The organism is Microbulbifer maximicatervae (SeqCode) (genome assembly GCF_052468155.1).
The window spans coordinates 3,926,006-3,983,676 of sequence record NZ_CP174335.1 but is presented as its reverse complement, the minus strand read 5'-3'; the positions used below and the strand labels follow the sequence as shown (position 1 = coordinate 3,983,676).

The 57,671-nt window shown below is 49.5% G+C and carries 48 protein-coding genes and 4 tRNA genes (2 of these 52 running past the window's edge); 33 read left to right on the top strand and 19 right to left on the bottom strand.

Annotated features, from left to right (window positions below; translation table 11 throughout):
• The 3 genes in view from ACJJIY_RS16975 to ACJJIY_RS16965 are tightly spaced (at most 35 nt apart) and all read right to left on the bottom strand, a layout consistent with a single transcriptional unit that may run on beyond the window.
• Positions 1 to 736 carry the beginning of an ABC transporter permease gene (locus ACJJIY_RS16975; protein WP_445358446.1) on the bottom strand. The gene continues 1,700 nt to the left of window position 1, outside the view, so 736 of the gene's 2,436 nt are visible here — the first part of the coding sequence; the start codon lies at positions 734 to 736; the stop codon falls past the left edge of the window.
• A complete protein-coding gene (locus tag ACJJIY_RS16970) occupies positions 733 to 1,449 on the bottom strand; it encodes an ABC transporter ATP-binding protein (protein WP_445358445.1) in 717 nt (238 codons plus the stop codon). Before ACJJIY_RS16970 ends, ACJJIY_RS16975 begins: the two co-directional genes overlap by 4 nt.
• Before the next feature lie 35 nt (positions 1,450 to 1,484).
• A complete protein-coding gene (locus tag ACJJIY_RS16965; protein ID WP_445358444.1) occupies positions 1,485 to 2,735 on the bottom strand; it encodes an efflux RND transporter periplasmic adaptor subunit in 1,251 nt (416 codons plus the stop codon).
• Between the two features lie 174 nt (positions 2,736 to 2,909).
• Here ACJJIY_RS16965 and ACJJIY_RS16960 point away from each other — a divergent pair, with 174 nt between their 5' ends.
• Positions 2,910 to 3,137 carry a hypothetical protein gene (locus ACJJIY_RS16960; RefSeq protein ID WP_445358443.1) on the top strand — a complete coding sequence of 76 codons (228 nt, stop codon included), beginning with the start codon at positions 2,910 to 2,912 and terminating at the stop codon, positions 3,135 to 3,137.
• A gap of 97 nt (positions 3,138 to 3,234) precedes the next feature.
• Here the strand turns inward: ACJJIY_RS16960 and trhP are convergent, their stop codons facing one another.
• The 3 genes from trhP to ACJJIY_RS16945 all read right to left on the bottom strand — a co-directional run bounded on the left by trhP (position 3,235) and on the right by ACJJIY_RS16945 (position 6,026).
• The gene (gene trhP / locus ACJJIY_RS16955; protein WP_445358442.1) at positions 3,235 to 4,521 is read right to left on the bottom strand and encodes a prephenate-dependent tRNA uridine(34) hydroxylase TrhP; all 1,287 of its coding nucleotides are present in this window, start codon (positions 4,519 to 4,521) and stop codon (positions 3,235 to 3,237) included.
• Positions 4,522 to 4,844: 323 nt separating this feature from the next.
• Complete coding sequence (locus ACJJIY_RS16950) at positions 4,845 to 5,315, bottom strand: cytochrome P460 family protein (protein WP_445358441.1); 471 nt, start codon at positions 5,313 to 5,315, stop codon at positions 4,845 to 4,847.
• Between the two features lie 87 nt (positions 5,316 to 5,402).
• Positions 5,403 to 6,026: a Crp/Fnr family transcriptional regulator gene (locus ACJJIY_RS16945; RefSeq protein ID WP_444897170.1), complete on the bottom strand. Its 624-nt coding sequence runs from the start codon at positions 6,024 to 6,026 to the stop codon at positions 5,403 to 5,405.
• Positions 6,027 to 6,184: 158 nt separating this feature from the next.
• On the opposite strand from ACJJIY_RS16945, the gene ACJJIY_RS16940 reads away from it, so the two are divergent.
• Positions 6,185 to 7,669: a bifunctional 2-methylcitrate dehydratase/aconitate hydratase gene (locus tag ACJJIY_RS16940; RefSeq protein WP_445358440.1), complete on the top strand. Its 1,485-nt coding sequence runs from the start codon at positions 6,185 to 6,187 to the stop codon at positions 7,667 to 7,669.
• Positions 7,670 to 7,789: 120 nt separating this feature from the next.
• On the opposite strand, the gene ACJJIY_RS16935 is transcribed toward ACJJIY_RS16940, so the two are convergent.
• Positions 7,790 to 8,728 carry a porin gene (locus ACJJIY_RS16935; RefSeq protein ID WP_445358439.1) on the bottom strand — a complete coding sequence of 313 codons (939 nt, stop codon included), beginning with the start codon at positions 8,726 to 8,728 and terminating at the stop codon, positions 7,790 to 7,792.
• 270 nt (positions 8,729 to 8,998) lie between these two features.
• On the opposite strand from ACJJIY_RS16935, the gene ACJJIY_RS16930 reads away from it, so the two are divergent.
• The 11 genes from ACJJIY_RS16930 (at position 8,999) to ACJJIY_RS16880 (ending at position 23,087) form a co-directional block, all read left to right on the top strand.
• A complete protein-coding gene (locus ACJJIY_RS16930; RefSeq protein ID WP_445358438.1) occupies positions 8,999 to 11,578 on the top strand; it encodes a DNA internalization-related competence protein ComEC/Rec2 in 2,580 nt (859 codons plus the stop codon).
• A 113-nt stretch (positions 11,579 to 11,691) separates the two neighbouring features.
• A complete protein-coding gene (locus ACJJIY_RS16925) occupies positions 11,692 to 12,315 on the top strand; it encodes a MotA/TolQ/ExbB proton channel family protein (protein WP_413665667.1) in 624 nt (207 codons plus the stop codon).
• A 15-nt stretch (positions 12,316 to 12,330) separates the two neighbouring features.
• Entirely contained in the window at positions 12,331 to 12,750 is a 420-nt protein-coding gene (locus ACJJIY_RS16920; protein ID WP_444897173.1) for an ExbD/TolR family protein, read from the top strand.
• A gap of 83 nt (positions 12,751 to 12,833) precedes the next feature.
• On the top strand, positions 12,834 to 14,663 hold the full coding sequence (gene msbA, locus ACJJIY_RS16915; RefSeq protein WP_445358437.1) for a lipid A export permease/ATP-binding protein MsbA: 1,830 nt from the start codon (positions 12,834 to 12,836) through the stop codon (positions 14,661 to 14,663).
• A gap of 9 nt (positions 14,664 to 14,672) precedes the next feature.
• Entirely contained in the window at positions 14,673 to 15,707 is a 1,035-nt protein-coding gene (gene lpxK / locus ACJJIY_RS16910; protein ID WP_445358436.1) for a tetraacyldisaccharide 4'-kinase, read from the top strand.
• Positions 15,697 to 16,464: a 3-deoxy-manno-octulosonate cytidylyltransferase gene (gene kdsB / locus ACJJIY_RS16905; protein WP_444905363.1), complete on the top strand. Its 768-nt coding sequence runs from the start codon at positions 15,697 to 15,699 to the stop codon at positions 16,462 to 16,464. Before lpxK ends, kdsB begins: the two co-directional genes overlap by 11 nt.
• Positions 16,465 to 16,475: 11 nt before the next feature.
• A complete protein-coding gene (gene murB, locus ACJJIY_RS16900) occupies positions 16,476 to 17,492 on the top strand; it encodes a UDP-N-acetylmuramate dehydrogenase (protein WP_445358435.1) in 1,017 nt (338 codons plus the stop codon).
• A gap of 549 nt (positions 17,493 to 18,041) precedes the next feature.
• Positions 18,042 to 18,695 carry a response regulator gene (locus tag ACJJIY_RS16895; protein WP_413665673.1) on the top strand — a complete coding sequence of 218 codons (654 nt, stop codon included), beginning with the start codon at positions 18,042 to 18,044 and terminating at the stop codon, positions 18,693 to 18,695.
• 44 nt (positions 18,696 to 18,739) lie between these two features.
• On the top strand, positions 18,740 to 20,554 hold the full coding sequence (uvrC, locus tag ACJJIY_RS16890; protein WP_444905361.1) for an excinuclease ABC subunit UvrC: 1,815 nt from the start codon (positions 18,740 to 18,742) through the stop codon (positions 20,552 to 20,554).
• 101 nt (positions 20,555 to 20,655) lie between these two features.
• Complete coding sequence (gene pgsA, locus ACJJIY_RS16885; RefSeq protein WP_413665675.1) at positions 20,656 to 21,219, top strand: CDP-diacylglycerol--glycerol-3-phosphate 3-phosphatidyltransferase; 564 nt, start codon at positions 20,656 to 20,658, stop codon at positions 21,217 to 21,219.
• Between the two features lie 158 nt (positions 21,220 to 21,377).
• Positions 21,378 to 23,087 carry a sulfatase-like hydrolase/transferase gene (locus ACJJIY_RS16880; RefSeq protein ID WP_445358434.1) on the top strand — a complete coding sequence of 570 codons (1,710 nt, stop codon included), beginning with the start codon at positions 21,378 to 21,380 and terminating at the stop codon, positions 23,085 to 23,087.
• 30 nt (positions 23,088 to 23,117) lie between these two features.
• Here ACJJIY_RS16880 and ACJJIY_RS16875 read toward each other — a convergent pair whose 3' ends face one another.
• Entirely contained in the window at positions 23,118 to 23,726 is a 609-nt protein-coding gene (locus tag ACJJIY_RS16875) for an LEA/WHy family protein (protein ID WP_445358433.1), read from the bottom strand.
• A 79-nt stretch (positions 23,727 to 23,805) separates the two neighbouring features.
• Between ACJJIY_RS16875 and ACJJIY_RS16870 the strand changes: the two genes are divergently transcribed.
• Both ACJJIY_RS16870 and ACJJIY_RS16865 read left to right on the top strand, forming a co-directional pair.
• Positions 23,806 to 24,972: a dipeptidase gene (locus tag ACJJIY_RS16870; protein ID WP_445358432.1), complete on the top strand. Its 1,167-nt coding sequence runs from the start codon at positions 23,806 to 23,808 to the stop codon at positions 24,970 to 24,972.
• 385 nt (positions 24,973 to 25,357) lie between these two features.
• Positions 25,358 to 26,053, top strand: a complete 696-nt coding sequence (locus ACJJIY_RS16865; RefSeq protein ID WP_444905356.1) for a YopT-type cysteine protease domain-containing protein — start codon at positions 25,358 to 25,360, stop codon at positions 26,051 to 26,053.
• A 160-nt stretch (positions 26,054 to 26,213) separates the two neighbouring features.
• Here ACJJIY_RS16865 and ACJJIY_RS16860 read toward each other — a convergent pair whose 3' ends face one another.
• The gene (locus ACJJIY_RS16860; protein WP_445358431.1) at positions 26,214 to 26,678 is read right to left on the bottom strand and encodes a RidA family protein; all 465 of its coding nucleotides are present in this window, start codon (positions 26,676 to 26,678) and stop codon (positions 26,214 to 26,216) included.
• A 1,265-nt stretch (positions 26,679 to 27,943) separates the two neighbouring features.
• Here ACJJIY_RS16860 and ACJJIY_RS16855 point away from each other — a divergent pair.
• Positions 27,944 to 28,450 carry a hypothetical protein gene (locus ACJJIY_RS16855; protein ID WP_445358430.1) on the top strand — a complete coding sequence of 169 codons (507 nt, stop codon included), beginning with the start codon at positions 27,944 to 27,946 and terminating at the stop codon, positions 28,448 to 28,450.
• 6 nt (positions 28,451 to 28,456) lie between these two features.
• Here ACJJIY_RS16855 and ACJJIY_RS16850 read toward each other — a convergent pair whose 3' ends face one another.
• Positions 28,457 to 29,131: a hypothetical protein gene (locus tag ACJJIY_RS16850; protein ID WP_445358429.1), complete on the bottom strand. Its 675-nt coding sequence runs from the start codon at positions 29,129 to 29,131 to the stop codon at positions 28,457 to 28,459.
• Positions 29,132 to 29,636: 505 nt separating this feature from the next.
• On the opposite strand from ACJJIY_RS16850, the gene ACJJIY_RS16845 reads away from it, so the two are divergent.
• The 3 genes from ACJJIY_RS16845 to ACJJIY_RS16835 all read left to right on the top strand — a co-directional run bounded on the left by ACJJIY_RS16845 (position 29,637) and on the right by ACJJIY_RS16835 (position 32,242).
• A protein-coding gene (locus ACJJIY_RS16845; RefSeq protein ID WP_445358428.1) for an IS3 family transposase occupies positions 29,637 to 30,799 on the top strand; the annotation gives its coding sequence in 2 pieces (ribosomal slippage) (positions 29,637 to 29,895 and positions 29,895 to 30,799; 1,164 coding nt in all).
• 738 nt (positions 30,800 to 31,537) lie between these two features.
• Positions 31,538 to 31,759, top strand: coding sequence for a hypothetical protein (locus ACJJIY_RS16840; protein WP_445358427.1), 222 nt, complete (start codon positions 31,538 to 31,540; stop codon positions 31,757 to 31,759).
• Positions 31,760 to 31,981: 222 nt separating this feature from the next.
• Positions 31,982 to 32,242, top strand: a complete 261-nt coding sequence (locus tag ACJJIY_RS16835) for a LexA family protein (protein WP_445358426.1) — start codon at positions 31,982 to 31,984, stop codon at positions 32,240 to 32,242.
• 149 nt (positions 32,243 to 32,391) lie between these two features.
• Here the strand turns inward: ACJJIY_RS16835 and ACJJIY_RS16830 are convergent.
• The 6 genes from ACJJIY_RS16830 to ACJJIY_RS16805 form a co-directional block, all read right to left on the bottom strand.
• Positions 32,392 to 32,478: transfer RNA gene (locus ACJJIY_RS16830), tRNA-Leu, on the bottom strand.
• Positions 32,479 to 32,568: 90 nt separating this feature from the next.
• A tRNA-Cys gene (locus ACJJIY_RS16825) sits at positions 32,569 to 32,642 on the bottom strand.
• 472 nt (positions 32,643 to 33,114) lie between these two features.
• On the bottom strand, positions 33,115 to 34,341 hold the full coding sequence (locus tag ACJJIY_RS16820; protein WP_445358425.1) for a hypothetical protein: 1,227 nt from the start codon (positions 34,339 to 34,341) through the stop codon (positions 33,115 to 33,117).
• Between the two features lie 398 nt (positions 34,342 to 34,739).
• Positions 34,740 to 36,647: a S8 family serine peptidase gene (locus ACJJIY_RS16815; RefSeq protein ID WP_445358424.1), complete on the bottom strand. Its 1,908-nt coding sequence runs from the start codon at positions 36,645 to 36,647 to the stop codon at positions 34,740 to 34,742.
• Positions 36,648 to 36,732: 85 nt separating this feature from the next.
• The gene (locus ACJJIY_RS16810; protein ID WP_445358423.1) at positions 36,733 to 36,966 is read right to left on the bottom strand and encodes a hypothetical protein; all 234 of its coding nucleotides are present in this window, start codon (positions 36,964 to 36,966) and stop codon (positions 36,733 to 36,735) included.
• A 91-nt stretch (positions 36,967 to 37,057) separates the two neighbouring features.
• Positions 37,058 to 37,927 (bottom strand): hypothetical protein, encoded by an 870-nt coding sequence (locus ACJJIY_RS16805; RefSeq protein ID WP_445358422.1) that lies wholly within the window; start codon positions 37,925 to 37,927, stop codon positions 37,058 to 37,060.
• 1,121 nt (positions 37,928 to 39,048) lie between these two features.
• Between ACJJIY_RS16805 and ACJJIY_RS16800 the strand changes: the two genes are divergently transcribed.
• Positions 39,049 to 39,125 (top strand) — tRNA-Pro (locus ACJJIY_RS16800).
• A gap of 399 nt (positions 39,126 to 39,524) precedes the next feature.
• Here the strand turns inward: ACJJIY_RS16800 and ACJJIY_RS16795 are convergent.
• A tRNA-Pro gene (locus tag ACJJIY_RS16795) sits at positions 39,525 to 39,601 on the bottom strand.
• Positions 39,602 to 39,670: 69 nt separating this feature from the next.
• Positions 39,671 to 40,519, bottom strand: coding sequence for an acyl-CoA thioesterase (locus tag ACJJIY_RS16790; RefSeq protein ID WP_445358421.1), 849 nt, complete (start codon positions 40,517 to 40,519; stop codon positions 39,671 to 39,673).
• Positions 40,520 to 40,868: 349 nt separating this feature from the next.
• Here ACJJIY_RS16790 and ACJJIY_RS16785 point away from each other — a divergent pair, with 349 nt between their 5' ends.
• The 6 genes from ACJJIY_RS16785 (at position 40,869) to ACJJIY_RS16760 (ending at position 48,891) form a co-directional block, all read left to right on the top strand.
• The gene (locus tag ACJJIY_RS16785; protein ID WP_445358420.1) at positions 40,869 to 41,549 is read left to right on the top strand and encodes a hypothetical protein; all 681 of its coding nucleotides are present in this window, start codon (positions 40,869 to 40,871) and stop codon (positions 41,547 to 41,549) included.
• 329 nt (positions 41,550 to 41,878) lie between these two features.
• Complete coding sequence (locus ACJJIY_RS16780) at positions 41,879 to 42,565, top strand: TetR/AcrR family transcriptional regulator (RefSeq protein ID WP_282932697.1); 687 nt, start codon at positions 41,879 to 41,881, stop codon at positions 42,563 to 42,565.
• Positions 42,558 to 43,112 carry a DUF1285 domain-containing protein gene (locus tag ACJJIY_RS16775; protein ID WP_444912985.1) on the top strand — a complete coding sequence of 185 codons (555 nt, stop codon included), beginning with the start codon at positions 42,558 to 42,560 and terminating at the stop codon, positions 43,110 to 43,112. The genes ACJJIY_RS16780 and ACJJIY_RS16775 overlap by 8 nt, the downstream gene beginning before the upstream one ends.
• A 590-nt stretch (positions 43,113 to 43,702) precedes the next feature.
• Positions 43,703 to 45,370, top strand: coding sequence for a beta-helix domain-containing protein (locus ACJJIY_RS16770; RefSeq protein WP_445358419.1), 1,668 nt, complete (start codon positions 43,703 to 43,705; stop codon positions 45,368 to 45,370).
• A 122-nt stretch (positions 45,371 to 45,492) separates the two neighbouring features.
• Positions 45,493 to 48,213: a TonB-dependent receptor domain-containing protein gene (locus tag ACJJIY_RS16765; RefSeq protein ID WP_445358418.1), complete on the top strand. Its 2,721-nt coding sequence runs from the start codon at positions 45,493 to 45,495 to the stop codon at positions 48,211 to 48,213.
• Between the two features lie 309 nt (positions 48,214 to 48,522).
• A complete protein-coding gene (locus tag ACJJIY_RS16760; protein ID WP_444897200.1) occupies positions 48,523 to 48,891 on the top strand; it encodes a hypothetical protein in 369 nt (122 codons plus the stop codon).
• A gap of 56 nt (positions 48,892 to 48,947) precedes the next feature.
• Here the strand turns inward: ACJJIY_RS16760 and ACJJIY_RS16755 are convergent, their stop codons facing one another.
• Positions 48,948 to 50,585, bottom strand: coding sequence for an electron transfer flavoprotein-ubiquinone oxidoreductase (locus tag ACJJIY_RS16755; RefSeq protein ID WP_445358417.1), 1,638 nt, complete (start codon positions 50,583 to 50,585; stop codon positions 48,948 to 48,950).
• A gap of 354 nt (positions 50,586 to 50,939) precedes the next feature.
• On the opposite strand from ACJJIY_RS16755, the gene ACJJIY_RS16750 reads away from it, so the two are divergent.
• The 7 genes from ACJJIY_RS16750 to gspF form a co-directional block, all read left to right on the top strand.
• The gene (locus tag ACJJIY_RS16750; RefSeq protein WP_282932702.1) at positions 50,940 to 51,689 is read left to right on the top strand and encodes an electron transfer flavoprotein subunit beta/FixA family protein; all 750 of its coding nucleotides are present in this window, start codon (positions 50,940 to 50,942) and stop codon (positions 51,687 to 51,689) included.
• Positions 51,689 to 52,618: an electron transfer flavoprotein subunit alpha/FixB family protein gene (locus ACJJIY_RS16745; protein WP_413665691.1), complete on the top strand. Its 930-nt coding sequence runs from the start codon at positions 51,689 to 51,691 to the stop codon at positions 52,616 to 52,618. The genes ACJJIY_RS16750 and ACJJIY_RS16745 overlap by 1 nt, the downstream gene beginning before the upstream one ends.
• A 220-nt stretch (positions 52,619 to 52,838) precedes the next feature.
• Positions 52,839 to 53,534 carry a type II secretion system protein N gene (locus ACJJIY_RS16740; protein ID WP_413665692.1) on the top strand — a complete coding sequence of 232 codons (696 nt, stop codon included), beginning with the start codon at positions 52,839 to 52,841 and terminating at the stop codon, positions 53,532 to 53,534.
• Positions 53,535 to 53,591: 57 nt separating this feature from the next.
• Positions 53,592 to 53,993 (top strand): hypothetical protein, encoded by a 402-nt coding sequence (locus ACJJIY_RS16735; RefSeq protein WP_445358416.1) that lies wholly within the window; start codon positions 53,592 to 53,594, stop codon positions 53,991 to 53,993.
• Positions 53,938 to 55,608 carry a type II secretion system secretin GspD gene (gspD, locus tag ACJJIY_RS16730; RefSeq protein ID WP_445358415.1) on the top strand — a complete coding sequence of 557 codons (1,671 nt, stop codon included), beginning with the start codon at positions 53,938 to 53,940 and terminating at the stop codon, positions 55,606 to 55,608. Before ACJJIY_RS16735 ends, gspD begins: the two co-directional genes overlap by 56 nt.
• Positions 55,605 to 57,101, top strand: coding sequence for a type II secretion system ATPase GspE (gene gspE, locus ACJJIY_RS16725; protein WP_444905344.1), 1,497 nt, complete (start codon positions 55,605 to 55,607; stop codon positions 57,099 to 57,101). The genes gspD and gspE overlap by 4 nt, the downstream gene beginning before the upstream one ends.
• A gap of 2 nt (positions 57,102 to 57,103) precedes the next feature.
• A protein-coding gene (gene gspF, locus ACJJIY_RS16720) for a type II secretion system inner membrane protein GspF (RefSeq protein WP_413665695.1) crosses the window boundary here: on the top strand, positions 57,104 to 57,671 show its 5' portion. Its footprint extends 650 nt past the window's final position; 568 of the gene's 1,218 nt are visible here — the first part of the coding sequence; its start codon is at positions 57,104 to 57,106; the stop codon falls past the right edge of the window.

Genomic DNA, 57,671 nt, shown 5'->3' with positions numbered 1-57,671 from the left:
ATTCATGCCCCGCACTGGCGGGGTCAATGCCCGGCTTCAGCTTTCCTGTGAGCATGCGGAAAGGCAGGAAGCCTCTCCAATTATTTCTGCGCTCTACTTGTGTATCGTTAAAGTCCCAGGGCAGCCAGACCGCCGTTTGCCGGCCCTGCTTATAGATTTGGGGTTCAATGAAGTCTTTGGCGGTGACGCCGACAATGCGAAAGTCCACCTCCCCAAATTGCAGGCTTTGCTCCAAGACATTTGGGTTGCGCCGGAACATCTGCTCCCAGGTTTGATAGCTGATAACCGCCACAGGGACTCGGCTGTCGAGCCCTTCATCGGCATTGAATTGTCTGCCTAAGGCCAGGGGTGCTCCAGCCAGCTGGAGATATTCCGGAGAGACATAGGAAACATTAACCCGTGGTGATCCGGATAAATTGCGAGCCACATCTTCCCAGAAGTACACCAGGGCGCTGGACTCGAAGAAACTATCGTTCTTATAGATTTCAACCAGGGCAGGGTATTGGCTGTTGTTTTCCAGCCGCAGCTGCTTGTTCTGGTAGAGATTACCATTCACGACATACAGCCGATCTTCGTCCGGGTAGGGTAGGGGTGCGGCTAACAGTTGGTAGTTGAGATTAAATAGTGTTACCAGGGCGCCGAGAGTGATACCCAGGGTCAGAATAATAGTGGTGGCGTAGCTCCGCGCCCGATTGAGGGACTGGAGGGCAATGGACAGGTCCTTTGTGGTGATCATAGGGCCATCTCATGGGGCTCTAGTATGGGCTGCGGCGTTGAGATTTTTCCATCCAGCAGATGCAGTTGGCGGCTGGCCATGTCTGCATAACGAGGGTCATGGGTCACCATGCACAGGGTGGTCCCTTCATTGTTGAGCTGCCGCAGCATTTCCATTACTGCATCGCCATTGTGGGAATCCAGGTTGCCGGTGGGCTCGTCCACCAGTAGTAGGGACGGATTGCCAACTAGCGCCCGGGCTATGGCGATTCGCTGCTGTTGGCCACCGGATAACTGGTTAGGTTTGTGAGCGGCCCGGTGACTCATCCCCACCTTCTCCAGACAGTGTTTCACTTTTTTGTCGGCTTCAGACTTGGGAATGGGATTGCGGCGGTATCGCAGGGGCAGGGCGATATTGTCGTAGACAGAGAGTTCGTCAATCAGATTAAAGGATTGGAAGATAAAGCCTACTTTCTCGTTGCGAATAGTCGCCGCCTCACTCAGCGACAATTGAGCGACTTCAATACCTTCAATTTGATAGCTGCCGCTGGTGGGGAGGTCCAGCAGGCCGAGAATCGAGAGAAGTGTGGATTTACCGCAACCCGAGGGGCCGCAGATAGATACAAATTCCCCCTGGTAAATACTCAGGTCAACGCCTCGCAGGGCGTGAGTTTCCATTTCTTCGGTGCTGAACACCTTAGTGATCCCGGCCATATGAAGGATTGGCTTGGACATAGCGAACTCCCTGTTCTCGCTTTGGGTTTCAGGCTTTAGTCAATAATCTGGATATGCTCAGCTTCATTAAAATTGGCCATATCCGAGAGGATGATGCGGTCCGCTTCATTGAGGCCTTGGGTGATCTGGATATATCGACCCGACTCCTCGCCGAAGCTGATGGGCTGGAGTGCCGCTTCCTCCCCGTTTTCGTTAATCAGGAACAGATTGGCCTCACTGTGCCTCTGCACATTGATAGGTCTCTCGACGAACAGCGTATCTTCCATCGTGGCAGTGAAGATCCGGGCATCGACGTTGAGCTGTGGCCTGGCAGACTCTGGAGCGCCCGCGCTAAAAGCAATTTCCACTTCAATATTGCCGTCCCGAACCTCAGGAGTAATACGGGTTACCATACCTTCGACTTTTTCTCTGCGGGTATCAATTTCAGCGGGTTGGCCAACCTCCAGTTGCTCTGCTTTGGATTGCGGTACTTGAACCAAAGCGAGAAGATCAGTCTCGCTGCCAATCAGTGCCAGCTCCTGCCCGGGATCGACACCTTGCCCCAGCTCTACCGGTAGTCGTTGCAGTATGCCGTCCAGGCCGGCGCGTACGGTCAGTCGGTCTGTACGTTGCTGGATACTTTGCAATTGGGTCTGGGCTTGGTTGATTTGCTCGCGCTGGATTAACTCTGATTCGACGGCGACTTTGCGCAAGTGATTGATACGCTGTTTTTGCAGGTCCACACGTTTCTTCATCTGTTCCTGGCGTAAGACGGTGGTTTGGTAGGTGAGCTGGGAAACCACTCCACTTTTTACCAGCTCGTCCTCAGCTTCGCGACGCAACTTGATCACTTGGTAGTTGGAGTTCAGTTCCGCGAGTATGGCTTCCTCCGCGAGAACATCGCGCTGGTTGTTCAGAACAAGCCGACGCAGATTAGCTTCCTCTTGTTCCAGGGAGGTTTCGGCTGCATCCAGGTCGCGCATTAACTCTGGATTACTCAGCTGCATAATGATGCTATCACTTTGTACTTCTGCACCGGGACGCAACATGATTTTTTCAACATTCGCTGCGGTTAGGGCGGTAATTAAAGTCTGCTTGTCTGAACGCAGCCTACCGTAGCCATCTACCACAACTTGCAGGTCTCCCCGTTGGACGGTACCCAACATCAGCTGTTCCCGCTCAACCTTGTAGGCGCTGTCAGGAAGTAACAAGAGGGTGCTGGTAAATGCCACAAAAGCAAGAGCAGCACCACCTAGCATTAAAGGGTGCTTAATCAGGGGGCGTTTCTTGGGTTTAATAATATCCATATTGTGGCATTTCCTTGGTTAAGCAATCGTTGCACGCTTTTCTACTGTGAAACCTTGATGCGGGGGCGAGTTAGAGGTGGAAAATCATAACTATTTAGAACGGGTGTATTCCTGTTGGAACTCCGAGGGAGGGCGGGTTTTTATCTTGTAATTAGTACTGTCGAGCATATTTTTGTGATCAAAACTCAGGGCTTTAAAAGGGTTGTAGGAGAGGCTGAAAATGCAGGAAAATTGGTACAAGAACCAGTTGCTTGCGGTGAATGGTGGGAAAATACAGGATGGTTTGAATATTATGAGGTGGGCAGTAACTTGAGAGGTTTAACGATTACCCAATGCATTTTGAGGATAGGTTCACAAGTAAAATTGTGGAGATGTAGTGGGAATAAAGGTGTCGTGGCTTAGTGAATCCGGTAAATTGTCTAAACCACTACACCTTTAACAAAATATATTTGCAAAACGAAGAGCTTGATAAGCCATAGTGCAAATTACAGGCCGAGGGTTATCCCAGAGCTTTGACCAATAGCGCCTGTTGAAGTTGATCGTCATCAACCCCCTCTGGTCGGGGTATTTGCACGATATGCCCGGATCCCGGAGCTACATCGATCGCTTTGCCTTCCGTATTATCCATTTGCTCCAAGGGAAAGAACAAGCTACCGCTGGGAGTCATTAACTCCAATTGATCACCGCGTTCAAAGCGATTTTTTACATCAATCGTCAAATACTCAGGACTGCCGTCAATAAGCTCGCCTACGAACTGTTGGCCCGGAGTTGATATCAATCCCTTTTCATATTGCTGGTATTCTGCTGGTGGATGGCGACGGTAGAAACCTTCCGTGTAGCCTCGGTTCGAGAGGGTTTCTAATTCGTCCATCATCTTCATGTCAAAGTCTTTTCCTGCTGCAGCATCGTCTATCGCGCGACGATAGATCTGAGCAGTACGAGCCACATAGTAGTGGGATTTGGTGCGACCTTCGATTTTTAAAGAGTGAACGCCCATTTCCGATAGGCGCTTGACGTGCTGTACGGCCCGCAGATCTTTGGAGTTCATGATGTAGGTACCGTGCTCATCTTCGTAGGCCGGCATATATTCTCCAGGGCGACCTTCTTCCTGTAGTAAAAAGGCCTGAGAAGTACTGTCACTGGCGGAGGTGGGTTGATTGGTGGGTTCCTGGGTTTGCACATGAATCAATTCGCCAACTTCATTCTCTTTGGCTTCATGAGCTTGGTATTGCCAGCGGCAGGAGTTGGTGCAGGCGCCCTGATTGGCATCTCTATGGGTCATATAACCGGACAGCAAGCAGCGCCCGGAGTAGGCGATACAGAGTGCACCGTGGACAAAGACTTCCAACTCCATCTCAGGCACTTTCTGGCGAATTTCTTCAATCTCATCCAGGGACAATTCCCGGGAAAGTATCACCCGAGATAACCCCTGGCGATGCCAGAACTTTACGGTTGCGTAGTTTACCGCATTGGCCTGTACGGATAGGTGAACTGGCAGATCAGGCCAACGCTCCCTTACCATCATTATTAGACCTGGGTCGGACATAATCAGGGCGTCAGGCCCCATTTCGACAATTTCTTCCAGGTCCCGCAGGTAACTGCGAACTTTGTCGTTGTGAGCGGCGATATTAGAGGCGATATAGAACTGTTTTCCCTGCTGGTGTGCTTCTTCTATGCCTAGGCGCAGGGTTTCAATATTTTTAAATTCATTATTGCGCACACGCAAGCTGTAGCGGGGCTGGCCAGCATAAACGGCATCGGCACCATAGGCGAACGCATATCGCATATTTTTTAAAGTCCCTGCGGGGGACAGTAACTCAGGTTTAAACACGGAAAAACTCATAGTGGAATAGTCGGACGCGGCCGCATGTTAACGGTATTCAAGATCGCGCTAATTGATATAAATCAATTAGCGCTGGGGTGGGGGTGATAAGCTGTTATGGAGGGAATCTATGCTGTTACTCTAGCCGAATAATAGACCTCTAACCTCTGATTTTTGCTGTTTACTTTTTAGTTCTGTAGGACCTGTTGATAACCTTGTGTGTATACCCAGTCATTATTCTTGGCTGGTAGGTGGCATCCAAAACAGTTGTTAAGCCCGCTGCCTTTTCAGGTTTTGGTTTCACTTTTAGCTATTCCTGGCTTAAATAGAGCCCATCCCCAGCCTTCGGCCCAAGCCGGGTTTTCTGGGAAGCGGTTTTTATCGTCCTTTACCATCATAAAAGTGAATTGAAGGTCTGAGGAGTAATAAGCCAACCCTGTGGTTAAGGGCTCCGATTGGGTGCTATTAACATCCTTTACCAAAACTGTCCCATCGGGAAACTTCCCATTTTTGCGATACCCTTCGACTGCCTGGGGTTGGGTATAGACATTATGAGTATCCCATCCATCGCCACTCGAGGACTTTACCTGATAGGAGCCCAGGAAGACCCATTCCCGACGGTAATTATCCGGCAAAGTAATATTCCCCTGGCTATCAACCATACTTTTATAGGTTAAATTGAGGTTTTCATCGGCCTTTGCAGAAATACCCAATACGAGTGTCAGAACTAAAGAGGTAAATAAGTAGGCGCTGCGCATAATCCTTTTCCATTGCTGTTGATGTGGGAGAGCTATCCCCGGGTTTCAGCTGCTGGAAAGTATATGAAGGCGGGAAGGGTAAAACTGTCAGCTGGCTGACACTGGCGCATATATTTGGTTTTCTGCCAGGCTGTTTAACGCGGTTTGATCGAGAAGGCAGATATATTGGCGCGTATAGTCGATAACTCCATCAGACTTCCATTGTTTAAGGAGCTGGCTGACCGTTTGCCTGCTTCCACCGGCCATGGCGGCCAATTCGGATTGGGTCAACTTGATGTCGAGTTGATGTCCATGGCCACAGGCTTGCCCCCGGTAATTAAATAGCTGAGCTAACAAGTTGGCCAACCGGACCGGTAAGGGGGCGGTGATGTGGAGGAAAAGACGCTGCTGAAGTTGAGACTCCCTTGTGGCTAGTTGTTGCAACAGCCCATCGTGGGTCTGTGAATGGCGCTCCATCATGGCGCTTAGATGTTGAGCGGAAGTAACTTCCAGTTCACTGCCGGATTTGGCGGTTGCTTGAAGGTCCAGGTTTTTCCCAGTTAGACCTGGTCCAAACCATGATCCGGGCCCATAGAGATCGACAATGGCTAGGTTGCCACAGTAGTCCACTTTTTGGATAAGGACGTAGCCGGCATGAATAAAATAAATCTGGGGACCAGAATCCCCTTGTCGGAATAATACCGTTTCTTTGAGGAATCGAAGTTTTTTCATTGGGTCGCTAGTTCGTTGCAAGTGGGTTGATTCCTGCTTTCAGAGATTCCTAACAATATAGAATTCTTCGGTCGTTTGTTTATCTATTTGAAGTTTAGGGAGCAGCTAACCTTACTCCATCTGTTTTGCCCTCCGACACTTTCACGGGCTATTCAATCATGATTGCTGACTCCGCTCAGAATATCCGCCCCGATTACGATCAGGTGATACAGGATATTGCAGATTATGTGCTTCATTTCAAAGTGGGTTCCAGTGATGCCTGGGAAACAGCTCGATTTAGCCTGATGGATTCCTTGGGGTGTGCCTTTTTGGCGCTGAGCTTTCCTGAATGTACAAAGTTGTTGGGGCCCTGGGTGGAGGGGACCTGGGTGCCGAATGGGGTCCGAGTACCTGGCACCCGGTTTCGCTTGGACCCGATAAAAGCCGCATGGGATATCGGCTGTACAATTCGATGGCTCGATTATAACGACACTTGGTTGGCGGCTGAATGGGGGCACCCCTCTGACAATCTTGGGGCAATATTGGCTGTTTGTGACTACTTATCGCAAGGCCAATTAGCTAAGGGGGAAAGCCCAATAAAAATGGGCACGGTACTCGAAGCAATGGTCAAGGCCTACGAGATTCAAGGTGTCTTGGCATTGTCTAACAGTTTCAACCGGGTTGGGCTCGATCATGTACTACTGGTGCGGGTTGCTTCTGCCGCTGTGGCTGCCTGGCTTAAAGGTGCTGGGCGGGAGGAAATAATGGCCGCGGTGTCTCAGGCGTGGGCGGATGGTGGAGCTTTGCGGACCTATAGGCATTCCCCGAATACTGGATCACGCAAGTCCTGGGCTGCAGGTGATGCCAGTTCCCGTGGGGTTCGCTTGGCTGATTTGGCGATAAGTGGAGAAATGGGGGTGCCCGGAGTACTTACGGCACAGCAATGGGGTTTTTATGATGTCCTTTTTAGCAAGACGAATGCTGAGCAGCAATTGAAACCACCTTCAGAGCGCAGTTTTCAGTTCCCTAGAAGTTTTGGCTCCTATGTCATGGAGAATATCCTATTCAAAATTTCTTATCCGGCTGAGTTTCACGGTCAAACAGCTTGTGAGGCGGCAATTATTTTACACCCACAGGTTGTAGACCGTATCGATAACATTACTAAGGTCGTAGTGACCACACATGAATCAGCCCTTCGCATCATCACTAAATCAGGTCCATTAAATAATCCGGCAGATCGTGATCACTGTTTGCAATATATTGTTGCAGTGGCGCTCATTTTTGGTGATTTACAGCCAGGTTTTTATGAAGATGATTTTCATCGTGAGCACAAAGAGATCGATATCTTGCGGGACAAGATTGAAGTGATAGAAGATAAAGGTTACTCAAAAGATTATTTAGACCCAGATAAGCGTTCTATAGCCAGTGCGGTACAAGTATTCTTTAAAAGTGGTGACGCATCAGAAAAGATTGAAGTTGAATATCCGATGGGACACCGCCGTCGCCGACGGGAGGGGATTCCGTTATTGGAAGATAAGTTCCGTAATAATTTAGCTACGCGATTCCCACAAGGGCGGGCTAACAAAATTTTTGCAGCTATTAATGATCTTCATGGATTAAAGCAGTTGTCAGTTAATCGCTTTATGGATCTATTGGTTATTTAGAGGCTCCTCAGGAAACTCCAGAGTGAAAAAGGCGGCCATAGGCCGCCTTTTTCACTGCTCAATCTTCCCAATGCGACAGAATCGCACTTCCCAAATTGGATCGCCGCACCTCAGGAATGATTAGAACTTGTATTCAACACCAACACCGGCGTAGCTGCGATCGTAGTCGTCGTCAGCAGTTTCATCGGTGTAGAAGCCGAAAATTTTGGCTGCACTGTTGAATTTGTAGTCTGCGCCCAGGCTGAAAGTCTCACCGCCTTCTTCCTTGATGTCAGACTGGCCATACTGGGCTTTCAGGGTCCATTGGTCCAGCTTGTAAGCAACAGAACTCATCCAGCCATCAACAGAGTCGCCGGCGTCAGCGTCTTGCTCTTCGAACAGGGCGCCTACCTGTACGGGGCCGATGTTGTACTGGGCCACGAAACGATGAACGTCAACGTCCTGACCCTCAACGTCCTGGTCCATAGCGTAGGCCAGGTAAACCCCGTTGTTATCGTAGGCGACAGACATGGATACGCCGTTGTTGCGCTGTTCACCCGTTACGTCGTCAATAACTTCTTCTTTGTTGCTGATGAAAGCAGCGGAAGCTTTGAAGCCACCGAAAGAAGGGGTAGTGTATTGAAGCGCGTCTTCTTCGCGGTTATCGCTGTTGGTGATCAGGCTCTTGATGTCGCCTTCGAGGTCGTTGAACAGGTCAACTTTCTTCTGGGCAACCTTCAAGGGAGTATCGAATTTACCAGCGATTACCTGGCCGAAGCCGCCTTCCAGGCCAGCGTAGATGTTGCGCTGGGAGAAAGTATCGTCAGCGTCACCGTCCATATCTACTTCGTATTCCATACGGTAGATACCTTTAACGCCTTCAGTCAGGGCGATTTCGCCCTTAACGCCCAGGCGGGAAGCGTTGCTCTGAACGTCAGTGACGGAATCGTCACCTTCGTCGGCTGCCTGGAAAGTGACATTGGCTTTGCCGTAAAAGTCGAGTACATCGCCTTCATCTTGGGCGTTGGCCAGAGCAGGTACCATGGCAACGATGGCCAGAGAGAGAGCGGTCTTATTCATAATCGTCTCGCACAGTTTATGGTTTTGGGTGAAAGGTGCCTTCCGTGTCGTCCTAGTTGGCTGCCTTTCGATTTGGTGCGGATTCTGCGTTTTGAATATTACAAACATGTTAAAAATGGCATTTTTCTTAAAAATATGTGACCGACCGGTGCTATGAATGGCAGGTAAGCTAGTTATAGTAAGGTTTTAGGCGCCTGAAGCGGCGGGCCGCAATCATCGTTGATTTAAGTAGAGGTGGTCAATAGTTGAACAAAAAGGGCGGTGCAAGGGATGGCGCAGGGGAAGGAATTATGGAGTTTTCGGGAGAGAATTTACGGGCTTTCTCGCCTGCTGGCTAAGGCGAGAGGCATTCTCGGCTACACGGGGCCCAGCATATACCTTTGGGTCTACTCGCTTTCTATTATCGCGGTGGGTTGTTTTGCCCGATTACCTGCTGAAAACACTCTGTGGGCACTGTATCTCTCTCTAGCCTTGTTTGCCTGGATGGTAATACGCCGCTGGCGCCCCCTTGCTCTGATCTTTCTCTCCTTTATTGGTGCGACCTGGGCACTCCACTCTCATGAAGCATCGCTGGATCGCCGGCTCCCCCTCGGTGCACATGGTGCGGACTTTGTACTTCAGTTGAACCTGGTCTCGCTGCCTGAATTAACTGAGGGGGGAGGGTTTGGCGCTAGTTCAGAATTACAAACGGTGCGTTTTCGCGCTCGAGTTGTGGATATTGTTTTCAGTTCTTTAGGTGAAGAGGGTGGCCAGTTAGCACCGCCAGAGCTATCTATCGGTAGCCTTCTCAACCTAACCTGGTACCGAGTTGACGGTGAGGCTCTAGCTCGTCTGCGGGGTGGCTCTCAATGGATATTGCCTGTGCGATTGAGAAGCCCTAGGGGAAGTGTGAATCCACATACATTCGACTATGAAGGCTGGCTTTTGCGAGAGGGGATTACGGCAACAGGGTATGTTCGCCCCCGCGATTATCCTCCTCAGTGGCTGGGGCAGGGGAATGGCATTATCGAGCTAAGGGATGAATTGCGCTCCCAAATTAGTCAGTTACCGATCCAGCGACCGGACTTGATAGCGGCGTTATTACTAGGAGATCGCAGTCAGTTGAGCGAAGGTGATACCGACCTGCTTAAAAGGACAGGTACGGGCCACCTTATTGCCATATCCGGCTTACATGTGGGCATGGTGGCCGGTTGTATTTTGTTGATGGGCACCGTACTGGCAAAAGGGATTGGGCTTTTTACGGGCACCAGCCGTTTTGGTATTGCGATAGGACTCGCCTTGGTGGCGAGCCTTGTTTATTCCTTGATCGCCGGCGTTCCTCTATCCGCACAACGGGCGCTTGTAATGACCTGGGTGCTATTACTGGGTTGGCACTGGCGGCGCAGACTGGGAGCGGGTTTTGCTTTTTCATTGGCTCTGGCAATAGTGCTTACCCTGCAGCCACTGGCTTTTTACAGTGCTGGTTTTTGGTTGTCCTTTGTGGCCGTCGGCAGTCTGCTTTTGGGGTTCAGTGGGCGAATTAGCTTAAGTCGAGAGCCGCAATGGAGGCCGAAGGCTGAGGCCCCTGGTGCTGTAACCTCATGGCAGCACCGATTTTCCCAGTTATCGTTATGGCAGCTGTTGCGAAGCCAGTGGCTGATTGCAATTGGCCTGTTTATCCCATCGATAATATATTTTTCTGGCTTTAGCCTTTCAGGTGTATTGGTCAATCTTGTAGCGATTCCCTGGATGGGCCTGTCTATTTTGCCATCACTTATGTTAGGTGCTGTATTTATTGATACTCAGCTGGGTGTTTGGCTGCTGCAGTTTGCAGGTTGGCAATTGGATCTGCTGATGACTGCGCTCGATATTGTCGATCATTCGATACCGGGGTTCCGTGGTTTTGCGATTGCCTCCACTGCATTGGTGATAGTCATCGCTGGGCTTGGCGCGGTGCTACTTTTGCTGCCTAAAGGGTTGCCAGGACGCAAGTTAGGCTGGTTATTTTTTCTTCCAGTTGCTCAGCCCTGGCTTTCTACATTGGCGCCGGCAGATGAGCGTTTGAAGTTATCAGTGCTGGATGTTGGTCAGGGGTTGTCAGTAGTTATCAGCACTGGAAAAAGTCGTATTGTTTACGACGCAGGGCCTTCAATCCCCTCGGGCTGGAGCGCGGGAGGTTCGATAGTGGCTCCCTACTTGATGAGTAGCGGGGGTAGTGAACTCGATGTACTAATCGTCAGTCATGGAGATAGGGATCATGCCGGCGGCGTGGCGGGTTTACTTAGAAACATTGAAGCAAAAAAGCTCTATGCCCCAGGGATTTTAGCTAGCAATTTACCACTATCGGCAACCACGATTACTGAGCAGTGTCGGGCAGGAACGGAAGAGCAACTGGGAGATATATCATTTCGATGGTTATGGCCTTCCTTAACGGCACAGGGAGAGGAATTACTGGATGGTGAGGAGAACGATCACAGCTGTGTAATTTTGGCTGAATGGCAGGGGGTGCGTTTACTGCTTACTGGGGATATCAGTCGTAAGGTTGAATATCAACTGTCTAAAATGTATCCACAATTTCCCGCTGTTGACGTACTGATTGCGCCTCATCACGGTTCCCGCTCTTCCTCATCGGCCGCTTTGCTCGAGTGGGCCAGGCCTAACCGGGTTGTATTTAGTGCCGGTTTCCGTCACCACTTTGGCCACCCTCACACCGATGTTGTGAAGCGCTACCAAAACTTCGGTGCCAGTATTTTCAGTACTGCGGAGAGCGGAGCGGTAGAATTTTTCTGGCGAGCTGGAGATCAAGAGCCGCAAATTTTACAGGCTCGTTTGGCACCACGGTTTTGGTATGCGAGTCACAACAGGGAATAAGGATGCGTGGGAGGACTTAGCCGCCGGCACCAGCTGTGATAAAGTGCTGCTCTGCGTCGAGGACGCAGTAATAATTTTCCAAAAATTCCCTCTGGTTTTCTGGGGCTAAGAAAGTGTTTGAGATAATAAAATCCGGCGGCCTGCTGATGTGGCCAATCCTGTTTTGCTCTGTAGCGGTTATTGCTATTTGTGTCGAGCGTTTCTGGACTTTGCACTCGCAGCATATTGCACCACGTACTTTATTAGGTGAGGTATGGGGCTGGCTTAAAAATAACCAGGTCAATGCGGAAAAATTGAAGGAGCTGCGCGACTCCAGCCCACTGGGAAAAATTTTTGCTGCGGGCCTGTCCAATTCCCGCCACGGTCGCGAAGTAATGAAAGATAGCATCGAGGAAACTGCCAGCCAGGTTGTGCATGAACTGGAGCGATTCCTGGGTGCTCTGGGCACGATTGCTGCCGTAGCACCGCTGATTGGTTTGCTGGGTACTGTGATCGGTATGATCCAGGTCTTTACCGCGATTATGGTGGAAGGTACCGGTAATGCAGGCGTACTGGCCGGTGGTATTAGCCAGGCATTGATTACCACTGCCGCTGGCCTGACTGTCGCTATTCCTGCGTTAATGGCACACAGATACTTCCAGCGTCGCGTTGACACGATTGTTGTGGCAATGGAGCAGGAAGCTGTCAAGCTTGTGGATGCTTTGCACAGCGATCGTAAAATCGAAGATGCGGCCTGAGCGGGGTAGCAAGCAATGCAATTCCGCCGCCAAGCCACAGAGCAGGAAGGGGTTAACCTGACACCACTTATCGATGTGGTATTCCTGCTGTTGATTTTCTTTATGGTGTCTACAACCTTCACCAAGGAAAGCCACCTTAAGCTGAACCTGCCTGAAGCAGCAGGTCCTCAGTCTGTTGACCAACCTAAATCTGTAGAGATTTTGATCAGTGCTGATGGTTCTTATTCAGTAGATGGACAAGCTTTGATCAACAAGAAGATCAACACCCTCAAATCTGCGCTGTCGGAAGTTTCCGCAGGCGAGTACAATCGCCCGCTTGTGATAACCGCCGACGCCACCGCTCATCACCAAGCCGTGGTTCGGGCAATGGATGCCGCTGGACAGCTAGGCTTTGTCAACCTAAGCATTACTACACGGCAGCCGGAAGAAAACTAGCGCGGAACCCTGTAGGGAGCTGACTTACCTTCGGTTTCTGTGCCCACTCGCCCCAGTTGGGGCGAGTCCATTCATTGGTCTGTATGAAGAAAGTAAAAGCGCCCCCCAGCAAACCGCAAAATGGGGCGGAAACTTACCGTCGATTGCTCACTTATGCCCGCCCGCACATGGCGATTTTCGGGGTTGCGGTACTGGGCTTCTTCCTGTTTTCGATCATGGGCGTCAGCCTGATTGCTGTGACCGAGCTGTTGCTCGATGCAGTGGGGGCAGGTATCCAGGAGAGTCGCGGGTTTCTCTCAAAGTTTGTAGCATCCTATTACCCCGATGGAGTAATGCCCCAGGAGACTGCTCGTTGGCTTGTACCGCTTGCAATGTTGCTGATTATTGTCCTTAGGGCTATTGGCAATTTTGTCGGCAGTTATGGTTTGGCCTATGTGGGCCGTGCAGTGATCCATGAGTTGCGAACACAGCTATTTGAGAGAATTGGCCAGCTTCCCAGCTCCTATTTTGACCGCTATACCGGCGCTTACCTGATCTCAAAGGTTTCATACAATGTTGAGCAGGTAACCAACTCCATCACCAAGGCGGTGAAGGTACTCTTCCGGGAGTCGTTTACGGTAATCGGTCTCTTGACCTACCTGTTACTGGTGAACTGGAAGCTGACTTTAACCTTCTTCCTTTTTGCCCCTTTGATCGCCTTTATTGTGCGCATCGTGGGTAAGCGTTTCCGCAAATTAAGCCATCGTATCCAGAATTCCATGGGTGACGTTACCCATGTCACTCAGGAGGCGATCAATGGCTATCAAGTGGTGCGGATGTATGGGGGGCAGGATTACGAGAAATCCCGTTTCCTCTCTGCCAGCGACAATAACCGTCGGCAGTTTATGAAGCTCGTAGTAGCAAACAATGCCAGTGTTTCTGTGATTCAGATACTGGTTGGTTTGTCTACTGCAACTATTGTCTGGCTGGCTCTGGCACCGGGTATGGTTGAGTCCATGACTGCTGGGGTTTTTGCCGCCTACATTGGTGCGGCTGCATCCCTGGCCAAGCCGGTGCGCAGCCTTTCCGAAATTTTTGCCGATATCCAGAAGGGTATTGCGGCAGCGGAGAGTATCTTCGAGGTAATGGATGCTCCCAGAGAACCTCAGGATGGTGAAGCTCAGCTACCTAAGCCAGTGAATGGCACAGTAGCTTTTGAAGGGCTTGAGTTTAGCTATGACCCGGCAGCACCCAAAGTACTCTGCGACATCAGTTTTGAGGTAAATCCGGGAGAAACGGTGGCCCTGGTGGGTGCATCTGGCTCCGGCAAGAGCACGCTGGTAAGTCTGCTGGCTAGATTTTACGAGCCGACAGGTGGACGTATCCTGGTCGATGGGGGTGATATTTCCAAGGTGCCACTTAAAGAGTTGCGCCGCCATATCAGTATGGTTTCCCAAAATATCGTGCTGTTTAACGACACTGTATATCGCAATATTGCCTACGGTGAACTGGAACATGCACCCAAGGAAAATGTTCTGCGTGCTATGGAGCAGGCACATGCAACTCAATTTATTGAAGAGCTACCTGAGGGGGCGAATACGGTTCTGGGGGATAATGCACAGATGCTCTCTGGCGGCCAGCGCCAGCGTTTGTCTATTGCCCGCGCCCTGCTTAAGGATGCGCCCATACTGATCTTGGATGAGGCCACTTCAGCACTGGATAATGAATCGGAGCGCCATATTCAGGCGGCTCTGGCTGAAGTCATGAAAAACCGCACTACGTTTGTTATCGCCCACCGCCTGAGTACGATCGAGAATGCCGATCGCATCCTGGTGATGGAGAAAGGTCGAATTGTAGAGAGTGGGAATCACGCAGAGCTGCTCGCCCAGGGTGGTCGATACGCATCTCTGTTACAGCAGCAAACAATGGGGTAGGGCACCTGGATGTCACTGGAAGACTGGTTTAACAAGCGCTGGTACCCGGAAAAGGGTGAAGGTCGCTCGCTCTCCCTGCTCACTCCGCTGGAATTACTCTATGGGGGGGTGAGCAAGCGGCGCCGGGTAATGAGTTCTCGCACTCCACCGGAGCCCTTATCAGTTCCTGTCATCGTCATCGGTAATATCACCGTTGGCGGTGCGGGTAAAACACCATTGGTGGCGGAGCTGGCTCGCTGGCTAAGGGAGCGGGGTCGCAATCCGGGGATTATCAGCCGTGGCTATGGTGGTCGTGCAGAAAAATATCCCTATCAGGTGACTGCCCAATCCCACCCCCTGGAGTCCGGGGATGAGCCGCTGATGCTGCACTTAATCACCGGTGTGCCGGTGATGGTTTCCCCTAATCGCACCGAGGCGGCGCAGGCCCTGATCGACTATCACCAGTGTGATGTTATTTTGTCTGACGATGGGCTACAGCACTATAGTTTGTGGCGCAGCTATGAAATTTGTGTGGTTGATGGTCATCGCGGTTTGGGCAATGGCCATATGCTGCCCAGAGGACCTCTGAGGGAACCGGTGACGCGCCTGCAAAGCGTCGACATGCTGGTTAGTAATGGAGAGCCAGAAGCCAAAGTCAGGGATCAGTGCGGTGGGCTTTTAGAGTTTGAAATGACACTCGAGCCTTCCTGTTGGCACCAGTTTAACCTCGATCAAACCTCCACATTGCGCCTGCCGTCAGGGCCTGAGGTGGGGCCTTGCCACGGGGTGGCGGCGATCGGTAATCCCAAGCGGTTTTTCCGGTCACTGCAAGCGCTAGGGTTCGAGGTGACAGAGCAACCTTTTGACGATCATCATCAATTCAGCCCCCAGGAACTGCATTTCGATGGGGAAACCCCAGTGATTATGACCATGAAAGATGCGGTGAAATGTCGTGATTTCTGGGAGAGTCATTGGTGGGCGCTCGAGGTGCGGGCCAAGTTGCCAGACCTTTTTTATCAAAAAGTACACAAGCACTTGCAACAATTTAGTGAAAATGAAAAGTAACTCTTCTTTCGACGTCATTATTCCCGCACGCTATGGCTCCAGCCGCCTGCCAGGCAAGCCCTTGGCTGATATCGGCGGCAAGCCGATGGTGGAGCATGTTTATTTGCGTGCCCGTGAGAGCGATGCCCAGAGGGTGGTTATCGCCACCGATGATATGCGTGTAGCGGAGGTGGCCCATGGCTTCGGCGCCGAGGTGTGTATGACATCTGCCGAGCATGCCTCGGGAACTGACCGACTGCAGGAGGTGGCTCAGAACCTGGGCCTTGCCGAGGACCGCATTTTGGTCAATGTGCAGGGCGATGAACCTTTGATACCCGCCGAGGTGATAAATCAAGTAGCTGAAAACCTGGCGGCTAGCAAGCGAGCCGGCGTTGCAACCCTGGCGGAACCCATCACCTCAGTGGAGGATTTTCGCAACCCGAATATCGTCAAGGTAGTGACAACAGAGTCCGGGCTGGCCAGGTATTTTTCACGAGCGCCAATCCCATGGCCCAGAGATGCCTTTGCGATGGATAGCAGTGAACTGCCAAGGGGCTTGGAACCTCGTCGCCATATTGGTATCTATGCTTACCGTGTTGCGCTATTGCGCCAGTTTGTCTCCTGGCCTATGGCCCCGCTAGAAAAGTTCGAGGCTCTGGAGCAGCTGCGTTTTCTTTACCACGACCAAGAGATTCACGTAGCGGATGCCTGCGCAGAAGTGCCCGGTGGCGTAGATACTGAACAGGATCTTCAGCGTATGCGAGAAACCCTGGCCTGATGTAGAACCTAATGATTGAAGTCAATATCGATTTACAGCCCCACAATACTCTCGCAATTTCAGCAAACACCGCTTACTTTGCGCGTGTGGAAACCCTGGATGAATTGCGTGAGGCTTTGAGTTTTGCGCAGCAGAAGCGTTTGCCGATTCTGCCGTTGGGTGGGGGCAGTAATATCGTATTAACGGGAGACTTTCCCGGGCTTGCCATTCAGGTCGGGCTGCGAGGGCTAACAATTACTCCCAATGGTCGTGGCGGTACGATTGAGGCGGCGGCCGGGGAGGGGTGGCACCAGCTGGTTATGTCTACTGTTGAGCAGGGCATGGGAGGCTTGGAAAACCTTGCGCTGATTCCAGGTAAAGTGGGGGCAGCCCCAATCCAAAATATCGGCGCCTATGGCGTAGAGTTGCGCGACTGTTTTTGCAGCTTGCAGGCCATGGAAATTTCTACAGGTGCACTACATAACTTTTCCGCTTCGGACTGTGAGTTTGATTACCGGGATAGTGTGTTTAAAGGGCAGTTGCGCGATCAATTTATTATTACCCAGGTTAACCTTCGCCTTGCACAAGATTGGCAGCCCAAGGTAGCTTACCCGGCCCTACAGCAATTTATTGACCAGCAAGGTTGGGATTGTGACTCTTTAACACCCGCACAAATTTCCGCTGCGGTTATCGATATTCGCAACAGTAAATTGCCGCTCCCCGATCAAATCCCCAACGCTGGCAGCTTCTTTAAAAACCCTGTGGTGAATGCGGACATTTACCAAAACCTAAAATCGGAACATCCCGATTTAGTAGCTTATGCCAGCGGTGAAGGTTGGAAGCTGGCGGCAGGTTGGCTAATTGATCGCGCTGGTTGGCGGGGCAGGCGGCAAGAAGCGGTTGGTGTTCACCACCAGCAGGCATTGGTTTTGGTTAATCCCGGCCGGGGCCGGGGTGATGAGGTGACAAGATTGGCTCGCGCTATCGCTTCTGATGTGCAGGCTAAGTTTGGTGTTACCCTGGAGCCTGAGCCGCGCTATTACCCTTAACCCACTTAAGATTGTTTGCATGAGGGTGCGGGCAATCCCTTCTTTTATTCTTCACTGAATTACAGTTAGCAAGTACCCAATAGAAAGTGCAAGTTATTGGGTGAGGTTGGCAGTTTTCAGCCTGAATTTCAGTAGAGAATTGTTCTAGTTGTTGACGATTATTTTGTTATAACGAATTCAACCTCTAACATTTTCTCATATTCCGATTTCTTTCATAAATATTTTCTGCGATAAAATGAATCTTCTATCGCAAATTTTGCGGAAGTGCTCATCTTGATCGCAGAAAAATTAATTGGTACGTTTTTACGCTATAATTAAATGTTATAAAGGCAGCAAGATCCTGTGGTCAAATGTCTGTTCAGCAGCATTTGAAACGGTGCTTCTGCTTTGCAGTAGCGTTTTTGTCTGGTATGTTGCGGTTGGGTTCCGGGGGGACCTACACGGGGTAGTTTCACCGTGAGCTAAAAAGAAGAACGCAGTTTCTAGAGCTCGTGCGTTGAGGATGTATACGCGGCGTAGCCACTGCACTTATCCGTAGTTGGGGATAGCTTGATCAAAGTCTTAGTGGTGGATGATCACGATCTTGTGCGAATGGGTATTTCGCGCATGCTGGGTGATGTTGAGGATATAGAAGTCGCCGGAGAGGCAAATTGTGGCGAGGAGGCCCTGGAATTCGTTCGCCGGTCTAATGTTGATGTCATTCTGATGGATGTAAAAATGCCAGGAATGGGTGGCCTTGAAGCAACTAGAAAACTGCTCCAGCGTTGCCCGGAGGCAAAGGTTGTTGCCGTTAGTGCACTCGATGATGATTTATTCCCGGGCCGCTTGATGCAAGCTGGGGCAATGGGTTACGTGACTAAGGGCGCGGACCTTGAAGAAATGGTTCGCGCGATACGGACGGTTATTTCAGGTGGTGTTTTTATCAGTAATTCCATGGCAACCAAAATGGCGATGCGCAGTGTCAGTGGCCAGGATGATCAGCAATCTCCGTTTGAAAAATTATCTAAAAGGGAATTGCAGACTGCAGACATGATCGTCAATGGCGCCAAGGTTGCGGATATTGCAAAGTCTCTCTCGGTAAGCCCCAAAACGGTGAATAGCTACCGCTACAGGATTTTTGAGAAGTTGGATATTAATAGTGATGTAGAGTTGACGATCCTCGCTGTTAAACACCAAATTCTCGACCCAGATGCTGCACTTTAATTGAAAAGTGGCTGATTTCTTAAAATATTGAGGCCGGTTGCCAGATGTTCGACAGCAAGCGTTTCCTCGCTACAGTAACTCGCAAACCCGGCGTCTACCAGATGTTCGACGCCGAAAATAAAATCCTCTACGTAGGGAAAGCCAAGAACCTTCGCAATCGGTTGTCGAGCTACTTTCGCAGCTCCGGACTAACGACAAAAACCATGGCGCTGGTGCAGCGTATTGGAAACATCGAAGTCACCGTTACGCGCAGTGAAACCGAAGCCCTGGTGCTTGAACAAAGCCTGATCAAGTCCCAGCGGCCCCCATACAATGTGATGCTGAAGGATGATAAAGGGTACCCTTATATCTTTCTTTCCAGCAATGACACTTTTCCCCGTATTGCATTCCACCGTGGTGCCAAGCGCAAGAAAGGCCGATACTTCGGACCTTTTCCAAATGCATCATCGGTTCGCGACAGCCTGAACTTTTTGCAAAAAACTTTTCGAATCCGCTCTTGTGAAGACAGTGTTTTTCGCAACCGTTCAAGGCCCTGCCTTCAATATCAGATAGAGCGCTGTACCGCTCCCTGTGTCGATTTTATTTCTCCCGAGGACTATCGCCAGGATGTTCGCCACGCAGAGATGTTTCTCACGGGTAAAAGTGACAGCATTATCCAGGAGTTGGCCGATCAAATGGATGAGGCATCCCGGGCGCTGGAATTTGAAAAAGCCGCGAGACTGCGGGACCAAATTTCCGCGCTACGTCGTCTACAAGCGGATCAGGTAGCTGAGGGAGCAAGTGGCGATGTGGATGTGCTTGGAATAGCCAGTGAGGGCGGCAGCTGTTGCGTACACGTTCTGTTTGTCAGGCAGGGGCGAATTCTGGGGAGTCGCAGTTATTTTCCCAGTGAGCGCCTGGGGCTCACACCGCCAGAGCTACTTTCCGCATTTGTCCCGCAATTTTACCTGGGCAGTCCTCGAGAGATCCCCCGTGAGATTTTGGTTTCAGAGGCCTTACAGGATCTCGAGCCACTTCAACAGGCTCTTAGCGAGCAGTGTGGTCGCGATGTTGGTATCACCCATAAGTTGCGTGGCAAGCGGGCCACTTGGGTTGAGATGGCGCAACAGGCAGCACAACAGAATTTGACTAGTCGAACTGCAGCCCAGCAAAAACTCTACAACCGTTTCGAGAAGCTACAGGAAGTATTAGAACTGGAGCAGCTCCCGGAGAGGCTTGAGTGCTTTGACATCAGCCATTCTTCCGGTGAGGCCACGGTTGCGTCCTGTGTTGTATTTGATACCGGAGGCCCGGTGAAGTCGGATTATCGCCGATTCAATATTGAGGGTATCCAGGCGGGCGATGATTATGCGGCAATGGGGCAGGCGCTAAAGCGGCGCTATACGCGCCTTTCCGGTGGCGAGGGCAAATTCCCCAATATCCTGTTGATTGACGGGGGGAAGGGCCAGGTTACACAAGCGGTCGAAGCTCTGAATGAGCTGGGCATTGTCGGAGTGCAAATTATTGGTGTTGCCAAAGGAACTACACGAAAAGCGGGCTTTGAAACATTACATGTGGTTTCCAGTAACAAAGAGCTTGTACTCTCCGCCGACTCATCAGCGCTGCACTTAATTCAACAAGTGCGAGACGAAGCGCACCGCTTTGCTATCGCTGGCCACCGGGCAAAACGGGATAAAAAACGCAGGGAGTCTCCATTGGAAGGTATCGCTGGAGTAGGGCCCACTCGCCGCAGGGCGCTGCTGCGACATTTCGGAGGTTTGCAGGAGCTAAAGCGCGCAACAGTAACGGAGATTGCCAGCGTGGATGGTATCAGCCGGAAATTGGCTCAGGATATATACTCGGCACTACACCACGAGTAGAACAGGATTGAGCTGGCGATTAAATGGCCAGTTTTTTCCAAAGCGTTTCATTTTGCGCGATGGCTTGATAACGTACGCCCTCCGCAAGAATAGAGAAAAGTATGACAATCGCCAATCAACTGACACTGCTACGTGTTGCTTTGATCCCATTTTTTGTTTTGGTTTTCTATTTGCCGTACAAGTGGAGTTACATTGCTTCTGCTGCAATTTTTGCAGTTGCCGCAATTACCGATTGGCTTGATGGCTATCTCGCCAGAAAATTAAATCAGAGTACTGCCCTCGGTGCCTTTCTGGACCCGGTTGCCGATAAGCTAATGGTGGCTACGGCATTGGTCTTGCTGGTGGGACTGCATGACAATCCGCTGTTTGCGATTGCTGCGGCGGTGATCATCTGTCGAGAGATCGCGGTCTCTGGGTTGCGGGAGTGGATGGCTGAGCTGGGGCAGCGCAGCAGTGTTGCCGTTTCCTATGTAGGCAAAGTCAAAACCACCGCACAGATGGCAGCAATTCTTGTTCTGCTTGCCTTCGATGTTAGAGAGTTTCCGGTGATGGAAACTATTGGATACCTGCTGCTCTATATCGCTGCCGGCCTCACCTTGTGGACGATGGTGATGTACTTGCGCGCCGCATGGCCGGCCCTTATGGCCGACAGCCGGGATAAGTAGATAGAGGGGAGTTACTTCTCTCACGAAATTGGCGCCTCGACTCTGGCATTTGCTGGAAAACGAGGCGCTCTTTACCCCGCTTAAACTCGCTCTTCCTCTTCCAAGCCCCTGCGCTCCTCTAAATTGTTAGATACTTTTCTGCGATCTATAGGAAGCTCATGTCCGTCAAAAGCCATCTGATTATGATCTGGCTGCTTTGCATCACTCTCAATGTCGAGGGGCAAGTTGTACACGATGCCGAGTTTTATATTCTCAAGATGCAAAACGGCGAACGTTGGGATCAAGAGGATGCGGAGCTTGAGCAACGCTTACAGCAGTTGCGGCAGAAATATGGACAGCCACCGAATATAGTATTCCTGCTGTGGGATGACACTGCATTTGGAGCTGTTGGCTTTCCTGCGTTACAAAAGAACTTTGGCTACTCAACGCCAAATCTAAATCAGATGGCTTCAGAGGGTATCAACTTTACCCGCATGTACTCTGAGCCCTCATGCACACCAACCCGCGCTGCTGCGCTCACCGGACGGCTACCGGTGCGCTATGGCATGGGTGAAGTGGGTATGCCCCATGAGTTTTCTGGTCTACGCGCAGAAGAAGTCACTATTGCCGAGGTACTTTCGCAAGCGGGTTATACGACAGGCTTTTTCGGCAAGGGGCACCTTGGAGATATCGAGGAGAGTTATTTACACAATCAGGGGTTCGATGAGGCGTTGTTCACTCCGATGAACCAGATTACCTCCCTGTTTAACCCCCAGGCAAATGTAGCAAATGCGGTGCTGGGCATGTTCCCCGAAATCTATCCACCTGACCCCTATCAGTTGGACAGCCCTGGTCTGATTCCCGCTGGCTGGGTAATGAATATTGAAGGGAAAAAGGGACAACCCGGGCGGGAATGGTGCGGAACATCCAACGAGTGCTTCGCCAAGTTTGATCCAGAAGCAGAACAGAGAACGCTGGCCTTTATTCGTCGCAGTGCAGAGCAGAAGAAACCGTTTTTCGTTGCCTACTGGCCCAATCTCCTTAATTTCATGGCGATGTATAACCCCAAGCGCTCGGTAGCCGGGCTGATGGTTGCCGATGCCTTCCCGGCGATGGATAACTTTGTCGGGGTGCTGATGCAAGAATTGAAAAGCTTAGGGCTCGCTGAAAATACCTTGTTCGTTGCAATGGCGGATAACGGTCCTATGGTCCACAGTCCGCCGGCGGGGTGGGGAATGCTGCCCATGTTGTATCGGGGTGGCAAAGGGGATTTTACTGAGGGCGGCGTTCGCGTACCTGCTTTTGCCTGGTGGCCAGGAACTATCGAAGCGGGACAAACGGCAGGAGATATTATTCATATCACTGACCTGTATACGACTTTCGCTCGCTTGGGTGGAGCAACTGATGCTATTCCCACGGATCGCGTCGTTGATGGCCTCGACCAGACGGCTCTGTTCCTAAACGGCGATACTCATGGCCGCCGGGATTATGTATTTATTTATACGGGTAAGGAATTGGGGGCAACAGTAAAGGGGCGATATAAGAGGCATTGGCTGGGAGCGGGGGAGGTGGCAGGGTCGGGGATGCCGGAGGCTTATTTCGATTTATATATGGATCCACGGGAGGAGTCCCCGCAGTTGGTGCCGTTAATTTACACCCAGGGACAGTTCAATCATATGGTGGCTCGCCACCGCTTGTTCAAACGTAAATATCCAGACGTAGCCAGCGGCAAAGGCATACCCTATACCGGGCTGGCCAATGCGCGCCCTGAGACACAGGCTATTGGTGAACGCGTGCGCGCAGTCATCAGTGAGATGCCATTCACTGTTGAAGACTATCTCGAGTATCAGATCCCCGGTGCCGACAAGGTCGGCGACTGGGGAGATTAAAACGCTAACTCCACAGTGAGTAGGCTTGGACTAGTGGTGGAGGCCCAGATTCTGATTTAGTCGAACTTCGCCACTTCGCTGCACTGTAATGGAAGGCATAATGGACCTGCTCAGGCCAATTTTTGCCTGAAGTTCATAGGGTACCGATTGCTGCCCTCTATTCGCTAATTCAGCGGCGGCGAATAGAGACCCCATCCAGCTCGCAGTTGCGTCTACCGAGATGTCATCCTGGCCATAGGGGGCAATGGGCAATAAGTTGTTTGAGGTTCCTGTCATCACTTTGTGGCCGGCAAGACTGAGCTTGTAGTAGATCCCGGAGAGGGGTAGCTCTTGGTTGTTGGGGTTGAAAATGCGCAAATGGATTCTGAAGCGCAGATCGCTGCCGACGGCAGGAGGAAGCGGCTCCAGCCCAATAATCTCAACCTCTGGCTGCTGAAAATTGGGCGATAAAGCGGCGCAACCACCCATGAATAGAGCGAATAATACGAGTAAGTTCAGTTGTAAAAGTTTAATCACTGCTTGTCCTTCATTTTTCTCTCTTCTGATAAGTGCGAGGTTGGTGTCCCAGCGCTTACTCCACGACCACCACAGTTTTATTTCTCTTGCTTGCTTATTGAGCAACCGCTCGAATTGCTTCATTCTACGATCCTGATGGATCGAAGAAGGTTGTTGCCTCTGTGCAAACTTCGCCATGGATTTCTACTAACGGAGACAATAGATGAGCAAGTGGTTCATTCTTCTGACAACAATGGTGGTGATATTGTTCGCCAGCTGGAAATGGCTTTTGCTTCCGGCTATTGAAAAGTCGATGAACAAAATAGAGCCGGGCAAAATTGCAGCGCTGTCATCTGAGGCTAAAGCGCTACACCAAAGTCTATTGGTAGGTGATCTCCACGCAGATAGTTTCCTGTGGGCCAGGGATTTGAGGAAGCGAGCCGACTATGGTCATCTGGATCTCCCCCGGGCGCGAGAAGGTAACCTGGGTATCCAGGTCTTCACATCAGTTACCAAGTCTCCCCGGGGGCAGAACTATCAGAAGAACTCCAGCAAAGCTGGCGATAACATAACCTTATTGGCCATTGCTCAGGCGTGGCCAGTAAAGGCGTGGGGCAGCCTGTATGAGCGGGCGCTCTATCATGCAGAGCGTGTTAATGCGCTACAGCAATCTGCGCCTGACCAAATACGTATCGTCAAAAGTGCGGCAGATTTACAAGAGGTGCTTGTAGCAAGGAAGCAGGGTGGAGAGGTTTTGGCCGCACTCCTTGGCACTGAAGGTGCCCATCCTTTGGAAGGGAAGATCGAAAACATCGGTCGCCTATACGATGCTGGCTTCCGAGTGATGGGGTTGCAACACTTTTTCGACAATGAGCTGGGTGGCTCCCTGCATGGAGAAAGCGGGCAGGGTTTGAGCGCATTTGGCCGGAAAGCAGTGCAGGAGATGGAAAGGCGCTCTATTGTGATTGACGTCGCCCACTCCTCCGAGCAGGTCGTCCGCGAAGTTTTGGATATTGCCGAGCGCCCAGTGATTGTTTCCCATACCGGGCTTCAAGGGGCGTGTAACTCACGCCGGAATATCAGTGACGAGCTAATGAAGGAGATAGCGGGCAAAGGAGGCTTGGTTGGAATCGGTTTCTGGCCTGGTGCTGTCTGTGATACAAGCCCCAAGAGCATTGTTAAATCCATTCGTTATGCCATTGATACACTGGGTGTGGATCATGTCGCATTGGGGTCGGACTATGACGGCAGTGTAAAGGTTGCATTTGACGTAAGTGAACTGGGCGTGCTTACCGCAGAAATGCTTCGGCAAGGGTTTACTGAAGAAGAGATCCGTAAAGTAATGGGTGAGAACCTGAGAGATTTCTTCCTTACTCAACTTCCCAGTTAATATCATATAGGAAGGTTGAATTTAGATTCCGCAGCCTTCTCAACAGATATATTAGCGCTGGCATTTGATAGCTCACTGTTCTGATGAGTTTGTTATTACCAGCGCAATACTTGCACTCGTATATGATTAAAAATAAATAACTTTCTGCACATATCCAAACGCAATTTAAACTGGAAGTTTGTATCATATTTTGCTCTTTATGCCCTGAAAAGCCAACTGTAACCAAGTGTAATTAAATTCCAGTTTACTTTTTAAAGTGACTTAAAGCTAAAAAAGCCGCAGGAAAATTGATAGAGATAAAACTGTAGGTAAGAAAAATAGAACATGGGCCGCGATACCGCGGATAGGCAAAAGTCCACTATCTCTAAAGAATAGGGAGACCTCCATGTTCAATCCGAAACTAACAGAAACAGAATTTCTATTGGATCAGGCAAATTACATCCAACCCGGTGTCCACAATGACGTCAGGCGTGGAGTTTGTTACGCATTATCCTACATGTGGGTGAGACTCGGCTTGCAACCCGGTGGTCATATAAATATGCACCTCCAGGCAGGACTGCAACAGCGTTACCATAATACGGGAATTGGAAACGCCCTCAACAGAGCAACTCCAGGTATGTTTTTAAGGGCTGTTGGCGGGTCGACCACCACCTTTGGGCAGCCTATCTATACAATGCAAAGGGCAATTTCCGCGCAGCAGCAGATCCAGGGAAATGTGATGGGTATATCGTCAGGGTTAAGGACGATTTGTCGGACAGATGGGTATACCGAGCACTGTATCGCCCGTGGGCATCAGTTGAACCCATTTGAGCCTTTTTCCACATTTTTGCGATGGATACGGCAGGGGATGGCCCGCCTTAATCAAGGTTTTGCATTGATAGGGTTCCTGGGCCCCAACAGCGGCCATGCAATTGCAATTCAAGTACAGAATGGTAATACCTGGAGACTTTTTGACCCCAATTTTGGCTCCTTTGTATTTAACGGATACAACCGCTTTAAGGCCGAATTACACCAGCTGGCTTTGATATACCTGGCGATGGGCACTGCTGGTGGAAGCTGGATGATTTCAACTTTTAGATAAGTTAGTGGGGTTGTTTTATTGTCTAGGTATCACAGGGTCGCTTAGGCGACCCTGTGCGTTGAGTTTAAGTGCAAGCGTATACTAGAGAATTTAGACCGCAGTAAAAGTCCTGATGAGTCAATTAGGGGGGTTAGTCTGGCACTTCCAGTTTTAATATTGACTACTTGGCAGCGATACACTCAATTTCAATTTGGGCGTCCAGCGCTAGGGACTCCACTGCAAAGGTAGTCCTTGCAGGGTAGGGGGAGGCAAAAGCTTTCTGGTAGATGTTGTTGAATTCAGGGAAATTCTTGATATCTGTTAAAATGACCGTGCATTTAACAACATCTTTCATTTCGTAGTCGTAGCGCTCCAGAGTTTGCTTTATGTTGTCTAGAGTCTGTTTGGTCTCCGCAGCGAATCCCCCTTGGGCTAACCGCTTAGTCTCCGGTGAAAGCCCTATTTGGCCAGAAAGAAATAGCTGGTTGCCAACTTTTACAGCCTCTGAAAACGGTAGCTTTGAGGCTGATCCTGTTGGGTTCAGAAATTCAACCTGCTCAGCCTCCTTTGCATAGCTGAAACTGGAAAGCGTAATAGTGAAAAGTGCAGAAATTAATGCATTTATAGGTGATATCTTTATCTTCATTGGAATCTTTTTTTGTAAGTTTTTCATAAAAGCTGGGGCCGGTGTATCTTGCGGTCGATCACTTTTTGTTCTTGGTGATTACCTCAAAAAACTTAGATGGGTTTCTAGAGCAAGGGTGCATTGGAGCTTACGAGTAACCACCTTCGCTTTAGTTGAGTATAACCTGCTGGAGCGAGCTAATTGGATTAAGGTACTAAAGGGTATATTGGGTGGTGATTATACATGCAATTCGTATCTAATTTGTACGCATTGGCGACGGTGATGAATGCGAGAGTTTTCTCGTATTATGAGCAACTCAATCCCATTGCTTACCTGAGCGCCACTTTTAACATTGCTGGATTATTGAACAATAGTGCTCTGGAGTGACTGACTCGGTAGCGCTGCTATTCGAGTGCGCTATTCTCGCCCTAAGCCAATCGAGCTTTGAGTGGACCGATCTCTTTTAATTGAAACCAACACACGCATTTTATTGTAGAAATATAGATTTGCCAGGATTTTGGCTAAACTTGAGTGCTGAATTAGGGAAGTGGTATGTCCAACCACCAAAAGAACGGAAACGCTCGAAACTAAATACTTCAAAACCTGATTCTCAAATTGGCGTGTATGTCATCTAAAGCTGTATATTTGTACAGCTGCATGCATTGACAGCTCTCTAGTGTGAGAGGTAATATATTTACAGCTGCTTTGGTTTTCATGCAGCAACCATCCTTTCTTGAACCGGCCCCCAAGCCGGTTTTTTTATTCTTCCTTGGTCGGTTTATTTTATCTCTAGTTTAGGGTAGTTAATTGAGCGTATGGCATACATTGGCCATTGAGGGGGTCGGCTTGATTCTTTTTTCTGTGCTTTTGGGTGTACAGGCATGGAGGTGCCGCTAAGAACCTCTGGTCGTCCAATAGTGGTCGGAATTAAAGTAAAGATGAAAGAGACACTGATGAGTGAATGTCATCTTATCCGCTCCTCTAAGCTATCTAGATTCTGTGGTTTATGGTGATAGGGGAGATGTATTGTCTCAAGTTTTCCTTTCCGGAAAATTTGGCCCGGATACTGGAGCTCCCGAAATAGGATGCCTTGCCCTTAACTGGGTTAGGGCTCGCTTTGCAGTCGAGTTTAGCGAGGCCGCAAAGCGAGTGTGAGATTGAAGGCCAAATGCTTAACTTAAGGTCGCTTCTTCTTGTTGGTAGGTTAATGTCGGTATGTGATGTTTGAAGTTTGGTTTTAGGTCATCATCATCCAATACGATCCACCTTAAAAAGGCAGAGAATTCTTGCCCGCAGCTATCGCTCTGCAAGAGACTCTCGATATATCTGCGGACGGTAAATTGCACCCCTCTGAAAAGGTGGGGGAGATTCGTAAATACAACGAACTGATTGCGGAGCAAGCGGATATCGAGGCTCAAGCAGATAGGTTTAGCATTACTAATGAAAAAAATAACTATATCGCTAATCTCAATTTGCTGACCAGCTATCTGGAAGACTTGGACCCACCTTGGGACGATTTAGAAAATACGACACCGATAGCGCGAGGGACATGGAATACTCGCTGGACGGCAGTAGGTAGTGCTAAGAGTGCATTGCTGAGGGCTGTTGCCGACCAAGCCATAGTCGTGGCTGAGGCGACAGGTGATAAGATCGCGAAACTCGCCTCCGGCGATAACTTGGTCCAAGGTGATTTCTCCGATGATGAGCTGTACTGGAGCAAGGGAGAGGTTTTTACCAATACCGCAGACTACCCCTACCTCCCTGAGGGGATGAAAGTTTTATTGGAGCCATGAAGCCATCTAGCTTGTGGCCCCTAGAGGAATACCTTTGAAAGCTCCATTTAAGGCTTGTTCATTGCGCCCAATGGTTAAGTTTGCCATAACACCAAATTCCTTATCTGGCGTTACATAACCTAAAGCTCCAGCGGTCTCTTCAACATCGCTAAACCTTGTAAGCTCTTCAATAACATCAATGATTAAATTTAATTGAGCAAGAGGATCGCTTTCACTAAATAAAATTTTAGTGTTAAAGATTGTTGCGGTTTCGTTATTCGTTTCAATAGTAAATAAAAGTTGTTCGGTGGTTTTGGTTATTTTCTTATAGTATTCTAAAATATCATCCCTAATATTTTCTTTTTCCGCACAAGGAATTGTTACTTCACTTTCTTTGCTAAGCTTTGTAAGTTTGATATCCCTTAGTATATTTTCGTAGGATGCATTTACCTCAATAAGGTCATTAGTCAACTCTGTTAGTAGGTCTTGCTGATCCTCATGCCCTGTAGACGTAGGGCTAAAAACTGGATGCGTTTTCTTTATATTGTTATGTGGGAATAGCGCTCGATAAAGCGAGTTGTATTTAAATTTTACTTCTTTGTCTGTTTCTATTTTCTCCAGCAGCTCAAAGAATTCTTTTTTGTGCGAGTAGTATTTTGTAATTACGTTTTGCGTTACTGCTTCCTTAAGGGTTTCAGCCATTTGTGATGATCTGCGATGCGCCACAAAAAGACCAGTAAGAGGGAGGGAAAGTGCTGCAAGTGATAATGGAAGCCTGAAATATTCAAATAGGCGGTTCCAACCCTTATATGATGGGTCAAACGAAAACTTACCCTCCTGATAAATAATCCCGGCAACAATAATCGAAAGCGCTACAGGGAAAAGTAGAAAAAGCTTAAAGTACCCTGATTGCCAGAGAGTACGTTCTTTTGTCGGCTTTTGGGGGGGACCACCAGTCTTTAAGTTCTCGCCGGTATTTCCAGCATAAGCATAAACTTAATAGTAAAAATAGGTAGTTGCTGATAGCTAGTGAAGAAAATGTTAGCAGTCCAGCTATAAAAATAATTGAATTGGTCAGTAGTGAGCTTCCTAGTTTTCTTTTTGTCAACCTCTAACTCCTTTAGACTAACGCTATGAGCAAATGTTGATCCTACCCACCAAAGACGGACACTCTCTTAAGCGATAAACTACGCAGCAGAGGTGCCCTATGACACGATCAAGTAAATCAACCAAAACCACTCGTAAAAAATACTCAGAGGAATATAGAAAAGATGCCCTAGCACTGGCGGTCAAGGTAGGGGTAAGCGTTGCCGCTAAACAGCTTGGGTTACATCCTTCCCAGATTTACGGATGGCGAAGCAAGGCTAAGTTACATCAGAGCCGAGGGGATGCCGAGAGAGAGCTGGCCACAGAGAATGCTCGCCTTAAGCGGCAGCTGGCTGAGCAGGCAGAGGAGCTGGCGATCTTAAAAAAGGCCGCAGCGTACTTTGCAAAGAGCCTGAAATGAGGTACGCCTTCATGCTAAAGCACAGGCATAAGTTCAGCATCAAAGCGATGGCTAAGGTATTGAGCGTATCTCGCAGTGGGTTTTACGATTGGGTGTCAAGATCGGCCGATCAATCCAAGCGCCAGCAGTACCAAATGGAGCTTGATGGTTTGGTACAGCAGCGCTTTATAACCAGTAAAGAACGTAGTGGCGCCCCTCGCCTGACGAGGGAATTGGCCAGTGAGGGGAGTAAATATAATCAAAAAACAGTTGCTGCCAGCATGCGTCGACAGGGCCTACGGGCTAAAGCCGCCAAGAGATATAAAGCCACAACCTACTCAAAACATGGTCTGCCAGTGGCCCCAAATCTGCTCGAGCAGAACTTCAATACTGAAGCGCCGAATCAGAAATGGGTCGGGGATATTACCTACCTACGAACAGAAGAGGGTTGGTTATATCTGGCTGTAGTGATAGACCTATATAGTCGGCTGGTTATTGGTTGGGCGATGTCAGAAACGATGACAGCTACATTGGTCTGTGACGCCCTTCAAATGGCTTTATGGCGACGTAAGAAACCTACAAATGTTATCGTGCATACTGACAGGGGAAGCCAATATTGCTCTAAAGATTATCAATCTTTAATTACAGCTTATGATCTGCGGTGCAGCATGAGCGCCAAAGGTAACTGCTATGATAACGCCTGCGCAGAAACGTTCTTCCACTCACTTAAGGTAGAAGTAATCCATGGTAACCGCTTTCCTACAAGGTGCCTCATGCGGGAAACCGTATTTGAGTATATAGAAATAGACTACAATCGAAATCGCTTACACAGCGCCAATGGCTATCTCAGCCCTGAGGCGTTTGAGGAACAACTAGTCGCTTAGTGGTGTGTCCGTTGTTGGTGGGTAGGATCATGTCGATATATCTTAACCTAGATGTGTAGCAGGATAAGATTGCTAAATGGGTGAGTGATGCTTGCTATCTAGGTCACCCCTAAGTCTGGAAGTGCCATCAAAAGATGGGTTTAGTAGCCAACTCTTTGTTGATACTCTAGTGCCAAATACCAGTTCTCGAATCTTACTTTACTATATTCTCTCCTGCCTGCTGTCGTGTAACTATGTAAAAAATGCATATTCAAAAGTTACAGCTATTTTCGGCAAAAAATTGGTTAATGGTTCTGCGAATTTGTCCAGCTCATAGATCATTGCTCCAAACTGTTTGTTTTACAAAATATCGCTATTTAGTTGATATCTGGGTACAAATTCTTATAAGTGCAGCTCTGTTACGCGTTAAGAAATGAATTTTTTAGTTTATCTCAATATTATCATCTGTCCGGCCAGTTTGAGCAAATAGGCCAGATGGCTCACAATTTGATGGCTGGAGGGGCAATTCCTATAGAGTGTCAAAGTAGGAATACTGTATAGATATACAGTATTCTAGTAGATTGACCATGTGTTACGGGATGGTTCCAAAGCGGAGATGGGGGCCAAGTTTGTTATGGCATGGCAATTTACTGGATTTACTCAATAACAGGGTATAAAGGGGGCCCCTAGGACACACTTGCATTATGGGCAAAGGCTGTACGATGGCCTGTACCCAATGGAAAGAAGGAGTTGATTGCAATGGCATATATAGAGACTCAAGCTGAGATTAAAGCCTACCTGGACACGATACATATGACTGCTGATACCGCTGACCCAAAAATTAGGGACATTCTTAAAGTGCAGGCCAACAATCTGGATGGGGCAGTTAGTTCTTTGGTGGATGAGCTGAATGCTCTTGCTGAGAAGCAGAAGCAGAAGCAGAAGCAGAAGCAGAAGCAGCTTCGCGAGCTGTTGAGGTAGTGTTTTGTTAAGGCACAGGGGGCCGCTCGCAACGCGCTCCTCTTGCCTGACTAGTACCTACTTACACATGCTGTATGAAAATACAGTGTGCGCTTAACCATGAAACTACTCTCTCTATACAGTAGTGGCATTAGCTGCGGTTTTCATTCTCCGGCAGTTGACTATAAAGAGTAACCGCAAAGCCTTGATGAGCATTTAATAACTAATGCTCCCCCGAGATTTATGGCTAGGGCTAATGGTGGCTCTATGCAAGTGGTGGGCATCTTTGACCGTGATGTGCTCATTGCCGATCGCTCACTGACACCTATGAATGGTGACGCTGTTGTGGTCGCTCTGGATGGCCAGCTAACATGTAAAATCTTGGATCTTAAGCGAGGCCGGCTGTTGTCCCCAATGGCAAATACAAGCCGATACCGGTATGGGAAGGAGTTGTTAGTTGAAGGGGTGGTTAAAGTATCTGTGCGGAATCATCGCCCAGTTTAGGTGCTGTCAGTGTCAGGGGTAGGGAAGCTCTATTTTCTTCGCTCAGGAAAAAAATTTTTAACTAGATTTGTATCGTTTGAGGGGGATAAAAATCAGTGCACCAAATTTGCATCAAAAGGTATGTAACTTATTGATTTCAAAGATCTGATTGGTGCCCGGGGCCGGACTTGAACCGGCACGGCCGTGAAGCCGGGAGATTTTAAGTCTCCTGTGTCTACCAATTCCACCACCCGGGCAGATCCTTTGCGAGAGAGGGCGATGTTTAATAGTTGCCCTTCATTCTCACTTTCATTGCATTCAACAGGATACTGCAATGAAGAGGAAAATGGAGGCTAGGGTCGGAATCGAACCGGCGTACACGGAGTTGCAGTCCGCTGCATGACCACTCTGCCACCTAGCCTTTTTTATCCGCCTTTGGCGGAAAAGAACGCTGCGAATTCTATCTGATAAATCTGAAAAATCCTAGCGTTTTCTTATACTTACGTGCGTTTCGCTGTGTAAGTGGGCGCCATTTTAGGGACTCTAGAGGATTAGTCAAGCATTGTTTTCATCAATGTTGCAAACAAGTGAAAAAAAGTAGGAAAAGTTACCTTCTGATGGTGGGGGAGGGCTGTAATAACTTTTAGCGCTGGTGCTCAAGAACCTATTTCCATTTGTTCTAAATTAATCTTCAGGTGTGCTGGCAATCTGTGACCTGTGTTCGATACTGTCTTTATCTGGCTAACACATCTCCCCCAACGTGTTTAGTAATGCTGGTAGGGTGGCTCACATGGCTGCCACCCGGAAGCAAGGATGAAATCCTCCAAGTTTCACTCCTAATGGTCTTGGCCCTGACGCTCTCCCCCCCCGTCGTCAGGGCTTTTTTTTGTCTGCTATTTACTGGAGCCTTTCGCCCGGTCTGTCAGGTTTTCTGTGGCTAATGCATCCACGGGTCTACCGGCTGCTTTCTCAGACAGGGATCTAAACCTTTCCAGAGTCACTTCACCGCGTGTTCGAGCCAGTTCTCGTGCGACGTCATCAATACTTGCCTTGCCATTGCTGGCCTCGCGAATCTCTTTATCCAGTTGCTGCATTACCCCGGCTGCACGGGCGGTAATGGGGCCGGACGAGCGTTCGACTAATAGTGAAGGAGCCTTCTTACCCCATTTAATCAGTTTATCCATTGCCTCCTGATAGCGGGCTTCACTGATGCCACCAGTTCGCCTTAAAATCTCCAGGGAGTAAAACTCAGCCAGTCCCTCTACAATCCAATCGCTCTCATCGTCGCCGTGAATTCCAGTGCCCACATGAACTAGCTCGTGGATCATGCTGCTGGTGCGGTTGCCGCTGATCAATGGTCGATCAGCATGCATATATAGAGAGCGTGTCCCCGACAGTCCGCCGCGCCACATGGGGTCGTCAGCGGTTACGATCAATAGATGATCAGGGAAGAGGGGGAAGATTTTCTTGAGCTCTGGCAGGTTCCAATTTAGGAAGGCCAGGATGTCTTGCCGCCGAATGTTCTCATTTTTAGGGCCTGCAACACGGGTTTCAGTGCCGGCAATCATATCCTGCCGACTGCCAATTTTCCCTACAATCATCCAGCCCTTGGGTCTTACAAACTTACGCTTGGGGTCAGATAGCTCGTATAGGTTATCTTCGATCTCAGGGTAGGGTAGGGCCGCATACCATTGGTCAGGAAGTTCCAACTTAAGGCGGGCGGTAGAGCGGCCACGGCTGGTTGCCGATACCGGTGCAATCAATTTATCGCTGCGGAGAATTGCCCAGTCTTTGGTGATCCGTGAGTCGTAGCCACCGTTGCTACGCTGGTTATCTATGACAAAGCGGTACTTGAGGGCGGGGTTCTTCCCTTTGGGGTACCAGGTTGCTTTGTCGCCCTCAATCTTTAGGGGGGTGTCACTTTCCAGGTCCTGATAGCGGCCAGAGCGCAAGTTTAGAACGAGCTTACTTGGCATATCATCACCGCTGAGTGCCATTTCCACCTCAGCCAGTTTGGAGTTGGGCGAGATCTCTGCACTGTAAAGAATCTCATAAGCCTGAAGAGCAGGGGATAGAGTGGCGAGTAATAGCGGCAGTGTTAGTAATCGTTTAAGCATCATTTCTTCAGCGGGAAATCCAACAATTAGTCGTTTCGACAGTATCTAAGCCTACAGGTGCCCTTGTGTCACCTTCAAGCAAACTGGTCACAAGCTAGCCAGTTATGAGGTGACAGTTTTGTGCCGTCAGGTTTCATTGGATTGGTTTTCAGATATGTACCACTTAAAAAGAATACACTTACAAAGTCGTTATCATATGGCGGCGCATACTAGTAAGCATCTCCCGTAAAAGTAAACAAGAAGATAGATATGGGTGGGCCGGCACAAACATCTTTTGAGAGGGCTGGGTTAGTGGGCAGGCATGCTGACTAAGTGGGAATTGAGCGCTACGAAGGATAAGACCGCAGCATAGCTGCGGTCTTAAAAGGTCTTTTGCAGTCTAACTAACGATGGCGACAGAGCTACCAATATCTGATTGCACGGGGATCAACGAACTGCATACCGTAGGCGCTCAGGGCAAATCCATCTGGAAAACTGCTTACCATTGGTTGCTGGGGGTTAACCGCGGCTATTTCGGAAGGGTAATAACCTCCCGGCACAAACTGCCCCTGCCAACTGGGTGTAGCTTGAGGGGGGTAGCCCTGTAACGGACTCATGGTAAATCCAGAGTATGGAGTGGCTGGGGAGGGACCTTGCGCGGTTGCGGTATGAGTACCCGCGGCCCTTGCTTGCTCTTTGGCGGACTCAAAAGCGGAATTGATACCGAAAAGCTTGGGAACACCTGCGCCAACTCTCTCTGCCCCGAGGGGCATTGGTGCGGCCAAGGATTGGATCAGTTGGAATAAGGCGGTCACTCTGGATACATCTTTCTGCCGGAGCGCACCTTTAAATAATGGATGGTGGGCAAGTAGTAGAGCTGCCAAACCGGTAATATGCGGCGCGGCCATTGATGTACCTGACTGAACATCGAAGCCTTTGTCAGGCACAGACGAAACGATACCCACACCAGGTGCGGCAACAGAAATTTCCTGGCCAAAAGCACTAAACCTAGGAACAAATAGACCGTCGGCTGATGCTGTTGAGGGTATTACTGTTTGAGCCTCCCAGGAATCTTTGGGGAACTCATTGAGCATTCCCAGAGCGCCGACAGCCATAGCATTTGGGGATCTGGCTGGATACTGGACTGCTCCGCCATTGTTGCCTGCGGCAACTATACAGGCGATACCATGTTGGACTGCTTCCTCGATTTGCTGCTCAACAGCCTCTGATGAATCAGAGCTGCCCAGGCTCATATTCACCACATCAACACCGAGCTCTATGCAATGTGAGAGTGCATCAATCAAGCTACTAAATTGCCCGCCGGGGAAAACTTTGAATACATAGATTTCGGCTTCAGGAGCAAATCCGCGTATTGCCTCGGAGCCAGAGGGTTGGCCTGTAATAATTCCCGCACAGTGGGTTCCATGGCCGACGATATCTTCTACCCAGCTATTGGTATCGTAATTATTGGTGACATCGATACCATTCTTTAAATGGCTCAGTATCGGGTGCTTATTGTCCGCACCGGAATCGATGATTGCGATTTTGATACCTTTGCCTGTGTATTCATCGGGTAGCTGGTCCAGGCCCATGTACTTTTGCCCCCAGCCATAGGAAGCATCATTGGGGAAGTTGGGTATGGCTTCGCTTAGGGGTTGGAGTTTCACCAGGTTCACACCGGTGAGCGACAGGGAAGGGCTGCGAATATATTTGTTCCAGAAATCTTTGGCGGGACGGATCAGAAGTGATTTCACTTGAGCGCCGCCGCTTTGCGCAAAAATACTGAGCGCAACTTCCCCTTTATTGTTAGTGACCCCCTCCTGGGGAAAGCCTGCGCTTTCAACAATTATTTGAGCGTCGCGTATGGGCTCACCTTTTGCGCCGATAACGCGGAAGTGCACCTGCTGAGCCTGGACATGGTATTCACGCAATAGTCCGGGTTGCTGTGCAAAAACTGCGGAAAAGGTCGGTGAATAACTCGCTTGCCCGTAAGAGAGAAGAGAGTCCAGTTCAACGGCGACGTTTGGTGGCGTGGTCTGGTAAAGTGCCGCAGCAGCATCCACATCCATACGGACTTTGTAAATATTGGTGGCCTCATCGGCGGAGGACAGCGTTTTTAGTTTTCTGCCGGGGCGTATTTCACGAAGCACCTCACAACCTGCCTGCCTGGCAATAGTGGAAATCACATGGTGCATTGAGCCCGAGCTCAATGGCTGCACGCCCATGGATTTAGCCATCAGGCTGCGGCGGGGTGAAATAAGTAACTCGACTTTCTCTGCAACCTCGACCGAAGGTTCTCCTGCGGCCTTTTCTTGTCGGGATTCAGTCATGTTCATGTTCCTTCGCTTTCAGTGCGGTACTGATCTAGTACGCGTGTGAAACGTCTGAAAGTGGTGAATCGAGTGGGTTTCAGCCTCAATTGAGAGGGTGAACAGGTTGATCTGGATCAATAATTACTTTGCCTCCCAATTTCTCTCTTAGGTCGTCGACGGCATCGGGTGTAGCCACAAGGGTGACGTTGCTTTTGCGCAAAGTAACGTCCTTAACATCGGGGCAATTTGAAGCTTCCTTCACCAGCTCCTCTAGCTCCAGAGTGCTAGCTGATACCTTACGATTGGGTACGGCTACATATTGCTCAAACTTCTTCATTTTCTTCTCATTGTGACTGCGCCATCCAAAATAGTTCAGGGTCGAACTCACCCCCAGGAAAAGGGGCGGGAAGCCCCTTTTTTTTGCATTTTCAGTGCAGATAAGCCTGTTGCTGAAAGGCTGAGTTGGGTTGCGGCATTGCCTGATAGGGCAGTGGCTGCCCGATGCCACTCAAATTCTGGAGGGGTTGCTGAGGTGGTTGCGGGAAAGCCTGGAATTGCACCGGTTGGCTCAGTGGTACAAAAGCCTGCGGGGGAACCGATCCATACTGCTCCGGAGCCACAGGTGCCAGTTGATTTACCGGTTGGCCGATGTAGGTCTGAGGAACGAGGTGTGGCGTGAATTGCGGTGCGGCCTGGTAGGGCAGCAGGTGGTTGAGGCGCGCCAAGTTGTTAAGGAGTTGACCTTGTTGAGGCACACCAATGTAGTTGCCAAGAGCAGGTGCGGCACGACTAATCAAGTCACCGAGGAGACCTTGCGGTGGCAGTTGCGGAGCGGCTTGATAGGGTAAGAGCTGCCCTAGTTGGGCGGCTGCATTGATTAGCTGTGCCTGAGGGTTATTGATGTAATTGGCCAAAACAGGGGCCGCGCGGTTTATCAATTCGCTGAGATAGTTCTGGGGGGCAAACTGATGAGCGAACTGAGGTGGAATTTGTGGAGCAAGCTGCTGAGGAATGTGGGGCGCTAACTGTTGTGGAAGCTGTGGTGCGGCCTGGAAGGGCAGTGCTTGGCCCAATCCGCCGAGTGCATTGATCAATTGACCTTGTGGTCCACCGACAATGCCACCAACTACCGGAGCTGCACGGCTAATAAACTCTCCCAGCAATCCTTGTGGTGCTAACTGTTGAAGCGGTAGGTATGGCTGGGGGGGAGTGATTCCGACGACCGGATTAATCGGAGGTACGGCATAGTTTTGTGGTTGTCCAAAGATCCCTTGAGCATATGCATATGGTTGGTACATGAACGTACTCCTCGAGTAGACCAATGACGATAGGGGGCTATCGCCCAGGTTATTTCATGGTTTACGGGTGAGAATTTTGGAGCTTGATAGAGCCCCGTTTTTAGGATCAGCCTGCTGATAATAAATCAGTAATGAGCTTTCGAGTTGTTGCATCTTGCGACGGACACTCAGCCGGCTGATCTGAGTATAGAGAAGCTTTTCAGAAGCACAGGGAAAGTTTGAAAAAAAATGGAGTGGGAAACAAAAAGGTAATGGGGGCGCAATTGTAGTCACTATTTTTCTTTAAATTTTGTAATTTTCCCAAAAGGATTATTTTTTAAAAAATAAAGTCTTACTCGGGATATGCTACTTAAATGAGCGGTTAATATTCTTGTGGCGTGCAGGGTGCTGCTCCCTTGTGTTGGTGTTAGGGCTCGGGAAAAATCCCCTCGGGTGCCCGGTGAAAAATAGCGGCACTTGTAGAAATATCCGCAAATAGCGAACTGGAATTTAAAGGTAACTGTTTATATCGATGTCTTGGAAAAGCAGCTTAGCGAGCTTTTCAGTTCGCTTTTATGTAAAGGTCTACTTACTCAGGACATCAAAAAACGGTATCTAGTAGCTTTTCAATGTAATTTACTATTGCCTCGCGCCGTATGTCCTTCTTGGTTTTTTCTGCTCCAAACTCTTGCATCCTCTGTGGAGAGCTTTGCATTTTTTTATACGTGTGCTCTCAAAACTAAAAGTACTTGATAGTCGTTGAAGATACGTAAATACAAGAAAGTGGATAGAAATAATATCGGTATTTTTTTGGCGACCACAGTTTGCCGTATTCGTGAAGAGAATTCAGAGAGTGGCTAGATTGGTGGAAAGTGTTCGACCCCAGGGAGAACAAGGGATTGGTTGTTAGCTGGCAGACTAAATGGATGTGTCGGAGATTGGGGTAATTACTAGCAACCGTAAAGCTTGAATCTCCAGTGTAGAAAGAGGCGCTTGGAGCCGGGGAGGTCCAGCTATAATGCGGATTAGACTGCCGTTGAGGACAATTTAAAGATCGGTTGTGTCGGAAAAATGACCTATGATGACATTCGCGCCAAAAATTACTTGATCTTTGAAAAATGGATGAGTAGTATTCGCGGCCTCGGTGAGTAGCGCAGCCTGGTAGCGCACTTCGTTCGGGACGAAGGGGTCGGAGGTTCGAATCCTCTCTCACCGACCAGATTTTCAAAGCCCGCTTTTAGCGGGCTTTTTTGTGCCTGAACTCTTTAGCTTGAGCTGACAATAAGCCGTTCAGATTACCCCTCACTTTCCCCCAGTGCATCGCACCAGGAACAGTACAAGCAACTCCTACATGTTTACCTTGCCGGGCTTAATGCGGAAGCGCATTACAAAAGTTAAAAGCGATGGGGACAAATAAAGAATTAGCTTCAGAAGTACCGAAGAGGCACGAGGCTTTGAGCATGGCTGGCTTAGCTATTTACACCGATAAGCAACTAAGAGATAGCACCCTCAAGGCAGCTGTGTAATTGCCCATGTAAGCCTTTAAAGTAAAAGCGCTACCAGGAATGAAATTATAAACACGAAAAAGCCCGCTAAAAGCGGGCTTTTTCTTTTTGTATGGTCGGTGAGAGAGGATTCGAACCTCCGACCCCTTCGTCCCGAACGAAGTGCGCTACCAGGCTGCGCTACTCACCGTTTTTTGTTTCGCAACATTTGCGAAGGGGCGGCACTATAGCAGCAATTTTTCTGCTGTAAACCACTGATTTAATTTTTTATTTGTCGAATCAGTCCCTCTTGGCAGGTAGACGCTACCAGCGTCCCGTCGCGAGTGAAAATCTGGCCGCGGGTAAAGCCTCTGGCGCCGGTTGCCGAAGGGCTATCCGTTACATAGAGAAGCCATTGATCCAGGCGGAAATCGCGGTGGAACCACATCGCGTGGTCAACGCTCGCGGGCATCAATTGGGGGTCGAATAAGGATATGTCGTGCGGCTGTAGGGAGGTACCCAGGAGTCCCATATCGGATGCATAGCAAAGTGCTGCTCGGTGCTCCATCGGGTCGTCCGACATCTCGCCCTCTGCCCGCAGCCAGAACATGCATTTGGCTTCGCGAGTTTCAGCGCCAAAGTAACTTTGTGGGTCGACCGGGCGAAAATCGATCATATAGCGCCGCTGATCGTACTGCGGGCTAACCAATCCAGCTTCCAGGGCCAGCTCTTGGGTGTTTTTCAGGCTCTCAGGAGAGGGAATCTCGACACAAGGCAGGTCGGTCTGGTGGTCAAATCCGGGTTCCCGAATCTGGAAGGAGGCGGACATATTGAAGATCGCGCGCCCGCGCTGCTTGGCGACTACACGGCGAGTGGTAAAGCTGCCGCCATCGCGTATTGGGTCTACTTCGTAAATTACCGGCAGTTCACTTGAACCTGGGCGGAGGAAGTAGGCGTGCAGGGAGTGGGGTAGGCGATGCTCAACGGTACGAGTTGCTGCCATCAGTGCCTGGCCTAAAACTTGCCCACCAAAAAGCACTTTACGATAATTTTCAACATGATGACGGCTGCGGAAGAGGTTTCGATCCAGCTCTTCAACATCCAATAATTTACCTAATTTTTCCAACATAAGGGATTTTGCCCGTTACCTATTCCACTTTACACAGTTTGCAGATGGGGAGCTTTGCGCTCTTAATCAAAAGGATAATAACAGCAAATCTCTTTAACCCCATTCATATTTTGAACGTTTGCCCCATTTTGGTCACAGGTGTCACCTCTTCTAGCTATATAGCTCTTTGACTTACAGAAGCTACCGATTTTCTCAGTCAAATTGAAACCCTGTGCTATTGACTATTGCGACTTGTCGAATTCTTACTTATTTATGTGGTATAAAGCGCCAATAGTTGTTGGGACAGTTGGGCTAATTCGCTTGCAGATATCCGACAAAGATTGAATAAGAGAAGTAGGAGATACCACAGGTGCCACACAGTAATATTGATATCCGTCCACCACTGAATTTCGGCAAAGTTGTCAGTCGGCACCGTACTGCAAAGGCTGTAGCTGGGGGTGTTGGCTCTGCTGCTTATTATGGGGTGTGGGGTGCGCAGACGGCTACAGGAGCCACATTAACCGGCCTGGCTACCGGTGCGGCGGTCGCGACTTCTGCGACGGGTATTGGCTTGATCGTTGCGGGAACAGCGCTATCTGTTGGTTATGCTGGCTTGGCGGCCCGATCCGCTTACAAGACCAATAACCACCTAAATGCCCTGAAAAAGATCTATGAAAACAGGAAGTCGTATAGCTGTCCGTGCAAGGGATCAGTTGCCCATGACTATGTTTCTGGCCAGGTGCTCCCTTATATCATCGAGCAGAAAAGCAAGAAGTTGCATCGCAAGATGGTTGAGGCCACTCCAGGTGTTGCCTCAATCGAATATGCGCGAAAGGCAGTAAAAAACCTGTACAAGCGTTCACAGGGTACGCTCGGTAAAAAACGTACCTTTGCTGCAGAGTGGTTGGCGCAGCATTTGATTTCTCATGATTGTGAATTAGCGAATGCGATTGTTGCAGAGCTCTACTCAGAGGAGGAAATGCTCTGGATACGCACGCAGGACAACGATGTAGTCGCGCCTCTGTTGGAGCTAAAGCTGAAGTCCGTTTAATAGTGGCTTCTTGTGTTCTGGTGTAGTTCTTGATTTCATTCGGAAGTATTAGGGTAATGGACTACCCCGCAATCACTCAATCGTCGAATTTTCTGTGTTATGTGCAATGCTTGGGCTCGCCAAGCGTCACCACATGCTAAAATAAAAGGTCTGCTCTCAGCTTAAAATTGGCTCATTTTGGGTAAATTTTGAGCAAAATGGCCTAATATTTTTAATATTAGGCAGTCTAATTCCCCGATTTACTTTTCCAACCGACTTGAATTGCCTATCATTCATGAATGAATAGTCAATTTCAGTCCCCATTTTTACGGGCAAAGAAGGTCGGAAGTATGGATAAGGCAAAAGAGAAGGTTCAGCGGTTCCGCGCGCGGGAGCAGCGTATCCTGGATGCGGCTCTGGAGCTTCTGTTGGAGCACGGTGAAGAGAAAGTCACGGTCGAACAGATTGCCGAGCGTGTGGATATCGGTAAGGGCACGATTTACAAGCACTTCATTTCCAAGACAGAAATCTACATGCGTTTGCTGATGGATTATGAAAAATCCCTCGCTGAACGTCTCAAGACCGCTGTAGCCTTGGCCGAGCAAGGTGATATCACCGCTCCAGCCCGCGCCTATTTTGAGTCTCGTATGGCCGATCCTGGCAAAGATAGACTCTTCCAGCGTCTGGAGGAGAAGATTATCGCGTTGAACCTGGCTCCAGAAATGATTGCGGAGCTCCACAATATTCGTAATTCCAATGCCACCTCTCTCAATCGGGTCTTTGAGCGCCGTATGGAGCAGGGCATGCTGAAGAACGTTCCTGCATACTTCTATTACTCAACATACTGGGCGCTTGTGCAAGGGGCGGTAGAGCTTTATCACTCCAAGTCTTTTGCCAATGTAATAGAGGACAGGGAAGGTTTGATGGAGTTTATTATGGATGTGGGTGTGCATATCGGTGATATGTCCTCTCGCAAAACGCCAGAGGGAAGCCAGACAAGCCATCACAGCGATTCTGCGGGGTCCGCCCTTGGCTGAGCCCCTGTTCCAGCAGCTGCAAAAATTACAGGCTGAATTTCATGGGCATCCACCTGTAGAAAGGTGGAACCCAGAGCTTTGTGGGGACATGGATATGGTCATCAAATCTGATGGCCGTTGGATCCACGAGGGAACAGAGATTCGTCGTCACCCTCTTGTGAAACTGTTTGCCAGCATTTTGAAGCGTGAGGGGGATGAATACTTCCTTGTCACCCCTGTCGAAAAGCTGCGAATCACAGTGGAGGATGTTCCATTTGTGATCACACAGGTGGCCCGCAACCCCGGAAGTACTCATCAACAGCTACTTTTCACCACAAATGTGGGTGACGTTGTTGAGCTGTCGGAAGAGGGGCAGTGGCAACTGAGAGACTTTGGTGCTCCGCCGCAGCCAATCCCCTACCTGGAGATTCGAGGGGGGTTACAGGCTCGCGTTTCCCGTGATGTTTTTTACCAGTTGGTAGACTGGGCACTTGAAGGGGGTCGCGATACCGATAAGCTTTTTGTGCAAAGTGACGGAAAAGATTTCCTGCTGGGTTCTTGCAATTAGATAGCTCCCGGTTCCTGCTGGCGGATTCCTCGCGCCTCAGCGCTGATTTGTAGCTGGGGCTTTAATTCATAGCCTTGCTCTTTACTGTTCGAGTTTAGAAAGTATTTGCTTGACTCTATAGCATCTAACTTTACTCTTTCGACGAACTTTCCTTATTAAAATCTTTAGCATCAAACTATTTAGTGGATGCCACTATCGCTCCTGTATTTTGATTACCACTATGGAACTTATACTTGATTGTGCCGGTGCTTGCTTGAATCCGGAAAATAGCCCGGGAATATACATATCTATACTATTTATCTATGGTGTTGGTGTATTTCATTTCTATTAAAAAAATAGTGTTTGAAATCTTATGGAAATATAAGTGTATTTGTTCTGAAAGAAATAAAATATTAATTCGATAATTTACGGAAATATCTAAATAAGTAACAAATCCGCAACAGTGCATTTCTAAACTTCCCTCCGTCCAAATCGCTACGGCGAAACAAAAAATATAGTTTTTATTTGCTTGGTTGCTGCCATTTATTTTTTTAAAAATGGCGGAGTTGAAGCAATTAAAGTTTTGGATTGAAATTCCTATAGGGGGAAACATGAAGCGAGTACAGAATAAGCTCTTACTGGCAGCTGCGATTGCTGCGCTATTAGCTGGTTGTGACGGTGGTGGTGTGAGTATCGAGCCAGAAACAGTAGATAACTCGGTGGACAACTCGGTAGATAATTCAGTGACAAATCCTGGCGGAGGTTCCGCTGATGAAAATCCATGTGCCACTATAGAAAGTTCAAGTGTACAAGGTGAATTTAGCGGTGGTAACTGCTATTACACAACTGATTTTGTTTCTGCTGCAAACCCATTAACTGAAGATTTATATCTCACTGCGCTGGATAGCAATGGAGCTCATGTCTTTAGCGGCAGTTTGTTTGTTGGAGAAAGTTACTCGAGCGATTCTGACCTGGCAGCAGCTGGTATTTCTGAGGGTGGTGACGGCGTAAAACTGGAAATTGAGGCGGGCGCCACTATCGCTTTTAAAGATAATTCAGCATTTATGGTTGTAAACCGTGGATCGCAAGTCTTTGCTCGCGGTACAGAAACATCTCCCATCACTTTTACGTCAGAAACTGATGTTCTTGGCACTGTAGGTCCGGAGGATGTTTCACAGTGGGGTGGAATGGTTATTAATGGCTTTGGTGTAACGAACAAATGCCAATATACAGGTTCTATTGGTGGTGGTGATCTGACTCTTGATGGCGAGTGTCACGTAGCTGCTGAAGGATCCACTGATGACAATACTTCCTACTACGGCGGTGACAACAATGCCGATAACTCGGGAGAGCTTTTGTACGTTGTTGTCAAACACACTGGCGCAGAAGTTGCTAGTGGTGATGAGTTGAACGGAATTGCTTTTGATGCTGTAGGTAATGGCACAACGATCCGTAACCTTCAAACATACTCAACTTACGATGACGGTATCGAGTTCTTCGGTGGCGCTGTAGATGTCGAAAATTATGTTGCACTCTACGTTCGCGATGACTCCATTGATATTGATGAAGGTTATCGTGGAAGTATTACCAATGCTTTGGTGATTCAAAGTGAGACTGACGGCAATCACTGTATAGAGGCCGATGGCATCGGTTCATATAGTGATGGAGCTGATTATTCCACCTTGATCAGCCAGGGTCTCAACAGTCGACCAGTAATTGACGGGCTGACCTGTATTGTTTCCGCTCAAGAAGAGGGTACTCATGACCCCGGTGCAGGCTGGCGCCTGCGTGAGGGTATTTATCCAATGATCACTAATTCTATAGTTGTGGCCTCCTTCTTTGCTGATGAGACTGGCGTGGCCGGCGATAACTACTGCCTGCGTATTGAGAGTTCTCAAACTCGCGGCGAAGCATCTGCTGGGACTGAGGTGGCTCTGACTTCCAACATTTTCGCCTGTGAAGATCGCACTAAAACCGATGAAGACAGCTTCAATGTTGAGACTTGGGCTGTGGATAGCGGTAACCAATTTGCCACTATCTCCGGTGAAGTTAATCCAACCTCTAATGCCGATACTGACTTTGTTTTGCTCGGCGGTTCCCCTGCAATGTTCACAGTTGATGCATCTGCTCAAGTGATCGATGGCGTTGCACCTACGGTTTCTGCCGAACTGGGTCGTGCCTATTTGGGTGCGCTTGAGCAGGATGGTACCGATTGGACTCAGGGTTGGACTTACGGTCTTCACCAGGGTGATCGCGCTCAACCTCTCTGGTTTGAGTAATAGATCGAGGTAGCGGTTGGGGATGCTAATCCCAATCAATTAAGGCGCCGCCTTCGCTGATGGAGTCGGCGCCTTATTTGATTTAAGACCGTGATTCTTAGGAATGAAAAGAGGCCTGAGAGATGGTTAAGTGCGAAAGATTTCAAAGGGCGCCGCTTGTTTTGGCGGTAGCTGCGGGCTCCACATTTGCAGCTGGAGTGTATGCACAGGATGCTGAACTGGTTGATAGTGCCACTCCTGGGATTGAAGAGGTTGTAGTCCAGGGGCGGCTGAAGGACTCTGCTGAAGTCCTAATCAGCGAGCGCCTGGAGGAGGAGGTAGTTACGGATATCCTCGGGGCTGAGATGATCAGCAGGGTGGGGGACTCTACCGTAGCCGCAGCGCTGCGACGAGTATCCGGATTATCCCTGGTAAGTGACAAGTTCGTTTACGTAAGGGGCTTGGGTGAGCGATATTCAAGTACAACTCTCAATGGTTCGACGGTGCCATCCCCGGATCTGACCAGAAATGTCATCCCACTAGATCTATTCCCGACCTCTATCGTGGAATCGCTAGCGGTACAGAAGAGCTACTCAGTTGATAAGTCTGCCTCGTTTGGAGGTGGTAATGTCGATATCCGCACCAAAGGGATACCTGATGATCTGACTTACGCTATTGAAGTTGGTACGGGCACCAATAGTGAAGTCAATGGTGATGTGCTCAGCTACAGCGGTGGAGATGATGATATTTGGGGTGCTGATGATGGTACCAGGGCGATGCCGGGTGAGATATCTGCGGCACTGCAACGCTTCAAGGGTAATATTTCAGTTGCGGATATCCGTGATACCTTGATTGCTGAGGGGAATGAGTATTCAAGTAACCAGGAGGCGGAAAAGGCGGCTCAAGCGCTAAATAGGGAACTCGCCCTAAGCTTGAATCGTGATATTTCTATTAAAGAGGAATCTAGCGATCCTGACCAAGACTACAAGGCTAGTGTAGGGAATCGCTTCTACTACGGGGACGATTGGGAGTTCGGTTTCCTGGCTGGAGCCTCCTACAAGAGTAAGTGGAGGGAGAGTGAGCGCACTATTCGTGACTACGGTAACCCACAGGAGCAGGTTGACCGTCGAACCGAGTCTACTTACTCCGTAGATATCAGTGGAAATTTAAACCTAGGTATACGTTTTGCGGACGAGCATTCGGTTGAGAGTATCAGTTTGTATTTGAGGAATACGGACGATGAGACTTCAATCAGGGATTACTTTGACTCAAATCGTCTATTGTCTGATGGCGCTGGATCGAGAAATTATGACCTGAAGTATGAAGAGCGGGAGCTGGTGCTTCATCAAATAAAGGGAAGTCACTCTCTTGGTCCAGAAACAAAAGGCCTGCTGTCCGTCAGCTCCCTAAGTTGGGTGCCTGAGGATTTGGTGGTTGACTGGTTCTACTCCGATTCAACGGCGATGACAGATATCCCCAATCAGGTTGAGGTGATTGCTAACACCGAAACTGACCCTGAAACCGGAGAGGTTATTAACTCAACGGTGGATATTGCTTCGCGGAGTGCGAGTTTTCGATTTACCGAGCTGGAGGATGAGGTCCGAAACTACGGTTGGTCCGCAACATTGCCCGTTGAGTTTTCCTCGTCTTCGTTGGAGTTGAGTGGTGGGTTTGCTCGAATTGAGAAGGGGCGCTCCTATAAGCAAACTGAATTTGGATTGGATATCTTCAGTGTGGCTGACCCCTCAATACTTGATGACCCTTTGAGTGATGTGTTTAGCGATACCAATATCACTAACGATGAAAATAACTTTGTTTTTGCCAAGTCTGGCAGTAACAAGCAAAGTTATTTGGCCGCTACTTCGACAGATGCGATCTACGGTAAATTCGATTGGACCCTTGAGGAAACCTGGCGTATTTCAGCTGGGGCCCGATGGGAGGACTATAGTCAAGCTGCTTTAGAGTGGAACCCCTATAGTTTCTCACAAAGTGAACCACAGATTACGAATGACCCCGAGGAGTTGGCTGAAGCGGTATATACGGATGATGATATTTATCCTTCATTATCCTTGACCTATATGGGGTCATTTTGGGCGGAGACATTCCAGTTGAGGTTCGGTGCATCCAAGACCGCTGTTCGGCCCGACTTACGTGAAATTACCGACGCTATTTATATAGATCCGCACACTGATGATCAGATCAGGGGGAATTCGAGTGTTCGGCCGTCGGAGATCGACAACTACGATATTCGTGCAGAGTGGTTTTTTGATAGCGGGGATAGCCTGACTATTTCGGCTTTCTATAAGGATATTGTTAATCCTATTGAGTTTTTTGAAGCTGCCTCAAGTGATGACAATGTTGCGCGAGAGATTATAAATGCTGAGTCTGGTGAGATTACCGGTATAGAAATAGAGGGTATGAAAAGCCTTGGCTTTATCTCTGACCCAATGGATAGCTTCTTCCTGCAGGGCAATATTACGCTTCAAGACTCGGAAATTGTTGCCGGTGATGAGGCTGATGCACCGACTAATGCAGTCCGCGAAATGACAGGGGCATCTGATTATGTGGTTAATATGCTGCTCGGCTTTGATAGCCCGGACGGGAACCATTCCGCCAGCTTGGTTTACAACGTATTTGGTGAGCGCCTTTACAAAGCGGGGCGAGATCCTCATCCCGATTCATTTGAGCAGCCATTCCACTCTCTGGATTTGACTTACTTCTGGTATCCAACTGATGAGGTGACGGTGAAGGCGAAAGTGCAGAACCTATTGGGTGAAGTCATTGAAATTGAGAGACAGGGTGTCACCGTTTTTGAAGAGGAGGTTGGGCAGACTTTCGCATTGAGCGCGCAGTATAAGTTCTAAAGATCAGTGAGGGTAGGCGCGCATTGGTGTGTCTACCCATTTTAGTATTCTTGAGCAGATTTGCTGCTGTCTAACGTCTAGGTTTCTATGTGACATGTTAAAGCGATGAGGTGGCCCATCGTAAATTGCTATCTTCGCATGGCTTTTGATATGGATATAATATCGCTACCAGGGGCATCTCAATGAAGAGCAGTTGATTCACTTCATAGTATATAGCCGCTCTTTGCTAATCCTGAGTATCAGGCGGTACACTTCTACTGCTTGGCGTTTTTTTAAATACACTATAGGTTTTAGGGAGAGGGTTTATTCATGGATTTTAAAAATATTGATAGAGCTAAGCGGGTAGCTATAGGCTTCTTTTTGTTGTTGAGTGCTGTTTCAAATGCTTGGGCCATTGGTGATGGTGGGACAAGAAAGTTAGAGTCGGTCCGTTTAGTGGGTGATGATCAGATCGCTTTTGAGGCGTATTCAGATGACTTTCTCAATCCAGATGGTTGCGAAAGGTCTGATAGAATAGTAATACAGGCTGATGCGGTTGATGCAGATCAAAAGTTAAGTGTTGCTATGACTGCACTAGTTGCTGACAAAAGAGTGGCCGTTTGGGTGAGTGGTTGTTCAAATACTGCCTGGGGTTATACGGTACCTACTTTACTCTCTTTAGGGATATTGCGAGATTAACTTTCTCACATAAAAAAATGGCGCCATCGGCGCCATTTTTTTATGAGTAGACCCAATTACATATTTGGATAATTGGGGCCGCCGGCACCTTCAGGGGTTACCCAGACAATATTTTGGGTTGGGTCCTTAATGTCACAGGTCTTACAGTGTACGCAGTTTTGAGCGTTGATCTGGAAGCGCTTACCGTTGGTGTCTTCAATAACCTCATAAACACCGGCAGGGCAGTAGCGCTGCGCGGGTTCATCGTAAATCGGCAGGTTGTGACTCAGCGGAACTTCTGGGTCCTTCAGGGTCAGGTGGCAAGGCTGGTCTTCTTCGTGGTTAGTATTGGAAATAAACACGGAAGATAGCTTGTCAAAACTGAGTACGCCGTCGGGCTTCGGATAGTCAATCTTAGCGCAGTCAGCAGCAGGCTTGAGTTGGGCGTGATCAGCCTTGGTGTCGCGCAGGGTCCAGGGAAGCTTGCCTTTAAAGATATTGATATCCACAAATGCATAGGCAGATCCCAGAATGTTGCCCCATTTGTGCTGGGCCGGGCCGAAGTTGCGCTGCATGTGCAGCTCTTTCCAGGCCCAGCTATCGCGATACTTGGTGGTGTAGTCGGTCAGCTCTTCGCTATTGCGCTCAGCGGCGAGGGCTTCAACTACAGACTCAGCCGCGATCATGCCGGATTTCATCGCGGTGTGATTGCCCTTGATCTTGGCAAAGTTCAGGGTGCCGGCGTTATCACCGATCAACAGGCCGCCAGGGAAGGTCATTTTCGGTTGAGATTGAAGGCCACCTTTTACTATGGCGCGGGCACCGTAGGCGACGCGCTCGCCACCTTCCAGGTACTGCTTGATTACCGGATGGTGTTTATAGCGCTGGAATTCGTCAAATGGACTCACATGGGGGTTGCTATAGGCGAGGTCAGTAATCAAGCCGACAACAACCTGGTTGTCTTCGAGGTGGTAAAGGAAGCCGCCACCGTGGGTGGAGCTTTGTTCCAGCGGCCAGCCAGCAGTGTGAACAACCAGGCCTTGCTGGTGTTTGTCCACAGGGACTTTCCAAATCTCTTTAATACCGATGCCGTAGTGTTGTGGGTCGGCATCTTCGTCTAGCTTAAAGCGTTCGATCAGCTGCTTGCCCAGGTGACCGCGACAACCTTCAGCGAAGAGAGTGTATTTGGCATGCAGCTCCATGCCCGGCATGTAAGAGTCTTTTTGCTCTCCGTTCATGCCGATGCCCATATCGCCAGTAGCGATACCTTTTACAGAGCCATCTTCGTTGTACAAAATTTCAGCAGCGGCGAACCCAGGGAAGATTTCCACTCCCAGGCTTTCGGCTTGTTCTGCCAGCCAACGGCACAGGTTGCCGAGACTGATAATGTAGTTGCCCTCGTTGTGCATGGTGCTGGGCACAAACATGTTGGGGACTTTTATAGAGTTCTCTTCGCTGCGCAGGACGTAGATGTCGTCGCCTTTTACCTCAGTATTGAGGGGGGCTCCACGTTCTTTCCAGTCGGGGAAGAGTTCATTAAGGGCGGTGGGCTCAAATACAGCACCGGATAGGATGTGAGCTCCTACTTCTGAGCCTTTCTCCACGACACATACAGAGACGTCTTCATTGAGCTGACGAATACGACAGGCCGCGGCCAATCCAGCGGGGCCGGCACCCACGATCACTACATCGTATTCCATTGATTCGCGTTCCACGGCACTCTCCTCAGCAGTTGTATTCAACTTTTTTGCGGCCAATCCGGCCTTATCATTTATATTGCTGGCGGATTATATAGGCGTTTAATCAACCCTACCAATTGCATGACTATTCATTTGCTATGGCAAATGCGCTGTATTTCAACGGCTTACTGGGGGTGGATAGGTGGTTCTTATTCCCGGAAATAGATTTTGTGAATGGCAGGAGGGACTTCCATTTGACTATTGATTTTGCGCTATAGAACCGCCACCATACACGCCGTTCAAACACTTGTTTGACCAGAACACCGTATCCGTTCGCGACGTGAATTATCAGTCGCGGCTGTTAAAAAGCATATTTGAGACGGGATTTCCATGAAAGTTCTTGTAGCTGTGAAACGCGTTGTTGACTACAACGTCAAGGTTCGCCCCAAGGCGGACGGCTCTGACGTTGATACAGCCAACGTCAAAATGTCTATCAACCCCTTCTGCGAAATCGCAGTAGAAGAGGCGGTGCGCTTGAAGGAAAAAGGCGTTGTCAGCGAGATAGTCGCCGTTTCCATGGGCTCCAAGCAATGCCAAGAGCAAATCCGCACTGCACTGGCCCTGGGTGCCGACCGCGGTATCCTGGTTGAGACCGATGCTGAGCTGCAGCCTCTGGCAGTAGCCAAATGCCTGAAAGCGATTGTTGAGAAAGAAGAGCCTCAAATGGTAATTCTGGGCAAGCAGTCCATCGATGGCGATAACAACCAGACCGGCCAGATGCTGGGTGCTTTGACTGGCATGGGGCAGGGTACCTTCGCCTCTGAAGTTGCCGTAGAAGGCGACGCTGTTAAGGTAACTCGTGAAATTGACGGCGGCCTGCAGACTGTTGAACTGAAACTGCCTGCCATTGTTACTACTGACCTGCGCCTGAATGAGCCGCGTTACGCCTCCCTGCCTAATATCATGAAGGCAAAGCGTAAGCCTCTCGATACCACGACCCCGGATGAGCTGGGCGTTGATATTACTCCCCGCACCAAAACCCTGAAAGTTGAGCCGCCGGCTGAGCGTCAAGCAGGCATTAAGGTTGCTGACGTTGCTGAACTGGTAGAGAAACTGAAAAACGAGGCGAAGGTAATCTGATGAGCATTCTGGTTATTGCTGAACACGACAACGCCGAACTGAAGGGCGCTACGCTCAACACCATCGCTGCTGCCAAGGCTATTGGTGGTGATGTTGCTGTATTGGTTGCCGGATCTGGCTGCGGCCCTGTAGCGGAAGCTGCTGCTAAAGCTGAAGGCGTTTCCAAGGTACTGCTGGCAGATAATGCCGCTTACGAGCACCAGTTGGCTGAGAACGTTGCCAAGCTGGTAGCGGACTTGGGCAAAGATTACGGTCACATCCTGGCTCCAGCCACTACTACCGGCAAGAACATGCTGCCACGGGCTGCTGCGCTGCTGGATGTACAGCCGATTTCCGATATCGTTGCTGTTGAAAGTGCAGATACTTTCAAGCGCCCGATTTATGCGGGTAACGTCATTGCCACTGTACAGAGCTCCGATGCCATCAAGGTGATCTCTGTACGTACCACTGCCTTTGACGCCGTGGCGGCTGAAGGTGGAAGTGCAGCGGTTGAATCTGTAGATATCGCGGATGACGCTGGTGTTTCCTCTTTTGTCGGCGAAGAGCTGGCTGTATCCGATCGTCCTGAGCTGACCGCTGCGAGCGTAGTCATTTCTGGTGGCCGCGGCATGCAGAATGGCGAAAACTTCGAAATGCTGTACAAGCTGGCCGACAAACTGGGGGCTGCAGTTGGTGCCTCCCGTGCTGCTGTGGATGCAGGTTTCGTACCTAACGATATGCAGGTTGGTCAAACCGGTAAGATCGTTGCCCCTGACCTGTATATTGCCGTTGGTATCTCCGGCGCGATCCAGCATTTGGCAGGTATGAAAGACTCCAAAGTTATCGTAGCCATCAATAAAGACGAAGAAGCACCGATCTTCTCCGTTGCTGACTACGGTCTGGTAGCTGACCTGTTTGAAGCTGTACCAGAGCTTGAAACAAAGCTGTAATGTCCGATTGCTATACTAGCGGGCATTGAAAAAGGCGGCGTCATGCCGCCTTTTTTCGTTTTTTGGTGACAACCTGCGGAACTAGTGTGCAATTTAAGGGACGAAATGAGGGTTTGCGGCGTTTAACTTGAAAGAGCGTTGCCTTTCCCGGGCTGAGGCAAGAAAATAGGCGTCAAAAACCAATAACCTCAGAAAGTTGAACTTGTATGTGGGTATGTTCATGTCCCCTCTAGCGCGAGCCGTTGGCTCAATTGGCAATAAGTTTGCCCAGGGCGAGTCGAGCAAAGGTCTCTCCCGTGGCACTATGGCGGCGTCAGCTATTGGCCTGTTGTGGTTGTCTGGCAATTTGTTTGCCTATGGCTCCCTATTGGTCCCAAGCGATCCTCAGGAATCCCTGCTCGCGGAGCGTAAAAGCCCGAGAGGTGCTCCTCCCCCCAGCGCTGCCAGTCTTCCCAGCACGCCGTTCTTTGGACGTGCTGAACCTAAAAAGGCTACAGAAGTCCCTGAAGTCGACCTCGAAAATATTCCTCTGACCCAGCTGAATATTGTTTTATCCGGTGTTTTTGACAGCTCCAATAAAACCAAAGCCAGTGCTCTGGTGTCGGAGAAAGGTAAACCCTCCAAGCGTTTGTATGTCGGTGATCGGCTTCCAGGTGGCGCCGAACTTTATTCTGTTGAGGTTGACCATGTGGTTCTTCGTCGTAATGGCAGGATGGAAAAACTGACATACCCAGAAGTGGACGGAAGGCCAAACGTACCATTGAGAGGCGTCAGCAGTTCCAGACAGAGAACGTCAAGTTCCAGCTCCTCCAGAAGAACTGCTCAAAGAGATGAGAACCAGCAGAACATTCGGGAGAGAATGGAACAGCTGCGTGAATTGGCCCGCGAGCGTCGTGCTCAGCGTGAGCCTAAATAAAAACTATCTACCTAGATTGTTTTGATTTTTTGAACATTTACTAGAGCCAGATAAATAATGATGAAGATGTTTTATCGACGGCTGCTTGCGGTCGGATTGAGTTTTTTTGTTTGTACTGCAACGCTGGCTCAGGGCCCGGAGCGGGTTACCCTTTCTCTCGACAATGCAGACATTCGTGATCTGATCAATTGGGCTGCTGATTTCACTGGCAAAAATATTATTGTCCACCCGAATGTTAAGGGTAAGGTCACCGTAGTTGCCGGTGACCCAATGACACACAATGAAGCCTTTGATGTATTTATGTCGGTGCTTCAAGTCAATGGCTTTAGTTTGGTGGAACAGGGCGGAACCTGGAAAGTGGTTCCCGATGCGCTAGCCAAGCAGCAGGCGATACCTGTCGCCGATGAGACCACTCGAGCTTCCCGCGGAATCCCTGGTTGTTCGCACGGTAAGGGTTGAGAATATTTCCGCTTCACAGCTGATTGCTATGTTGCGCCCGCTGATTCCGCAAACTGGGCACTTGGCTGCCTATGCTGATACCAACACTCTGATTATTGCTGACCGCGCTGCGAATATTGACCAGATTATTCGCCTGGTGAAGCAACTTGACCGCGCCGGCGCTATTGATATTGAAGTGGTGCCGTTGATGTTTGCTTCTGCGAAGGAAGTAAAGCAAGTTCTTACCGATCTACTTCAATCGAGTGGAGGCAAAGCGGGTAAGGAAGTGCAACCACTGCGTATTTCTGTTGATGAACGTTCCAATAGTATTCTCCTGACCGGAGACCCTGTTACCCGCCAGCAGATTAAGACGGTAATAGGCCGTCTTGATGCACCGCTGGATGGCGAAGGCAACACCGCAGTTGTTTATATCCAGTATGCCAATGCAGCAGATCTGAAGCCTATCCTCGAGGGTATGAGCGGTAGTATCCAGAACACAGAGAAAGACCAGCAAGCGGCGAATATTGAAGTCAGCATTCAAGTTAACGAGTCGCTCAATGCACTCGTATTAACTGCTCCTCCCGCTCTCCTTGAAACTATGAAAGGTGTTATTGCCAGGTTGGACGTGCGCAGAGCGCAGGTTTTGATTGAGGCAATTATTGTAGAGGTAGTTGAAGGTACAGGTAGCGAACTGGGTATTAGTTGGATTGCTGGTTCCGGCAGTAATGCTGTTGCCGGTTGGAATAACCAGTTAGGTACGGATTCCGATGGGGAACCCAACCCATTTTCACTTCCTGTGACTGATTTGGTGGGAGCTGGCGCATTGCACCTGGGCTACCTCAGTGGCGGTGATATCCGTGCTGCGATTAATGCTGTAGCGTCAGAGAGCAACACCAATATTCTTTCTACACCAACAATTATGGCTTTGGATAATGAAGAAGCTGAGATTTTGGTGGGCCAGAACGTACCTTTTATTACCGGTGAACAGTTGCTGTCTGGTAGTAACGATGATCCGTTTACCACCATCCAGCGTGAGGATGTGGGTACCACTCTTAAAGTGATTCCCCGTGTGAATAACAACAATTCGGTAACTCTCGAGATCGAGCAAAAGGTTGAAAACGTTTTGTCTTCTGCTACGGCTGCAGCGGAAGGTGCGTCCGATATCGTTACCAGCAAGCGTGAGATCCGCACAAAAGTATTGATCGATGATGGCGCGATCCTGGTACTGGGTGGTTTGATGGAGGATCAGGTGAATGAAACCGTGTCCAAAGTGCCTCTCCTCGGTGATATTCCCGGCATTGGTCGCCTGTTCAGAAACACTGAGAAGAGTGTTAGCAAAACTAATCTGATGGTGTTCCTGCGTCCCAGAATCCTCAGCAGTCAGGTTGCTGGCTATGAGGAGACGCGCAAGCGCTACATGGATATGCAGCAGAAGCAAATATTCCTGAAAGACCGCACCAGCCTGATCTGGGATTGGCACCGCGGTGATGTACTACCTGACCTGATGCCGCCAACAGGCACCTACAACGAGAGCCCTGCGCCAGTAGATGGTTCTATAGATGGTGCTGCCATTGAATCAGTCGAAGAAGACGTGGATGTTGAGGTTGAGGTGTTGGAGGTAGAAGAAGCTAAATGACGGCTGAAACAGGAACAGGGACTCCAACAATTCGCCGCCTTCCTTACGCTTTCGCAAAGCGTCACAAGGTTCTGTTAACCGAGCAGGAAGGCAAACCCCTCTGCCAATATGTGGCGCCGCTGAGTCCATCAGCGGTTGCCGAAGTACAGCGCATCAGTGGTGCGGCTGTATCTTTGGAGGCTGTAGAGGAAGATGTTTTCCAGGGTGCTTTGCAGCGTCTGTATGAAAACAGGGAGGGTGGCAACCTCTCCGAAGTCGAGGGCCTGGGTGAAGACCTGGATCTTGCAGCGGTCGCCGATTCGCTGCCTGAGACTGAGGACTTGTTGGAACAGGAAGACGATGCACCTATCGTCAAATTGATCAACGCAATTTTTGCCGAGTCGCTCAAGCAGGGCGCCTCGGATATTCATATTGAAACCTTTGAGAAGCGCCTCGTCGTGCGCTTCCGGGTCGATGGTGTACTTCGTGAAGTACTGCAACCCCGGCGAGCTCTGGCTCCATTACTGGTATCCCGTATTAAAGTAATGGCAAAACTGGATATCGCCGAGAAACGCGTGCCTCAAGATGGCCGGATCTCCCTTTTGATGGCTGGCCGAGAGGTAGATGTACGTGTCTCCACCATGCCGTCATCGGCGGGTGAGCGGGTGGTAATGCGTTTGCTGGATAAGCAAGCGGGCAAAATGGACCTGAGTAAGCTGGGGATGGCAGATCGCGACTTGCGCGTGATGACAGACCTGTTGGGACACCCCCACGGCATTATCCTGGTGACCGGACCAACGGGCTCCGGTAAAACCACCACCTTGTATGCTGGCCTCGGTAGTATCAATAACCGTGAGAAGAACATTCTGACGGTCGAGGACCCGGTGGAATACAACCTGGAAGGGGTTGGGCAGACTCAGGTAAATACCAAAGCTGATATGACTTTCGCCCGGGGGCTTCGCGCGATCCTGCGTCAGGACCCGGATGTAGTGATGGTCGGTGAGATTCGAGACCTGGAGACTATGCAGATTGCAATCCAGGCGAGTTTGACCGGACACTTGGTACTTTCAACCTTGCACACCAATACCGCTTTGGGTTCGGTAACCCGTCTGGTGGATATGGGAATTGAGCCTTTCCTTCTATCGTCCAGCGTGATTGGTGTTCTTGCCCAGCGCCTGGTGCGAGTTCTGTGTCCTGAATGCAAGCAGCCTCATGTGGCTGACAGCAGCGAGCGTGAGGTTTTGGGCGTCGGGCCTGATGAGGAAGCGATCATCTATCGACCTAATGGCTGTGAAGAGTGTAATCACAGTGGCTATGTCGGTCGTATCGGTATCTATGAATTGGTGCCGCTCAACGAAGTGATGCGCCAATTGATCCACGATCGCGCTTCAGAGAGCAAGTTGGTTGCGGAAGCCCGCAAGCTTGGCCCCAGCATCCGTGACGATGGCGTAGAGAAAGTACTAGCGGGTAGGACCTCCCTTGAGGAAGTACTACGAGTTACGCAGGAGTCCTGATTGTGGCAGCTTTTGAGTATACAGCGCTGGCAGCATCCGGCCGCAAGAGTCGCGGTACGCTCGAGGCGGATAGCGCGCGCGCTGCGCGGCAGCAACTGCGCGCGAAAGGCATGGTGCCCCTGGAAGTCAGTGCAGCTACCGAGAAAGAAGAGAAGGGCGGCGCCAGCTTTCTATCTGGTAGCCCTGGGCTGAGTGTTAAAAACCTGGCCCTGCTAACTCGGCAGATGTCCACTTTGCTTCGAGCGGGTATTCCCCTGGAAGAAACCCTTGGGGCCATTGCCAACCAGACTCGCAACCAAAAAATCAAACGCGTGGTATTGGCTGTTCGGGGCAAAATTCTTGAGGGGCACAGCTTTGCCTTGGCCCTGAGTAGTTTCCCTCGGGCATTTCCCAAACTCTATCGCGCTACGGTTGAAGCAGGGGAGCACTCTGGTCATTTGGATGCGGTGCTGGATCGCCTCGGTGACTACACGGAAGGGCAGCAGCAATTTCGGCAGAAGGTGCAGCTGGCTCTGATCTACCCAGTTGTTTTGGTATTTATCTGTGTATTGGTTGTAACCGGTTTGATGG

Excerpts from the sequence above, each read along its gene's own strand:
- trhP (WP_445358442.1), bottom strand. The coding sequence starts at position 4,521 with ATGCGATATGCGTTCGCCTATGGTGCCGATGCCGTTTATGCTGGCCAG.
- ACJJIY_RS16790 (WP_445358421.1), bottom strand. The coding sequence starts at position 40,519 with ATGTTGGAAAAATTAGGTAAATTATTGGATGTTGAAGAGCTGGATCGA.
- kdsB (WP_444905363.1), top strand. The coding sequence starts at position 15,697 with ATGAAAAGTAACTCTTCTTTCGACGTCATTATTCCCGCACGCTATGGC.
- gspE (WP_444905344.1), top strand. The coding sequence starts at position 55,605 with ATGACGGCTGAAACAGGAACAGGGACTCCAACAATTCGCCGCCTTCCT.
- ACJJIY_RS16880 (WP_445358434.1), top strand. The coding sequence starts at position 21,378 with ATGTCCGTCAAAAGCCATCTGATTATGATCTGGCTGCTTTGCATCACT.
- ACJJIY_RS16745 (WP_413665691.1), top strand. The coding sequence starts at position 51,689 with ATGAGCATTCTGGTTATTGCTGAACACGACAACGCCGAACTGAAGGGC.
- ACJJIY_RS16935 (WP_445358439.1), bottom strand. The coding sequence starts at position 8,728 with ATGAATAAGACCGCTCTCTCTCTGGCCATCGTTGCCATGGTACCTGCT.
- murB (WP_445358435.1), top strand. The coding sequence starts at position 16,476 with ATGATTGAAGTCAATATCGATTTACAGCCCCACAATACTCTCGCAATT.
- ACJJIY_RS16765 (WP_445358418.1), top strand. The coding sequence starts at position 45,493 with ATGGTTAAGTGCGAAAGATTTCAAAGGGCGCCGCTTGTTTTGGCGGTA.
- ACJJIY_RS16965 (WP_445358444.1), bottom strand. The coding sequence starts at position 2,735 with ATGGATATTATTAAACCCAAGAAACGCCCCCTGATTAAGCACCCTTTA.
- ACJJIY_RS16920 (WP_444897173.1), top strand. The coding sequence starts at position 12,331 with ATGCAATTCCGCCGCCAAGCCACAGAGCAGGAAGGGGTTAACCTGACA.
- ACJJIY_RS16740 (WP_413665692.1), top strand. The coding sequence starts at position 52,839 with ATGTCCCCTCTAGCGCGAGCCGTTGGCTCAATTGGCAATAAGTTTGCC.
- ACJJIY_RS16805 (WP_445358422.1), bottom strand. The coding sequence starts at position 37,927 with ATGTACCAACCATATGCATATGCTCAAGGGATCTTTGGACAACCACAA.
- ACJJIY_RS16870 (WP_445358432.1), top strand. The coding sequence starts at position 23,806 with ATGAGCAAGTGGTTCATTCTTCTGACAACAATGGTGGTGATATTGTTC.
- ACJJIY_RS16815 (WP_445358424.1), bottom strand. The coding sequence starts at position 36,647 with ATGACTGAATCCCGACAAGAAAAGGCCGCAGGAGAACCTTCGGTCGAG.
- ACJJIY_RS16850 (WP_445358429.1), bottom strand. The coding sequence starts at position 29,131 with ATGGCTGAAACCCTTAAGGAAGCAGTAACGCAAAACGTAATTACAAAA.
- ACJJIY_RS16810 (WP_445358423.1), bottom strand. The coding sequence starts at position 36,966 with ATGAAGAAGTTTGAGCAATATGTAGCCGTACCCAATCGTAAGGTATCA.
- ACJJIY_RS16760 (WP_444897200.1), top strand. The coding sequence starts at position 48,523 with ATGGATTTTAAAAATATTGATAGAGCTAAGCGGGTAGCTATAGGCTTC.
- ACJJIY_RS16770 (WP_445358419.1), top strand. The coding sequence starts at position 43,703 with ATGAAGCGAGTACAGAATAAGCTCTTACTGGCAGCTGCGATTGCTGCG.
- ACJJIY_RS16945 (WP_444897170.1), bottom strand. The coding sequence starts at position 6,026 with ATGAAAAAACTTCGATTCCTCAAAGAAACGGTATTATTCCGACAAGGG.
- ACJJIY_RS16835 (WP_445358426.1), top strand. The coding sequence starts at position 31,982 with ATGGCTAGGGCTAATGGTGGCTCTATGCAAGTGGTGGGCATCTTTGAC.
- ACJJIY_RS16940 (WP_445358440.1), top strand. The coding sequence starts at position 6,185 with ATGATTGCTGACTCCGCTCAGAATATCCGCCCCGATTACGATCAGGTG.
- ACJJIY_RS16780 (WP_282932697.1), top strand. The coding sequence starts at position 41,879 with ATGGATAAGGCAAAAGAGAAGGTTCAGCGGTTCCGCGCGCGGGAGCAG.
- ACJJIY_RS16950 (WP_445358441.1), bottom strand. The coding sequence starts at position 5,315 with ATGCGCAGCGCCTACTTATTTACCTCTTTAGTTCTGACACTCGTATTG.
- ACJJIY_RS16860 (WP_445358431.1), bottom strand. The coding sequence starts at position 26,678 with ATGAAGATAAAGATATCACCTATAAATGCATTAATTTCTGCACTTTTC.
- gspD (WP_445358415.1), top strand. The coding sequence starts at position 53,938 with ATGAGACCACTCGAGCTTCCCGCGGAATCCCTGGTTGTTCGCACGGTA.
- ACJJIY_RS16930 (WP_445358438.1), top strand. The coding sequence starts at position 8,999 with ATGGCGCAGGGGAAGGAATTATGGAGTTTTCGGGAGAGAATTTACGGG.
- ACJJIY_RS16865 (WP_444905356.1), top strand. The coding sequence starts at position 25,358 with ATGTTCAATCCGAAACTAACAGAAACAGAATTTCTATTGGATCAGGCA.
- ACJJIY_RS16750 (WP_282932702.1), top strand. The coding sequence starts at position 50,940 with ATGAAAGTTCTTGTAGCTGTGAAACGCGTTGTTGACTACAACGTCAAG.
- ACJJIY_RS16735 (WP_445358416.1), top strand. The coding sequence starts at position 53,592 with ATGATGAAGATGTTTTATCGACGGCTGCTTGCGGTCGGATTGAGTTTT.
- ACJJIY_RS16840 (WP_445358427.1), top strand. The coding sequence starts at position 31,538 with ATGGCATATATAGAGACTCAAGCTGAGATTAAAGCCTACCTGGACACG.
- uvrC (WP_444905361.1), top strand. The coding sequence starts at position 18,740 with ATGTTCGACAGCAAGCGTTTCCTCGCTACAGTAACTCGCAAACCCGGC.
- lpxK (WP_445358436.1), top strand. The coding sequence starts at position 14,673 with ATGTCACTGGAAGACTGGTTTAACAAGCGCTGGTACCCGGAAAAGGGT.
- pgsA (WP_413665675.1), top strand. The coding sequence starts at position 20,656 with ATGACAATCGCCAATCAACTGACACTGCTACGTGTTGCTTTGATCCCA.
- ACJJIY_RS16820 (WP_445358425.1), bottom strand. The coding sequence starts at position 34,341 with ATGATGCTTAAACGATTACTAACACTGCCGCTATTACTCGCCACTCTA.
- ACJJIY_RS16875 (WP_445358433.1), bottom strand. The coding sequence starts at position 23,726 with ATGAAGCAATTCGAGCGGTTGCTCAATAAGCAAGCAAGAGAAATAAAA.
- ACJJIY_RS16970 (WP_445358445.1), bottom strand. The coding sequence starts at position 1,449 with ATGTCCAAGCCAATCCTTCATATGGCCGGGATCACTAAGGTGTTCAGC.
- msbA (WP_445358437.1), top strand. The coding sequence starts at position 12,834 with ATGAAGAAAGTAAAAGCGCCCCCCAGCAAACCGCAAAATGGGGCGGAA.